General features: G+C 53.3%; 54 protein-coding genes, 2 tRNA genes and 1 riboswitch (1 of these 57 running past the window's edge). Of the genes, 32 read left to right on the top strand and 24 right to left on the bottom strand.

What is annotated here, in order from left to right:
* Positions 1–715 carry the 5' portion of an IS481 family transposase gene (locus GGR95_RS17265; protein WP_184568049.1) on the bottom strand. Its footprint begins 245 nt before the window's first position, so the window shows 715 of its 960 coding nt (coding positions 1–715); its start codon is at positions 713–715; its stop codon lies off the left edge, out of view.
* Between the two features lie 619 nt (positions 716–1,334).
* A riboswitch (cobalamin riboswitch) is annotated at positions 1,335–1,531 on the bottom strand.
* A 661-nt stretch (positions 1,532–2,192) separates the two neighbouring features.
* Between GGR95_RS17265 and GGR95_RS17260 the strand changes: the two genes are divergently transcribed.
* From GGR95_RS17260 to GGR95_RS17220, 9 genes are all read left to right on the top strand, one after another.
* Positions 2,193–3,164 (top strand): iron-siderophore ABC transporter substrate-binding protein, encoded by a 972-nt coding sequence (locus GGR95_RS17260; RefSeq protein ID WP_184568048.1) that lies wholly within the window; start codon positions 2,193–2,195, stop codon positions 3,162–3,164.
* Entirely contained in the window at positions 3,161–4,162 is a 1,002-nt protein-coding gene (locus tag GGR95_RS17255) for a FecCD family ABC transporter permease (protein ID WP_184568046.1), read from the top strand. The genes GGR95_RS17260 and GGR95_RS17255 overlap by 4 nt, the downstream gene beginning before the upstream one ends.
* Positions 4,163–4,164: 2 nt before the next feature.
* Entirely contained in the window at positions 4,165–5,205 is a 1,041-nt protein-coding gene (locus tag GGR95_RS17250) for a FecCD family ABC transporter permease (protein WP_184568073.1), read from the top strand.
* Complete coding sequence (locus GGR95_RS17245; RefSeq protein ID WP_281395974.1) at positions 5,202–6,023, top strand: ABC transporter ATP-binding protein; 822 nt, start codon at positions 5,202–5,204, stop codon at positions 6,021–6,023. The genes GGR95_RS17250 and GGR95_RS17245 overlap by 4 nt, the downstream gene beginning before the upstream one ends.
* A gap of 97 nt (positions 6,024–6,120) precedes the next feature.
* On the top strand, positions 6,121–8,205 hold the full coding sequence (locus tag GGR95_RS17240) for a TonB-dependent siderophore receptor (RefSeq protein ID WP_246423434.1): 2,085 nt from the start codon (positions 6,121–6,123) through the stop codon (positions 8,203–8,205).
* A 75-nt stretch (positions 8,206–8,280) separates the two neighbouring features.
* Complete coding sequence (locus GGR95_RS17235; protein WP_184568044.1) at positions 8,281–9,336, top strand: siderophore-interacting protein; 1,056 nt, start codon at positions 8,281–8,283, stop codon at positions 9,334–9,336.
* Between the two features lie 105 nt (positions 9,337–9,441).
* Positions 9,442–10,956 carry a sensor histidine kinase gene (locus GGR95_RS17230; protein ID WP_221384991.1) on the top strand — a complete coding sequence of 505 codons (1,515 nt, stop codon included), beginning with the start codon at positions 9,442–9,444 and terminating at the stop codon, positions 10,954–10,956.
* On the top strand, positions 10,953–11,558 hold the full coding sequence (locus tag GGR95_RS17225; protein WP_184568042.1) for a response regulator transcription factor: 606 nt from the start codon (positions 10,953–10,955) through the stop codon (positions 11,556–11,558). Before GGR95_RS17230 ends, GGR95_RS17225 begins: the two co-directional genes overlap by 4 nt.
* Before the next feature lie 106 nt (positions 11,559–11,664).
* Positions 11,665–12,147, top strand: a complete 483-nt coding sequence (locus GGR95_RS17220) for a GlcG/HbpS family heme-binding protein (protein ID WP_184568040.1) — start codon at positions 11,665–11,667, stop codon at positions 12,145–12,147.
* A gap of 70 nt (positions 12,148–12,217) precedes the next feature.
* Here GGR95_RS17220 and GGR95_RS17215 read toward each other — a convergent pair whose 3' ends face one another.
* Positions 12,218–12,607, bottom strand: a complete 390-nt coding sequence (locus GGR95_RS17215; RefSeq protein WP_221384989.1) for a winged helix-turn-helix transcriptional regulator — start codon at positions 12,605–12,607, stop codon at positions 12,218–12,220.
* A gap of 91 nt (positions 12,608–12,698) precedes the next feature.
* Between GGR95_RS17215 and GGR95_RS17210 the strand changes: the two genes are divergently transcribed.
* The 9 genes from GGR95_RS17210 (at position 12,699) to GGR95_RS17170 (ending at position 21,116) form a co-directional block, all read left to right on the top strand.
* Positions 12,699–13,805: an NADH:flavin oxidoreductase gene (locus GGR95_RS17210; RefSeq protein ID WP_184568036.1), complete on the top strand. Its 1,107-nt coding sequence runs from the start codon at positions 12,699–12,701 to the stop codon at positions 13,803–13,805.
* 131 nt (positions 13,806–13,936) lie between these two features.
* Complete coding sequence (locus tag GGR95_RS17205) at positions 13,937–14,833, top strand: LysR family transcriptional regulator (RefSeq protein ID WP_184568034.1); 897 nt, start codon at positions 13,937–13,939, stop codon at positions 14,831–14,833.
* 177 nt (positions 14,834–15,010) lie between these two features.
* Complete coding sequence (locus GGR95_RS17200; RefSeq protein WP_184568032.1) at positions 15,011–15,682, top strand: DUF4286 family protein; 672 nt, start codon at positions 15,011–15,013, stop codon at positions 15,680–15,682.
* 69 nt (positions 15,683–15,751) lie between these two features.
* Positions 15,752–16,720 carry a TRAP transporter substrate-binding protein gene (locus GGR95_RS17195; RefSeq protein WP_184568030.1) on the top strand — a complete coding sequence of 323 codons (969 nt, stop codon included), beginning with the start codon at positions 15,752–15,754 and terminating at the stop codon, positions 16,718–16,720.
* A 75-nt stretch (positions 16,721–16,795) separates the two neighbouring features.
* A complete protein-coding gene (locus GGR95_RS17190; RefSeq protein ID WP_184568028.1) occupies positions 16,796–17,305 on the top strand; it encodes a TRAP transporter small permease in 510 nt (169 codons plus the stop codon).
* Positions 17,306–18,604 (top strand): TRAP transporter large permease, encoded by a 1,299-nt coding sequence (locus GGR95_RS17185; protein ID WP_184568026.1) that lies wholly within the window; start codon positions 17,306–17,308, stop codon positions 18,602–18,604. It abuts the gene before it with no gap.
* Positions 18,605–18,615: 11 nt separating this feature from the next.
* Complete coding sequence (locus tag GGR95_RS17180; RefSeq protein ID WP_184568024.1) at positions 18,616–19,794, top strand: amidase family protein; 1,179 nt, start codon at positions 18,616–18,618, stop codon at positions 19,792–19,794.
* Between the two features lie 7 nt (positions 19,795–19,801).
* The gene (locus tag GGR95_RS17175) at positions 19,802–20,638 is read left to right on the top strand and encodes an NHL repeat-containing protein (protein WP_184568022.1); all 837 of its coding nucleotides are present in this window, start codon (positions 19,802–19,804) and stop codon (positions 20,636–20,638) included.
* 136 nt (positions 20,639–20,774) lie between these two features.
* Positions 20,775–21,116 (top strand): cupin domain-containing protein, encoded by a 342-nt coding sequence (locus GGR95_RS17170; protein ID WP_184568020.1) that lies wholly within the window; start codon positions 20,775–20,777, stop codon positions 21,114–21,116.
* A gap of 14 nt (positions 21,117–21,130) precedes the next feature.
* Here GGR95_RS17170 and trhA read toward each other — a convergent pair whose 3' ends face one another.
* From trhA to GGR95_RS17155, 3 genes are read right to left on the bottom strand one after another with little or no spacing between them, the layout of a single operon-like run.
* Entirely contained in the window at positions 21,131–21,769 is a 639-nt protein-coding gene (trhA, locus tag GGR95_RS17165; RefSeq protein WP_184568018.1) for a PAQR family membrane homeostasis protein TrhA, read from the bottom strand.
* Between the two features lie 15 nt (positions 21,770–21,784).
* Positions 21,785–22,573, bottom strand: a complete 789-nt coding sequence (locus GGR95_RS17160; RefSeq protein ID WP_184568016.1) for an RlmE family RNA methyltransferase — start codon at positions 22,571–22,573, stop codon at positions 21,785–21,787.
* Entirely contained in the window at positions 22,573–23,694 is a 1,122-nt protein-coding gene (locus GGR95_RS17155; protein WP_184568014.1) for a Ppx/GppA phosphatase family protein, read from the bottom strand. The genes GGR95_RS17160 and GGR95_RS17155 overlap by 1 nt, the downstream gene beginning before the upstream one ends.
* 263 nt (positions 23,695–23,957) lie before the next feature.
* Here GGR95_RS17155 and GGR95_RS17150 point away from each other — a divergent pair, with 263 nt between their 5' ends.
* From GGR95_RS17150 to GGR95_RS17140, 3 genes are read left to right on the top strand one after another with little or no spacing between them, the layout of a single operon-like run.
* Positions 23,958–24,254, top strand: a complete 297-nt coding sequence (locus tag GGR95_RS17150) for a virulence factor (RefSeq protein ID WP_184568012.1) — start codon at positions 23,958–23,960, stop codon at positions 24,252–24,254.
* 34 nt (positions 24,255–24,288) lie between these two features.
* Positions 24,289–25,215: a methylenetetrahydrofolate reductase gene (locus tag GGR95_RS17145; protein WP_184568010.1), complete on the top strand. Its 927-nt coding sequence runs from the start codon at positions 24,289–24,291 to the stop codon at positions 25,213–25,215.
* 13 nt (positions 25,216–25,228) lie between these two features.
* Complete coding sequence (locus GGR95_RS17140) at positions 25,229–26,308, top strand: dihydropteroate synthase (RefSeq protein ID WP_184568008.1); 1,080 nt, start codon at positions 25,229–25,231, stop codon at positions 26,306–26,308.
* Between the two features lie 171 nt (positions 26,309–26,479).
* On the opposite strand, the gene GGR95_RS17135 is transcribed toward GGR95_RS17140, so the two are convergent.
* From GGR95_RS17135 to iscR, 11 genes are all read right to left on the bottom strand, one after another.
* Positions 26,480–26,556: transfer RNA gene (locus GGR95_RS17135), tRNA-Arg, on the bottom strand.
* Between the two features lie 49 nt (positions 26,557–26,605).
* Entirely contained in the window at positions 26,606–27,826 is a 1,221-nt protein-coding gene (locus GGR95_RS17130) for a SufS family cysteine desulfurase (protein ID WP_184568006.1), read from the bottom strand.
* Positions 27,819–28,409: a Yip1 family protein gene (locus tag GGR95_RS17125; protein WP_184568004.1), complete on the bottom strand. Its 591-nt coding sequence runs from the start codon at positions 28,407–28,409 to the stop codon at positions 27,819–27,821. The genes GGR95_RS17130 and GGR95_RS17125 overlap by 8 nt, the downstream gene beginning before the upstream one ends.
* On the bottom strand, positions 28,406–28,849 hold the full coding sequence (locus GGR95_RS17120) for a YIP1 family protein (protein ID WP_184568002.1): 444 nt from the start codon (positions 28,847–28,849) through the stop codon (positions 28,406–28,408). Before GGR95_RS17120 ends, GGR95_RS17125 begins: the two co-directional genes overlap by 4 nt.
* A gap of 49 nt (positions 28,850–28,898) precedes the next feature.
* A complete protein-coding gene (locus tag GGR95_RS17115) occupies positions 28,899–30,179 on the bottom strand; it encodes a SufB/SufD family protein (protein ID WP_184568000.1) in 1,281 nt (426 codons plus the stop codon).
* On the bottom strand, positions 30,179–30,934 hold the full coding sequence (sufC, locus tag GGR95_RS17110; RefSeq protein WP_184567998.1) for a Fe-S cluster assembly ATPase SufC: 756 nt from the start codon (positions 30,932–30,934) through the stop codon (positions 30,179–30,181). The genes GGR95_RS17115 and sufC overlap by 1 nt, the downstream gene beginning before the upstream one ends.
* Positions 30,935–30,980: 46 nt before the next feature.
* Positions 30,981–31,787, bottom strand: coding sequence for a polysaccharide pyruvyl transferase family protein (locus GGR95_RS17105; protein WP_184567996.1), 807 nt, complete (start codon positions 31,785–31,787; stop codon positions 30,981–30,983).
* Between the two features lie 54 nt (positions 31,788–31,841).
* Entirely contained in the window at positions 31,842–32,027 is a 186-nt protein-coding gene (locus tag GGR95_RS17100; protein ID WP_184567994.1) for a hypothetical protein, read from the bottom strand.
* Complete coding sequence (sufB, locus tag GGR95_RS17095; protein WP_184567992.1) at positions 32,027–33,550, bottom strand: Fe-S cluster assembly protein SufB; 1,524 nt, start codon at positions 33,548–33,550, stop codon at positions 32,027–32,029. Before sufB ends, GGR95_RS17100 begins: the two co-directional genes overlap by 1 nt.
* A 26-nt stretch (positions 33,551–33,576) precedes the next feature.
* Positions 33,577–34,671, bottom strand: a complete 1,095-nt coding sequence (locus GGR95_RS17090; RefSeq protein ID WP_184568065.1) for a cysteine desulfurase family protein — start codon at positions 34,669–34,671, stop codon at positions 33,577–33,579.
* A 4-nt stretch (positions 34,672–34,675) separates the two neighbouring features.
* Positions 34,676–35,134, bottom strand: coding sequence for a Fe-S cluster assembly transcriptional regulator IscR (gene iscR / locus GGR95_RS17085; RefSeq protein WP_184567990.1), 459 nt, complete (start codon positions 35,132–35,134; stop codon positions 34,676–34,678).
* Between the two features lie 170 nt (positions 35,135–35,304).
* Here iscR and GGR95_RS17080 point away from each other — a divergent pair, with 170 nt between their 5' ends.
* The 6 genes from GGR95_RS17080 to typA all read left to right on the top strand — a co-directional run bounded on the left by GGR95_RS17080 (position 35,305) and on the right by typA (position 40,473).
* On the top strand, positions 35,305–35,958 hold the full coding sequence (locus tag GGR95_RS17080) for an alpha/beta hydrolase (RefSeq protein ID WP_184567988.1): 654 nt from the start codon (positions 35,305–35,307) through the stop codon (positions 35,956–35,958).
* Entirely contained in the window at positions 35,958–36,191 is a 234-nt protein-coding gene (locus tag GGR95_RS17075; protein WP_184567986.1) for a hypothetical protein, read from the top strand. The genes GGR95_RS17080 and GGR95_RS17075 overlap by 1 nt, the downstream gene beginning before the upstream one ends.
* Positions 36,188–36,775 (top strand): HD domain-containing protein, encoded by a 588-nt coding sequence (locus tag GGR95_RS17070; RefSeq protein WP_184567984.1) that lies wholly within the window; start codon positions 36,188–36,190, stop codon positions 36,773–36,775. Before GGR95_RS17075 ends, GGR95_RS17070 begins: the two co-directional genes overlap by 4 nt.
* Positions 36,776–36,864: 89 nt before the next feature.
* Positions 36,865–38,079 (top strand): NADP-dependent isocitrate dehydrogenase, encoded by a 1,215-nt coding sequence (locus GGR95_RS17065; protein ID WP_184567981.1) that lies wholly within the window; start codon positions 36,865–36,867, stop codon positions 38,077–38,079.
* 140 nt (positions 38,080–38,219) lie between these two features.
* Positions 38,220–38,552: an SMR family transporter gene (locus GGR95_RS17060; protein ID WP_184567979.1), complete on the top strand. Its 333-nt coding sequence runs from the start codon at positions 38,220–38,222 to the stop codon at positions 38,550–38,552.
* A 103-nt stretch (positions 38,553–38,655) separates the two neighbouring features.
* Positions 38,656–40,473: a translational GTPase TypA gene (gene typA / locus GGR95_RS17055; protein WP_184567977.1), complete on the top strand. Its 1,818-nt coding sequence runs from the start codon at positions 38,656–38,658 to the stop codon at positions 40,471–40,473.
* Positions 40,474–40,589: 116 nt separating this feature from the next.
* Here the strand turns inward: typA and GGR95_RS17050 are convergent, their stop codons facing one another.
* The 3 genes from GGR95_RS17050 to recA form a co-directional block, all read right to left on the bottom strand.
* Positions 40,590–40,877, bottom strand: coding sequence for a DUF1330 domain-containing protein (locus GGR95_RS17050; RefSeq protein WP_184567975.1), 288 nt, complete (start codon positions 40,875–40,877; stop codon positions 40,590–40,592).
* Positions 40,878–40,882: 5 nt separating this feature from the next.
* Complete coding sequence (alaS, locus tag GGR95_RS17045; RefSeq protein ID WP_184567973.1) at positions 40,883–43,537, bottom strand: alanine--tRNA ligase; 2,655 nt, start codon at positions 43,535–43,537, stop codon at positions 40,883–40,885.
* 140 nt (positions 43,538–43,677) lie between these two features.
* Positions 43,678–44,748: a recombinase RecA gene (gene recA, locus GGR95_RS17040; RefSeq protein ID WP_184567972.1), complete on the bottom strand. Its 1,071-nt coding sequence runs from the start codon at positions 44,746–44,748 to the stop codon at positions 43,678–43,680.
* Between the two features lie 202 nt (positions 44,749–44,950).
* Here recA and GGR95_RS17035 point away from each other — a divergent pair, with 202 nt between their 5' ends.
* Positions 44,951–45,550, top strand: a complete 600-nt coding sequence (locus GGR95_RS17035) for a gamma-glutamyl kinase (RefSeq protein WP_184567971.1) — start codon at positions 44,951–44,953, stop codon at positions 45,548–45,550.
* Here the strand turns inward: GGR95_RS17035 and GGR95_RS17030 are convergent.
* The 3 genes from GGR95_RS17030 to guaB all read right to left on the bottom strand — a co-directional run bounded on the left by GGR95_RS17030 (position 45,547) and on the right by guaB (position 50,721).
* Positions 45,547–47,859: a hybrid sensor histidine kinase/response regulator gene (locus GGR95_RS17030; RefSeq protein ID WP_184567970.1), complete on the bottom strand. Its 2,313-nt coding sequence runs from the start codon at positions 47,857–47,859 to the stop codon at positions 45,547–45,549. The two genes, GGR95_RS17035 and GGR95_RS17030, sit on opposite strands and share 4 nt — an antisense overlap.
* Before the next feature lie 124 nt (positions 47,860–47,983).
* On the bottom strand, positions 47,984–49,147 hold the full coding sequence (locus GGR95_RS17025) for an RsmB/NOP family class I SAM-dependent RNA methyltransferase (protein ID WP_184567969.1): 1,164 nt from the start codon (positions 49,145–49,147) through the stop codon (positions 47,984–47,986).
* Positions 49,148–49,272: 125 nt separating this feature from the next.
* Positions 49,273–50,721: an IMP dehydrogenase gene (gene guaB, locus GGR95_RS17020; RefSeq protein WP_184568063.1), complete on the bottom strand. Its 1,449-nt coding sequence runs from the start codon at positions 50,719–50,721 to the stop codon at positions 49,273–49,275.
* A 136-nt stretch (positions 50,722–50,857) separates the two neighbouring features.
* Between guaB and speB the strand changes: the two genes are divergently transcribed.
* From speB to GGR95_RS17005, 3 genes are all read left to right on the top strand, one after another.
* Complete coding sequence (speB, locus tag GGR95_RS17015; protein ID WP_184567968.1) at positions 50,858–51,817, top strand: agmatinase; 960 nt, start codon at positions 50,858–50,860, stop codon at positions 51,815–51,817.
* A gap of 109 nt (positions 51,818–51,926) precedes the next feature.
* Positions 51,927–53,969 (top strand): ASKHA domain-containing protein, encoded by a 2,043-nt coding sequence (locus GGR95_RS17010; protein WP_184567967.1) that lies wholly within the window; start codon positions 51,927–51,929, stop codon positions 53,967–53,969.
* Between the two features lie 89 nt (positions 53,970–54,058).
* Positions 54,059–54,132, top strand: a tRNA-Gly gene (locus GGR95_RS17005).
* A 258-nt stretch (positions 54,133–54,390) separates the two neighbouring features.
* Here the strand turns inward: GGR95_RS17005 and GGR95_RS17000 are convergent.
* Entirely contained in the window at positions 54,391–56,199 is a 1,809-nt protein-coding gene (locus GGR95_RS17000) for a Hint domain-containing protein (protein WP_184567966.1), read from the bottom strand.
* 256 nt (positions 56,200–56,455) lie between these two features.
* Between GGR95_RS17000 and GGR95_RS16995 the strand changes: the two genes are divergently transcribed.
* Positions 56,456–56,605, top strand: coding sequence for a hypothetical protein (locus tag GGR95_RS16995; RefSeq protein WP_184567965.1), 150 nt, complete (start codon positions 56,456–56,458; stop codon positions 56,603–56,605).
* Positions 56,606–56,657: 52 nt separating this feature from the next.
* On the opposite strand, the gene GGR95_RS16990 is transcribed toward GGR95_RS16995, so the two are convergent.
* On the bottom strand, positions 56,658–56,921 hold the full coding sequence (locus GGR95_RS16990; protein WP_184567964.1) for a hypothetical protein: 264 nt from the start codon (positions 56,919–56,921) through the stop codon (positions 56,658–56,660).
* Positions 56,922–57,671: the final 750 nt, after the last annotated feature.

Below are 57,671 nucleotides of genomic sequence, written 5' to 3'. Positions count from 1 at the left end.
TCCAAGGGTGGTTTGGCTTGGTCAGCCGATGCTCGATCCCGTTGGCTTCGCATATCATGTCGAAGCGCATCTGCCGGGAATAAGGGGTGTTGCGATTGCGAGGCTGCTCGGCGAACTGGATGCCATTGTCGGTGAGGATCGTATGAATGTGATAAGGAACGACCTTGAGCAGATGTTCGAGGAACTCCCAGGCCGTCTTGCGATCTGCCTTGTCCACGAGCTGGGTGACGGCAAACTTGCTGGTTCGGTCAATGCCCACAAAGAGATAGAGCTTGCCCTCCGCCGTCTGCACCTCAGCGATGTCGATATGGAAGAAGCCGATCGGGTACCGCTTGAACTTCTGCCGTTTGGGCTTGTCGCCCTCAACGTCTGGCAGGCGTGAGATGCCATGTCTTTGCAGGCACCGATGCAATGCCGAGCGGGTCAAATGCGGGATCGAGGGCTGAAGAGCATAGAGACAGTCATCTAGCGGCAGCAGTGTGTGCCGTCGAAAGGCGACGATCATCGCCTCCTCCTCTTCGGTCAGAACCGTTGAGCGCGGCTTCTTAGGGCCGGTCTTCAAATCCTCCACCGTCGCACGCTTGCGCCACTTCGCGACGGTCTTGGGATTGATGCCGAGTTCCTCGCTCAGCGCCGAGAGCGAAGCTTGCGATCGCTGTATTGCTGCTCTGACAGCGTGCGTTGTCGTGGCGCTCCCGTGACGAACTTGTCCCATGTTGCTTCCTTCCATTCCTGAGAAAGGATCGCACCATCAAACCGTGGGATCAAACACCTAAGCTTCATTGATCTGGGAGAATGAACGCTAGATTGACAAGGTGACGGAACCTTTCAGCGACGATGGCGCTTGGATGCGCTGCATGATGACAAAATGGTTTAACCGATCGCAGACATGCATCATGGCACTCTTGCTGCCTGGTTTAATTTCATGCTCTCACTCAATGAAACCTGGCCCTGAGGTAGCACCTTAACTGGCCGCATATAAACTGTTGATAAAGCCTCATCCTTAGAATGGGCCATGATTGGAGCTATACAAATGCGTTCAGGACTTTTCTCACTGCCTTTGCGACTATGCTGCGCGCATTCGACCTCATTAATCTACCTGAGGTTAAATGGCCTGTATGTTTAGCGAATGCAGCTTTTGCATCTGGGCAACTGGCAAAATTAACAGCTAGTTTCACAAGACTTATGGTATAAGAATGATGCTTATCAGAAACCATGATGTGGTTTAAATCGTGGTATGCGACCCATCCAGTCTAATATTATAAATAAAAATCAATATGATAAAAGTTTTATTTTACGGACTGTTTCTCCGCCACCTCTCCCAATGTGTTCGTGTGTGACACCAACTGATGGCAGGTCTCATGGCTCACGAAAAAACGCCTATTGCCGCCTTCCTTGGGTTGCAACCAGTGACATAGTGGCAAAAGATATTCGCCTACAGTTGCGGAGGCACCCGCAGCACACAATAGGTGACCGGCACTGCATTCCCTTTTGGTTCCGAAATCGGAAATCCACTAAAGCATACCTCTTCAATACGCTTCAAAGCGCCAACCCCGATCGGTTAAGATATCCCCGCAATTAGAGTAGGCCGTCACTCCATCACATTCTGCATCTAAGTAAAGATGTGAACATCGCGACGAGTGTGAAGAACAAAGGCTCACCGTTTCAGCACCCAGATTGGCCCCTGAAATTGGTTTCATCGTTCCCTCAAAAAAGGGGCCCGCCATCGTCAATGAGGAGCGGGCATTATAAGAAACCGCTTCGCGTGAGGCCCGAACATGGGCGACAGAAACCCTTTGCACCGTGAAAGGCCGCGACTTTACAGGATCGTCCCCTGTGCCGACACGGAACAGATAAATAATATAACTGAGTGTTTAACTCGGGATTGTACCCTCTACCCGCTTTTGGTACCACGCAGTGAATCAAGCACGCTGAGGTAGATTTTCACCTTACCATGCCTGAACCAGCCAAAGGTGCGATGCACTTTAGCCAAAAAAATCAAAACTTTCGCGGCAAGGAATCTCATGTTCCGTTCAAATCAATGGGCGCAAGAGCTCACATTATCTGGGCATGCATGCTCCTGAGCCGATGCTTTGCACATCAGCCCATCCAACACGCAGGAATTGGTCTTTCGCCACTGGAGACCACTCAAAACGTACGAGACTGCACAACAAACTAGAATAGGACCCCTCATGCTACGTGTCTTAATGAATATCGGCTTCGTTTTCTGGGCAACCGCAAGCGCCGCGCAGGAATTTCCTGTCACAGTGGAGCACGCTTTTGGCCAGACTACTGTAGAAACCCGCCCAATACGTGTGGCCTCTGTAGGATGGGCCAACCACGAAGTTCCACTCGCCTTGGGCATTGTGCCTGTCGGCTTTGCACGGGCGTCATGGGGCGATGACGATGGTGACGGGATGCTGCCTTGGGTGACCGAAAAACTAGATGCCCTTGGTGCCGATGCTCCGGTGTTGTTTGATGAAGGCGATGGCATAGATTTTGAAGCCGTCGCATCGACTAATCCTGACGTAATACTCGCGGCTTATTCAGGTATCTCCAAATCCGATTATGAAACGCTCAGCCGGATCGCGCCCGTAATCGCCTATCCAGAAGCCGCTTGGACAACGACATGGCGTGAAATGATCCTCCAGAACGCTGCGGGCCTTGGCATGGCGGCTGAAGGCAAGGCGATGGTCGGTGACATCGAAAAGCGCATTGCAACAGCGGTAGCAAAGCATCCTGACATCAAAGGCAAAACAGGCATGTTTGTCACACACCTTGATCCACGCGACCTGAGCACAATCGGCTTTTACGCCGCAGCCGATCAACGCGTCAAATTTCTGGGTGATCTGGGCATGACCACACCGCAAGCGGTCAACGAGGCCAGCGAAGCAGGCAAGTATTCGGGCCGCGTCAGTGCAGAGCGGATTGATCTGTTCAACGACGTTGATGTTGTTGTGACCTATGGGGATCAAGCGCGGTTGGACGAATTGACCAAAAACCCGTTGATTGCTCGCTTCCCTGCAATCGCGCGCGGATCGGTCATTTTGCTGGCGAATGATCCAATGGGAACGGCCGCCAACCCAACCCCTCTTTCGATTGACTACGTGTTGGACGATTACTTGAACCGGCTGTCAGCAGCGGTGGCACGCAGCAAAGAATGAAAAAGGTCTTCCAACATAAGACATTTCGCATTTTCGGCTTTGTTGCACTGACGCTTTTCACGGTCGGCCTCTCGCTGGCTGTTGGGACGCGCAGTGTACCGTGGCACGAGATTTGGGCGGGCCTCAACGGGCGCATTGACAGCATCGGGGCCGCCGCGGTGGCGGTCCGTATGCCCAGAACGCTGCTGGCTGTTCTGGCAGGAGGGGCGTTGGGTATCGCGGGTGCGGTCATGCAGGGCATCACGCGTAATCCGCTTGCCGATCCCGGAATTCTGGGCGTCAACGCGGGTGCCGCCCTTTTTGTAGTAATTGGTATTGCATGGTTTGATATCAGCGGTGCCACAACATTCTTGTGGTTGGGCGTCGCGGGAGCAGGCTCTGCCGCTGTTTTCGTATATGCAATCGGGTCTACAGGGCAAGGCGGTGCTACCCCCCTCAAACTCACGTTAGCGGGAACCGCAACTTCCATTGCTGCATCTGCGTTCATCATCGCAGTTGTGCTACCACGCAATGACATCGCGGGCAGCATCCAGTCATGGCAAGTCGGTGGCATTGGCGGTGCGCGGTTTGACACGATCCTGCCCGCCTTCCCCTTTTTCATCGTAGGTCTGTTGCTCAGCCTCGCCTCTGCACGGGTTCTCAACGCACTTGCATTGGGCGAAGAATTGGCTGCGGGTTTAGGGCAAAATGTAGCAACAGGCCGCGCTATGGCAGCGGCGGGTGCCATTATCCTCTGTGGGACTGCTACCGCCTTATGCGGGCCTATTGGATTTGTCGGGCTGGTTGTGCCGCATATGTGCCGCATGATCGCGGGTATTGATTACAGAATACTCTTGCCACTCTCGGCCTTCGGCGGTGCGACCCTTCTGGGGCTGGCGGATGTGTTGGGCCGGATCATTGCGCGGCCAAATGAACTGGATGTGGGCATCGTCACGGCATTTGTCGGTGCACCCTTTTTCATCTGGACCGTACGCCGACAAAGGATGCGTGGGTTATGAGCATGCAAGCAACGGATCAAACTACACAGCTGCGCGGCGATATCCGGCAACACGCCAACCGGAGGAGCTTTATCGTCGTTGCCCTATTATCTGCGATGGTGCTGGCGCTTTTCGTCCTCAGCCTGTCTTGCGGGCGGGGGTGCATCGCACCGCCAGACGTGATCGCTGCCTTGTTTGGAAGTGAAGCATCCGGCGCCTCTTTTGTGGTGAATGACCTACGACTGCCGCGGGCGCTTTTGTCGATCCTCGCAGGGCTCAGTTTCGGCCTCGGCGGTGTCGCGTTCCAAGTGATGCTCCGTAATCCTCTGGCCAGCCCAGACATCATCGGCATCAGTTCAAGCGCAGGCGCTGCCGCAGTATTTGCGATTGTAATCCTATCCTTCGACGGCTGGCTTGTTTCCGTTGTTGCTGTCGTGTCTGGGCTATTGGTTGCCACCGTCATCTGGGGGCTATCCTCCAGCCGTGGGGCCGCTGGCGCACGGCTTATCTTGATCGGGATCGGTGTATCCGCCATGCTGGATAGCGTGACTGCCTACGTCCTATTGGAAGCACCTGCGTGGGATCGCGCCGAAGCATTACGCTGGCTGACAGGAAGCGTAAACGGCGCGCAACTGCCGAATGTTATTCCTGTACTGGCCGCACTGGTGGTGTTTGGCGGGCTGCTGCTGACAAGTGCGCGGGATCTGGACATCTTGCGATTGGGCGATGACGCCGCACGTGCGCTTGGCGTTCGCGCAGATGCCACGCGGTTGCGTGTCACATTGGCAGCCGTCGGGCTGGTTGCATTTGCCACATCTGCCGCTGGACCTATCGCTTTTGTCGCGTTCCTATCTGGTCCTATTGCTGCGCGTTTGCTGGGCGGCTCACGCGGAATTTTGGCTGCCGCTGCACTGGTAGGCGCAGTACTTGTACTGGCGGGGGACTTCACAGGCCAGTTTTTGTTGCCCACGCGATTGCCCGTAGGCGTTGTCACAGGGGCGGTCGGCGCGCCGTTCTTGCTGTATCTTATTGTGCGCACCAATAGAAATGGGGGCACGTTATGACCATGAACAGGACGCTTGAAGCCAAAACGCTTTCTGCGGGATACGACAAAAAGGTAATCCTGCAGGATGTGACGCTGGGCCTGCCTGCTGGCAAGATAACAGCAATTGTAGGCGGCAATGCCTCAGGTAAATCAACCTTGCTGCGCACATTGGCGCGTATTCTGCCCGTGAAATCTGGTTCCGTCCTGTTGGATGGAAAAGCTGTGCATCAGATGCCCTCTCGCGAGGTTGCCCAAATCATGGGACTGCTGCCGCAATCGCCAATTGCGCCTGAGGGTATTACTGTGGCCGATCTGGTTGGCCGTGGACGCCACCCGCACCACGGTCTTTTCTCCCGCTGGAGTAACGATGATGAACGCGCTGTTGCCATTGCCCTAAAGGCCACTGGAATTACCGAACTGGCCGAGCGTGAGCTGGACAGCCTGTCTGGCGGACAAAGGCAACGCGCGTGGATTGCTATGGCCTTGGCGCAAGAAACCGAGCTGTTGCTATTGGACGAGCCGACAACGTTTCTGGATGTTGCGCATCAGATAGAGGTGCTGGATTTATTGGTGGACATGAACACCAGCCGTAGCACAACCATCGTTATGGTTTTGCACGATCTAAACTTGGCTGCGCGCTATGCCGATCACCTGATCGCTGTCGCCAACAAGGGAATATACGCCAAGGGCCCCCCCGCCGAAATCCTCAACGAAACCTTGGTACGGGACGTATTCGGATTGGATTGCCGCATCGTCAATGATCCTGTTTCCCACACCCCTGCCATGGTGCCAATCGGCCGTCACAGAGTGGTTCGTGCTGAAAATACAGCGGCATAGCAAATAACTTACAATTTAAGTCGGATTCTACTGGCGCTTTCAAATCTGTCAGAATATTCGAATCCTTACTGATTCACTCAACTACTAGGAGAACATCTTGTCCCTTCCTGCTTTCACACCCCGGCGCATCGGGCGCGGCCCCCTCAAGTCACTTTTGCTTTGCTGCACTGCCATGATGCCTGCGGCTGCGATTGCGCAAGATGCTGCATACAGGCTCGATGATATCACCCTCCAAGCCGATGGTGGCGCATCTGATGCCCAAACGATTGTGGCAACGGGGATCAGCGCAGGCGGCAAGTTAACAGGTGATCTGCTGGACATTCCGGCAAGCGTTTCGGTTGTGACCAGCCAAGAAATCAAACAACGCAATGCAGATACGGTTGAAGAGGTGCTTAACTATACCGCAGGTGCCTCCACCGATAGCTACGGCGCCGATGACCGCTTTGACTATTTCACCCTTCGTGGATTTGAAGCTTACACGTATCGCGACGGCCTGACATTGGGTGCCAACTTTGGCGGTGTACGTGAAGAGCCGTTTGCGTTTGAGCGGGTCGAAGTGTTTAAAGGCGCGAACTCTGCCACCTTCGGTATTTCCGACCCGGGTGGATCGGTGAACTATGTCACGAAAACACCCCGTGATGAAAAGTTTGGCGAAGCCTATACACAGATTGGCACAAACAATACCAAAGAAGTTGGTGTCGACTTCGGTGACAAGCTTAACAAAGACGGCACTTTGACCTACCGCTTTACGGGCTTGGTGCGCGACGGAGAGCTGGAATATCCTTACTCTAAAAACGACGAAGTCTTTGCCATGGGCGGGCTTACATGGCGCCCTTCCGATGCTACAGAACTGACACTGGTCATTGACCATCTGAACCGTGACTACGTACCCGGCAGTGGTGGCTTCCCCGTAGGCGGCGATTATGATCGTTCCGATGTGTTCTACGGCGAACCCGACTATAACTTCCGCAGCACCGACCGGACCAACATCTCGCTCATGGCCAAGCATGACTATGGGAACGGCCTGAAATTCTCGGGCAACTTGCGCTACAGTGACGATGAGAATAAATTCGGCTATGCCTATGTAGCTGGCACCGATGGCGATACGGTCAACCGTGCGTTCTTTGCCAGTGAAGGTACAACTGAAAGCTTCATCGCCGATGTGCACCTCAGCTATGATGCTGTCATTGGGAATGTCGGCAGCACAACATTGGTCGGCCTTGAGTTCTCACACTCGAATGACGCGGATAAACGCTACTTTGGCGGCGCTCCCTCGGTCGATATTAGCAACCCAGTATATACCGGTGCGCCTGATTCCGTGCCGATGTACGCCAATCTGGAAACAGAAACAGATGGCAAAGCAATCTATCTGCAACAAGAGCTGAACTGGAGCGACAAAGTCATCGCATCCTTTGGCTTGCGCCATGACTGGATTGACGTGACTGAAACAAACAATCTCTCCGCCTCCGTTTCAGAGAGCGATATCAGCGCAACAACGGGTCGTTTCGGCCTGACCTATAAAATCAATCCTGATGTTTCGATATATGGTAGTTTTGCACAGTCAGTTGTACCTGCGGGGACTGGTGTGGAGCCCGAAGAAGGCGAGCAGTTTGAGATCGGCGCAAAATGGCGTCCTGCTGGCAGAAACGCGATGTTTGCGGCATCTGTCTATGACCTGTCCAAAACCAACATCACCCGTACCAACCCAGTTACCAACCTGAGCGAAGCCATTGGCGAAGTACGGGTGCGCGGTATCGATCTGGAAGCAAAGGCCGAGATCGGTGCCTATGACCTGACCGCTTCCTACAGCTATCTGGATGCCGAAATCGTAGAGAACGGGACATCAGGCAACGTGGGTAACACCCCTGCCCTCGTATCCTCTCAGCTTGCTTCGATTTGGGCCAGCCGCACCTGGGAGAACCTTGGGCGTGGTGATCTGACGGCAGGCGTTGGTGTTCGGTACAACGGTGGCTATTTCTTTGACGACTCCAACACTGCAGGCGAAACGGGTAGTTTCGTTGTGGTTGATGCCGCTGTTTCCTATGACTTGTCCGAGCAAACCACTTTGGCGGTTAGCGTAACCAACCTGTTTGATGAAAAGCATACATCCTATGGCGGTTTCTATGCTGATTTCTACAGCCCGGGCCGTGAAATTCAGGCCAAACTATCCCACAGTTGGTAACCTTAAAGGGCGGCGCATATCCCTGCGCTGCCCTTATTCCTCTCCCTGCCCAAACAGCTGAGCCATAGGTCCATTATGCAAAAAGCCACTGCTGAAACGACAATTTCCCTCACATCACCCCAAGCCTTGCTGGGCGCGTTTATTGACCATATGCGCGATGATCATGGCATGGTGTTTCATGTTGCCGAAGATGGTGCGCATAGCTTTGAAAACGATGGCTACAGGATCGAAATCCAACCCAAAGACCTCGCACTGCGCATTCTGCTGGAAGCCCCCAGCGAAAGCGACATGCGTTTTTCAAAAGAAGGCATTGTGCACCATGTCGGGGAATTTGACGCCATAGCAGCGCAAAGCATCCGTTGGAAAAACGAGCGCGCAGAGGTTGGCACAACACCCGAAAACTTCCGCCTTCTCACCGTGGTAAAAAGCGAATTATTGTTTGAGGGAATGCAGCGGGTAACGTTGCATTATCCAGACATCGCAGAGCTGCAAGAGCGAGGGATTCATCTTCGCCTGATCCTGCCCAATGATACGTCGCGTGCGCCCCTCTGGCCCTTAATGGGCGAAAACGGTGCGCCTGTCTGGCCCACTGGAGATGACACACTGCACGCACGCTATGTCACCTTGAAAAACATCCGGCCCGATTTGGAGGAAGTTGATATCGACATTGTCCACCATGACAATGGGCTGATTTCTCACTGGGCGCAGAACGCCTGCACGGGACAACTTGTTGGCGCGATGGGCCCTACAGGCAAGGACCACTTGCCCGTGGCCAAATCCTATTTCATCGCTGCGGACGGAACAGGTTTACCAGCCGTGGCACAACTGCTCTCGCAACTCCCAAAAGACGCGACGGGCCATGTTATCGTGGCGCTGCCTGACGCCGTGAAGTGCGCAGATTATTTACCGCAAAGTGGCCTGACCTACCACGCCCTCCGACCACATGAGTTTGAGGGCGAAATCCTTGAGTTAGCCAGACAGCTCACGCTGAAGGGTGAAACAGGATATGCCTTCTTTGCCGGCGAATTTACAAATGCCCAATCATTACGCGGGCATTTCAAAAAAGAACTGGGGCTTGATAAAACCACTCAGATCAGTGCCGCATATTGGCGCCGGGAAACGTGCAAATGACGTCATTTTTGAGCACTAAATTCCCCTTGCGTTGAAGTTGTGAGATAGCCTTGTAACCGTAGAAATACGGATTGGTATTTGCACCTACATCTGCAATGTAAACAAATGGCTGCCTTATTCTCAAACAAACTCTGGCGATATGCATTTTTATGGACGCTTACCGTCATACTCGCGCTGAGCGGGGTGGCTTTTTTTGAGCAGCAAAATCTGGTTCGCGAACTGACAGCTAAAAGTGCAACGTTGCATCGATTGGCGTCACAGCGTGCGGATCAGCATGATGCGCATTTAACGTCCTTGTCTGCCATTTTTGTGGCAGGTGGAATTGAGCGTCAGGATTTGTTGCTAGAAGTCGCCGCAACGATCACCCGTTTTTACCCCCGTATTACGTCGGTGAATCTGGTTCCATATGATCAATCCCAACCGATGATAGAAACGCAGCCCGGCCTGTCGCTTGCGGCAAGGGAACGCGTCGTTGATTTGGCGCGCAATTCAACTGGCGCTTTGCAAATACAACAGATGCCAGATCTGCTGGATCATTACCTGCTTGTGAAACGCAGTCCCAATTCTGATGCTGCGCAACATGGCTTAGCACTTGTCATCGACGCCCGCGCATTGATCGCGACGGATGATGTCTTCTGGCAACAGCCGTCCGTTGCGTTGCGCCTTTTGACGCCAGATGCTCAAACGGTGTTGGTAGGACAATTTTCACCGGGTGAAACAGGTTTTTCCAAACCTCTTGGCAGTGTGTCGCAACCTTTGATCTTTGAAACATCTCTGCGCATCGGGCTTGCCGATGTTTTACCAATGGGACGCGTTCTGGCTGTTTTTGCGCTGATCACGACACTCATTTTACTATTGGCCTTGGCCTCCAAACAACGGGCACGCACCAAAGATGCCGAAAGCCGCGCCAAGCTGAGCGCGCAAGAAACGCGGCTGGCCCATGCATCCCGCGTAAATGCAATGGGCGAGATGGCCAGCGGGATGGCGCATGAACTGGCGCAACCGCTGACCGCCATCCTGAGTCAAGCACAGGCGGGCCGTCATTTGGCGCGGCGCGGCGATGTTGAACGTCTCGGCAAGGTTTTTGAGGATACAGTATCACAGGCACAGCGGGCAGCGAATATTCTGGATCGGCTCAGACGATGGAGCAAACCGAACCGAGCGCCATCAGCGCGATGTGCCGTACATGACGCAGCCCACAACGTTCAAAACCTACTGGCACAGGAAGCGGCATCCAAAGGCGCAACTATCATCCTGTCTCTGCACGATGATCCTCTTTTTATTGACGCTGATCCCGTAGAATTGGAGCAGGTTGTGTTTAATCTGGTACGCAACGCGCTTGACGCCTCGGATGCGGCACAAGTAACGATTCACACGCATTTAGAGGAACAATCTGTCATTCTGGATGTGCGCGACAATGGGACTGGTGTACCCGAACACATCAAACCCCGCATCTTTGACCCCTTTGTGACAGGTAAGCCGGATGGCACAGGGTTGGGTCTCGCACTTTGTCAAAGACTGGTTGAGGAAATGGATGGAAACATCCTACTGCTGGATGACACCGACCAGACGACCTTCCGTTTGTCGCTGCCACTCTCTAACAAAACGGTGGCACCATGAATAATCACGTTTATCTCGTTGACGATGATGAAGCTGTCCGCAACGCCCTCAGCCTGCTGTTGGAGACAGTCGGGTTGAATGTCCGTAGCTTTGCATCCCCCGAGACATTCCTGATGCACGCCGCTGACCTCCTTCCCGGATGCCTGATCCTTGATATCAGGATGCCCGCGATTTCAGGTTTGAAATTACAAGAAAAACTGAATGATCAAGGTGTGACATGGCCCACGGTCATCATCAGCGGACATGGCGATATCGAGGCGTGTAGGCGAGCGTTTCGCAATGGTGCAATAGACTTCCTCAGCAAGCCCATTGATGAACAAGACCTGATTGACGCCATCCAAAAGGGCCATGCGGAGCTTGAAACCCGCCAACAAGTAACGGCAGAACGTGCCGAGGCTGTAGCTTTGCTCAGGCATCTATCCGCACGAGAGCAAGAAGTGCTTGAGATGATAGCCAAGGGGCTGACAACTAAACAAATCGCCGAAGCGCTGACCTTGTCACCCCGCACGGTTGAGAGCCACCGTGCGGCGATTGCTGCCAAAGCAGGTACATCTTCGGCGGCTGAACTGACGCGGTACTGGCTGGATGCACAAGCAGACTAACACGTGGATCAGTAAAACTACGGACACCTTTGTGGATGCTACGAATATCACGTTCAAACATGTTGGATTAAAACCGGAGCATCAGTTCAACAAAAGGAAATACACCATGATCCGTTCCATTGCTCTTGCGACCGCCCTTCTGGCCCCCATTGCGGCTGTCGCCCAAGACCTGCCAACAGCGCCATACCTGCCACTGGGTATGGCAACCACAGCGGGACAAGCTGCTGTCGCGGCATGTGCCGATGAAGGCTACAATGTCAGCGTCGCAATCGTTGCGCGCAGCGGCGAAACCAAAGTACTGCTGCGCGCTGACAATGCAGGTCCGCACACAGTCGGCTCCAGCACAGGGAAAGCGTTCACATCCGCCAGCTTGGGCCGTGACACGGCAGGTTTTGCCAACTTTATCGGCGGCAGCCCTGAAAACGGTGGTCTGCGCGATATGGACAGCCGCATGGTCATCCAAGCTGGTGGTCTACCGATCAAAATTGGTGAGGCATTGGTCGGCGGCATCGGTGTCGGTGGCGCACCATCTGGCGCGATTGACGAGACATGTGCACGCGCAGGCCTTGCCGCAATCGGTGCTGAATAAACTAATCTTGGCTCGTCCTTTTTTGGGCGGGCCACTCTCCGAATGCAAAACAAGGAATGTTCATGCAACCTCAGCTATGGTCACTGTCATAGGCAACGCGCGCCGCTTCCACTGCGTCCATATTGTTGTGAGCCCAACGATAAATCGCTTGAAACGGCGGTAACAGAGTCAGCCCCAACGGCGTCATCTCATACAGAACTGCAGGAGGCGTGGTTGCAACGACGGTTCGGGAAATAATGCCATTGCGCTCTAAACGTTTGAGAGTCACTGAGAGCGACTTTTGCGATACCCCCTCCAACCGCCGTTTCAAATCATTGAAACGCGTGCCGCCGCCGTTTAGAACGGTCATGATCATCATGGACCACTTGTCAGCGACCTGATCGAAAAGCAAACGTGACGGGCAATCGACTAAAAAACGCGACCCGTTGCATTGAGTGTCGTGCGGCATGGTTTCCTCCATGTTACTTAGTGCATCCAAAGTGCGCTCTAGACACTTGGTATCAAATGTATACCTAACTGTTCGACACTAAAAAAGCGAATTAGGATACGACATGAAAACCGACACACTCTTCCGCCCCTTCTCCCTCAAAGGAATGGAGTTGAGCAACCGTATTGTCATGGCCCCCATGACCCGCAGCATGGCACAAGACGGCATCCCCGGACAGCCACAAGTGGACTATTATGAACGCCGCGCAGCCGCCGACGTGGGTCTTATCCTGACCGAAGGCACCGTAGTAGACCGCCCCGCCTCGCGCAACTTGCCGGGTATTCCATTTTTCCATGGTGAAAAAGCAATGGCTGGCTGGGCGGATGTCGCTGACGCGGTGCACACAGCGGGCGGGAAAATCGCGCCGCAGATCTGGCACACGGGTTCGATTCGCGGCGGCAAGTGGCAGCCTGAGGCAGAAGCAGAAAGCCCCTCCGGCCTTGTCGGTCCAAACGACCCCAATGGCCAAGCGATGACCGAAGCTGACATTGCAGACACAATCGCAGCTTTTGCATCCGCGGCCAAGCAAGCCCGCGATGCAGGCTTTGATGCGGTTGAGGTGCACGGTGCACATGGCTATCTGATCGATCAATTCTTCTGGTCTGGCGCAAACCAGCGCGACGACACGTGGAACGGCCCGTCCATCAAGGAACGTTCGCGCTTTGCTGCAGAAATCATCAAGGCCATCCGCGACGCCGTTGGTCCTGATTTTCCATTGATCCTGCGCGTAAGCCAATGGAAACAGCAAGACTACAAAGCACGGCTGACGGGCAGTCCAGATGAAATGACAGACTGGCTTTTACCGCTGGTCGAAGCGGGCGTTGATATGCTGCATTGTTCTCAGCGTCGTTTCTGGGAGCCTGAATTCCCGGAACTGGACGGCGAGGAAGGTTTGAACTTTGCGGGTTGGGCGAAAAAACTAACCGGTGCTGCGACCATCAGCGTGGGATCCGTTGGCCTCAATTCCGATTTCGGTGGTGCTTTTGTCGGTCAAGGATCGCAGACTTCGCCGATCGACCAGTTGATCACACGCATGGAGCGTGATGAATTCGACCTGATCGCAGTTGGCCGCGCTCTGATTTCAGACGCCCAATGGGTGCAAAAGGTTAAAAACGGTCAGATGGACGAACTACGTGGCTTCGACATCGAAGACCTGAAGACACTCGCATAAATCCTAGGGAGGGTCAGCATCGTTGACCCGCCCCCTTAAACCGCTCTGTCACGGGTTGGCCGTGGTACATGTTTTGTGAAGCTGCTACATTCTCTCGTTAACTCGAATGCACAAAACTGGGATACCCAACCTTGAACACACGCTTTCTCGAAACGTTTATCCGCGTGGCATCATTGGGCAGCTTTCGCGCTGCAGCGTCCCAGTTGAACGTGTCTCAGGCGACAGTCTCCAGTCGCATATCCGCCTTGGAGACCGAGTTTGACACCCAATTGTTCGACCGTGAACATCATGAGATAAGATTGACCGCTGCCGGTTCGTTGATGCTGGAAAAAGCAGAACGGGTGCTTATTGCCGAAAAATCGCTGCGCGAAACCATGAATATCGTCACGGTTGGCGCGGGGCGGATACGTTTGGGTTTGGTCAGTTCGGTTGTTCATACGTGGCTGGGCGAATTGATTGCCGAAATCGCATCTGCCTTTCCCAAGCTAGAGCTGGAGTTGACGGTTGAACCCACAAGCAACCTTGCAAGCCAGTTTGAGCGCGGTGGCTTGGACATTTTGATCACCACCGATGAAATCAACGCCGAGCGCGTGTGCAGTATGCCTTTGGCCCCCCTAGAACTGGGGTGGTTCACCAGTGAAACCCTCGCCCGTAGCCTGCCCAAGCGGCCCTTGGAGATACATGATATTGCCCACTTGCCGTTGATCACCTTTACTAGGCGATCACGGCCCTACCTCTCTACGTTAGAGCTGTTCAACTCCCGCGATTTGCAACCACCTGTCTTGCACAGCGTTACCTCTTTGGCTGCCATTGTCCGCCTTACAGAACGAGGACTAGGCGTGGCGACATTACCCTGCGGGTTTGATATGGGTAAAGGCACTCTTGTACGGCTTGATCTGGATGCCAGATTGCCGGACCTGCCGCTCTATTGCCTCTGGCACAAGACATCAGATGCAGATTTATACGGTGCCATTTCTGCCCTTGCAGCCAGTTGCGCCGAAGCGCACCTCGTATTGCCCCCAGCCTGACATAACTATGGGAGTGATCAAGAAACCTGATCAGCCCCGTTTAATTTATTCCGTTTGCGGTTTGCGCGACCACATACAATGATCTGCTCAACACTCACAACCTCTGCCTGACGCTGGGTTGGGTCAGGCCGCAGGGCTGGCCAGTTCAGGGACGGTACGCAAAAGGAAAGAAATCAGATGACCGTGGAAAAACAACCCCTTGCAGCACAGCTTTATGTTTGGAGCGATATTGACCCCGACCATGAAGCCGACTTCAATCTTTGGTATGACCGCGAGCACATGGAAGAGCGCGTGCGCATTCCGGGGTTTAGCGGTGCACGCCGTTACCGTGCGGTGTCTGGCTCTGCGCGCCGCTATTTGGCCTTGTACCGTGCCGATAGTCTGGCGTGTTTCACAACCGATGAATACCGCAAGGCGTTCACCCAGCAGACAAATTGGTCAAACCTGAATTTCTCACGCATGTCCAACACCCGCCGCCGGGTCATGTCGGTAGAACAAGAAACCGGTTTTGGTGCAGGTGGCTATGTAGCCATGATTGTTCTGAACAAACCTGTCGGTGAAACGACGGTTGATGCGGATCAAATCGCACAGTTGTTAAGTGACATCGCGCAGATTGATGGTGTAATGCACAGTCAGTACCTCGTTCCTGATGAAACCCTCTCGACTCCGCTGCCCTCCGAGAACACGCAAGGACGCGTCCTTGCGCCCGCCATCGTCATTGATACAACAACCGAACCCGCCGCAGAAGCTGCCTTGCACCAGATGCGCGATACTCTTGGTGACGCTGTGGAAGATGCACAAACATTTTCGCTGCTCTGGTCACTGGACCAACGCGAATTGTCGGCCTGATAACAACCCGTGGCCAGCCGCATCAGACGGCTGCCATTTCCAACTCTCCAACCTAAAAGGGAAACCCAAATGAAACATGTCCTACTCTCCGCCCAAGCACTTGCGCTGATGTCCCTGCCGCTGGCTGCCTCTGCCGAAACATGGCAGATGTCGGCGCACGCGCCCGATGGCAATTATCTGACCCAAACCGCACGCAGCTTTGCCGAAGACGTCGCACGCCTGACCGATGGTGCCTTGACGATTGATGTCGTCTCTAACTCGGTTTTGCTGAAACGTGCCGACCTCAAGCGCGGCGTTCAACGCGGTATCGTTCCAATTGGTGAAGTTCTGGTCTCGGCGCTGGGCAACGAAGACGCGATCTTCTCAGCGGATGCTGTGCCATTGCTTGCGACAACCTTTGAAGACGCGAAAACCCTGTGGGAAGCAACCAAACCGATCTACGAAGAGAAATTCGCCGAAGACGGTCTGGTTATGCTGTACTCAGCACCTTGGCCACCACAGGGCATCTACATGCAAACCGAAGTCACGGATGCCTCCTCGTTTGAAGGTGTCAAGTTCCGCGCTTATAACCCCGCAACCGCACGTCTGGCCGAATTGTTGGGCGCGGTTCCAGCAACCATCGCAACTTCGGAAATCTCCCAAGCATTCTCAACAGGTGTTATTTCAGGGATGATCACATCACCGACAACGGGTGTGGACAGCCAGTCATGGGACTACGTGCCTTACTACTACGATGTAAAAGCATTCATCCCGAAAAACGTTATTCTGGTGAACAAAGACGCCTATGACGCCCTGTCGCCTGAAATTTCCACGGCACTGCAAGAAGCCTCTGATCTGGCCGAAGCACGTGGTTGGGAAGCTGCCGCAGCAGCGACGACATCAGCGACCGAAACACTGGCCGAAAACGGCATGCAGGTCATCTCAACACCTGAAGGTCTGAAAGCCGACTTTGCAGTCATCGCGAAAACGATGAGCGCGGAATGGGCCGAGCAAACAGGTGAGCAAGGCCAAGCGGTCATCGACGCGCTCGCCAAGTAACCTCTCGCACACCAAATCAAAGGTGCCGCCGATATTGCGGCACCTTTTTTGCACTCAGTTTCAGGAGTTTGTTCGATGGCTTTTTCAAGCTTGATCTACAAAACCTGTGGAGCCTTGGCCGCCGCCATGCTCTGCGGTATCGCCGCCCTCATTTTAACGCAGATTTTTTTGCGTGCCATCGGGCATCAAATTCCTTCCGCAGATGATTTCGCGGCTTGGGCACTTTGCGCCTCCATCTTTCTGGCGCTTCCTTCAACCTTGATGAGCGGCGGCCACATCCGTGTCACTTCCCTGCGCAACCTGATCAAAGGCCCGTTTGGCCGCGTCATGGACATCACGGCCAGTCTGATCGCCTTGGCGATGTTGGCTTGGGGCAGTGTCGCTTTGGCAAGCTTTGTCTGGGACAGCTACCGCTACAATGACGTAAGCCACGGCCTTGTAGCTGTGCCTTTGTGGATTCCACAAATTACGATGGTCATCGGCTCGGCGCTGTTCAGCCTTGCATTTGCCGAACGTGTCATCCGTCTGGTTTTGCACCTCCCTACAGAAACCTCAAACATTGCGCCTGAAAGCACGGAGGTCTAAATGGACAGTCTTCTTCAAGTTGTCGTTCTACTCTCGGTTCTATTTTTCCTTTTAGGCCTTGGCGTTTGGGTTGGCGTATCACTGCTGATTGCGGGCCTTGCCGTGTTTCTTCTATTCACCCCGACACCTGCTGACGCGATCTATGCCACCACGATGTGGGCCGCGTCCGCCAATTGGACCCTGACGGCCCTGCCCTTGTTTATCTGGATGGGTGAAATCCTCTACCGCACCCGTCTGGCCGAAGACCTGTTTTCTGGCCTTGCGCCGTGGTTGGGCCGTCTCCCTGGTGGGCTTGCGCATGTAAACGTTGTCGGTTGCGGCATCTTTGCGGCTGTGTCCGGTTCCTCTGCTGCGACCACGGCAACGATCGGTAAAATCTCGCTGCCTGAGCTGTCCAGCCGCGGGTATGATGACCGCCTGACAATCGGCTCACTTGCGGGTTCAGGCACTTTGGGCTTGTTGATCCCGCCTTCCGTTGTGATGATTGTTTACGGTGTTGCTGCACAGGTTTCGATCAACCGTCTGTTCATTGCCGGCATTGTCCCGGGCCTTATGCTGATGGCGATGTTTTCTACCTACATCATCGTATGGTCGCTGATGAACCCTGATAAAATGCCTGCCGCCGAGGCACGTGTGCCGATGATGGAACGCCTGAGCCGGATGAAGTTACTGATCCCTGTGGTCGGGCTGATTTTCTGCGTCATCGGTTCCATCTATGCAGGTATTGCCACCGCCACCGAAGCCGCCGCACTGGGTGTACTGGGGTCACTGGTGATCGCCGCCTTCGGTCGGTCCTTGACCAAAGCTGCCTTTATTGACGCCTTGATGGGCGCCACGCGCACATCTGCGATGATCGGCTTTATCCTTCTGGGTGCCGCCTTTCTCACCTCCGCAATGAGTTTCTCTGGCCTGCCCTCTGATCTGGCCGAAATCATCTCTGCCAGCGGTCTCAGCACTTATGGTTTGATCGCAGTCCTGACATTGTTCTTCATTCTGTTGGGTTGTTTTCTGGATGGTATTTCTATCGTGGTTTTGACCACCTCTGTGGTACTGCCCTCTGTGATCGCAGCGGGCATTGATCCGATTTGGTTTGGCATCTACCTGATTGTGGTCGTAGAGATGGCACAAATCACACCGCCACTTGGTTTTAACCTCTTCGTCATTCAAGGCCTTACAAACCGTAGCATTTTTGAAATCACACGAATGGTTGTGCCTTACTTCCTTTTGCTTGTGCTGGCGGTTGTGCTGCTCACCCTCTTTCCGGTTATCGCAACCGGATTAGTAGACCTAAGCTATTGATGGATCGCACTATGACCAAAGTAACCCTGCCCGACTTCACCCAATCCTTTGCACCAGCGCCTATCCCCCAAGGGCCCTTAAACGGGCTGCGCGCGGGGATCAAAGACCTTTTTGACGTAGCCGGTTATGTCACCAAGGCCGGCTCCAAAAGCCGCGCCACGCTGCCCGCTGCTACGCAAGACGCCCCAACCGTCGCCTTGCTGCGCGCGGCGGGTGCGGAATTGGTCGGGCATAATAACATGACCGAGTTCGCCTATTCCGGTTTGGGCCTGAACCCCCATTTCGGCACCCCCATGACGCCTTTGATTGAGGGCGCGATTGCAGGCGGCTCCACATCTGGCGGCGCTGCGGCCGTTGCCAAAGGGGACGTTGACTTTGCATTGGGTACCGACACAGGCGGATCGCTCCGCATTCCCGCCGCGTTTTGCGGGGTTGCGGGATTGAAACCAACGGCAGCCTCGGTTTCCTCTGAGGGGGCTGTGCCGTTATCAACAACGCTGGACAGTGTAGGTGCCATTGCCAAAGATGTAGAAACCCTGCGACGGGTCTATGCGGTACTTGCCGCCCAAGGCCCCCAAGACACTGCCGCTGTCAAACATCTAGTGGTCCCTGAAAATTTTGGTATGGACCAACTAGAAGAACCTGTTTTGGCCGCTTTTGAGAGTGCCCTTAGCGTGCTTGAGTCCTGTGGTTTCACAATTGAACGTCGTGCGTTTGATTTCCTTGAAACCTATAAAAAACTACCGATCTGGCACTTCTCTGCTGTTGAAAGCCGTGTTCACCATTCAGAGCAATATGCACAAGAGCCCAACCAAATCGATCCAAAGGTAAAGCTGCGCATGTTGCGGGCAGATACCGCCTCGGCTGTTGACTATGCCAAGAGTTTGGCCTTGCGTGCCGCCATTGTGAAGGATGCACAGCAAGAAATAGGTCAGGCTGCCATCGTGCTGCCAACTGTCGCGATACTGCCACCCCAACTGAGCACGCTGGACGATGATGAGAGTTTTGACCGCATCAACCTGCTGGCTCTGCGCAACACCACATTGGCAAACGTCATTGACGGCTGCTCGATATCGCTGCCCATCCCACAAACACCCGGTGCGGGCTTGATGATCACAGCCCCCGCATGGCGCGATCTGGCATTGCTGGACGCGGCGACATTGATTGAACCCGAATTGACGACAAGGTAGCACAGTTATGACCGATCAGATCGTATGTTTGGGACAGACATTTTACCATGTTTTACGATCTGGTCGTGGCTGGGCCGTCGGCAGTGACTTTGCCGGAATTTCTGATGTCACAGTCTTCAATCAGACTCTGGTTGTTCTATGTCGTAAGCAGCCCGAGCTTTTGGTTCTATCCCTATCTGGCCAACACTTACGCACTGTGAGCCTGACAAATGTTATCCTTGGGCATGGCATTCGCACGTTGGGTCCTGACATGCTGGCGGTGACAGATGTAGACGGGCATCAGGTCTTGCTGCTGGATAAAGACTTCAACGAAATACATCGTCTGCATTGCAACAACCGCCCTGCCCTTGGACGCCCGTTTAACCATCCTGCAGATTGCGCCAAAGACAGCGAAGGACGGTTCTGGATCACCGATGGGTATGGGAATTCACAAGTCCATGTTTTTTCAGCGAACTACGAGTTTTCCCATTCCATCGGCGGTGCGGGCGTTGAAAACGGGGAATTCACCACACCACATGCTGTTGCCCTATTGGCAAATGGAAACATCGCCATCGCAGACCGCGAGAATAACCGCATGCAGGTTTTGGACGCAGATGGCACCCAACAATTTAACATCCTCGGACTGCACAAGCCGATGGGCCTCGAAGTCGATGGAACAACCCTATACGTCACAGATCAAACACCGCGGCTTTCAGCCTATGATCTGCAAGGCAAGCTGATTGGCCGTTGTCGCACCTTTGCAACCTATGGCCATGGCGTGACATGTGATCATCTGGGCAACATCTACATCGCCGATATGTTGCCTGATGGCCTGACAAAGCTGCAACCTGTTGAGGATACCTGAATTTAGGCTGTTTATCTTCACGATCAGCCTCTGATCAGATTATGAACCGTGACACTTTCATTGATCCCGCGTTAGTGTATCAAACATTGAGCCTATACGTGATATGAATACCCGCCCCTTCAGAATGGAAGCCAAGATGACCAAGTCCTTTCAACGCATCACCGCAACAGAAAACGCCGAAGTTGAACGGCCTTCTGCAGACAAGCTTATCTCTGGTGATCCGGAGTTCACAACTTGGAACATCGAAGATGTCGATGGCCTTTATTGCGGGACATGGCGCTCCACGCCGGGCAAATGGAAAATCCAATACGACGAATGGGAATACTGCCATATCCTCGAGGGGCATTCGATCATTTCCGAAGATGGCGGCGATACCTCAGAAGTACGCGCGGGCGACAGCTTTGTCATTCGCCCCGGATTTAGCGGCACATGGGAAGTCGTGGAAACAACCACCAAGGAATACGTTATTCGGCTTTGATCCACAGACTTGGATCAAGACAAAGCAATCCATATTCCTACGAACATCGCGATTCCGCCAAAGTTCACCCACAGGTGCCAGATCGAATAGCGAAATGGCATGGTTCTGCGGGCGTAAAAAACTGTGCCAATGACATAACACACAGCGCCTGCGATGATGCACCACAGCGTTGTGACAGGAACTTCGGTCATGTCCGGCAGCGCACACAGCCCGATTGCCCCCAAACCAAGGTAGGATGCAGTAGACCAACGCGACTGGACAGTCGGGTTGGTGATCTTGTTCCAGACGGCCACAGCAGTCAGCGCCCAGCACACCCAAAGCAGGAACAGTGTCCAGCCGGTGTCGGCCAACACAAAGAATGGCGTGAAAGTACCTGTAATACTGGGATAAATGGCAGCATGATCAATGCGGCGCAACAGCACTCTCTGGCTGTGCCAAGGCCCGAAGTGATAGGCGATAGAAGCAAAGCTGGAGGCCAAAGCAGCCAGCACATAGATCACCACCGCAAGCAGTAGCTTGGGTTCAGCAGTAGCAGAAATCTTCAACAACAATGCCGAGCCGCCTAAAACGATCAACAACAGGCCGAAAATGTGAACCCCGAAATCGGCACGCCGATGGCTGTGCTTTACACTTGGAAAGGTTGTATCCGTCATCGCCATGAACCGCAGTTATTCTTGTTTGAACTCACGAGGGTCTTCGCTGTAGGTCCGACCAGCCTCTTCGTCAGCATCATCATCCAAACCAGCTTTAAACCCAGTCGCCACAACGAACTTTTCAGAGCTGTCCTGACGGCTTGAAGGCGGCTTGAAATTCGCCACTTTGCGAAAGCGCTTCTTGAGCAGTTGCTGCAATTGCCCCTCTGCGCCCCCCGCCAGAACTTTGGCAACAAATGTGCCGCCTTCTTCCAGCACATCAAAGGCGAAATAGGCAGCGGCCTCACACAAGGCGATAATGCGGTTGTGGTCGGTTTGTTTGTGCCCCGAAGATGCCGCAGCCATATCGGACATCACCACATCTGCATTGCCACCCAACCATCCCTTGACGATCAGATCAGCGTCATCTTCCATGAAATCAAGCTGGTGAATTTCACAGCCGGCAATCGGCTCCATTTCTTGCAAATCGATCGCAAGAATGGTCCCGACAGCCTTGCCGCTTTTTTCACCCAAAATGTTCGAGCGTTTTACCGCAACCTGACACCACCCGCCAGGAGCGGCCCCCAGATCGACGATCCGCGCACCGGGGACAAGGAAGCGGTATTTATCATCAAGCTCCATGATCTTGAACGCCGCACGCCCGCGATAGCCTTCGGCCTTGGCGCGTTTTACGTAAGGGTCGTTCAGCTGCCGCTGCAACCAACGGGTTGAGCTGGTTGTACGCCCTCGTGCTGATTTTACTTTTACCTTCAGATCGCGCTGACCGCGCCCTGATGTGTTCTTACCTGTTGGCGTCTTGCCCATCAGAATGTTCCTTCTTCGAGCACGCCGTCCGCGCTCATTTGTGCGTATAATAGACCTTCGCGTAAACCGCGATCAGCAACACTGAGGCGGTCCGTGGGCCAGCAGCGCATCAGCGCCTGTAAAATAGCCGCCCCCGACATGATCAACGCCGAACGGTCCTGCCCGATGCAAGGATCCGTGCGTCTGCCCTCTGGCCCCATTGACAGGTATTTGTGGATTACCTTGTCAATTTGAAGAGTTGTCATGCTCATTCCGTCCACTTTGGTGCGGTCATAGCGCCGCAACCCCAAATGGCTGGCAGCGACTGTGGTCACCGTACCCGAGGTGCCGACAATCTGAAACCGCTCTTGTGGTTGGGTTGATTGGTAAGGCGTGAAATCTGTCAGGTTTTCCTCAAAAAACCAGCTCATCAGGGCAAACCGCGCCGCGTCGTCTTCGACATCCGAAAATTGATCTCGCAAAGTCGCCACCCCAAGAGGTACGGAAATCCAATCCACCACCCGTGCCGCAGGAATATCCGTCACGGCCTGCACAAACCCATTATGCAGGCGCATGATGGACTGTGCACGATCACGCGGCGGCACACCAGATATGTCGATCCATACCAACTCGGTAGAGCCGCCACCGATGTCCACAACCAACAGGTTTTCCGTTTTCGGGCTGACCAGCGGCGCACAAGATATCACAGCAAGCTGCGCCTCGTGTTCTGGCGTAATGATTTCCAGCCGTAATCCTGTTTCGCGTGTCACACGGCGCATAAACTCTGCCCCGTTGGTTGCACGGCGGCAGGCTTCTGTTGCGACAAGGCGCATGCGTTTGACTTTGTTCCGGCGGAGTTTTTGCTGACAGATACGCAATGCCTGTATGGTGCGCGACATTGATCCGCGCGATAAACGCCCGGTTTTCTCAAGCCCTGCGCCCAGTTGGACGGACTTTGAGAAACTATCCACCACATGAAAACCACCGCCCTTGGGCTGGGCGATTAACATGCGACAGCTATTTGTGCCCAGATCAAGGGCCGCATATAGGTCGTTCGATCTGGACGAAACTGGCGCGGGGCTCAGAACCGTCGATTTACGTTGTTCGAGCGCACCCGCACCTTTGGAGCGCTTTGGCGCCATGGGATGCGCCTTTCATTACGAGTTACCCCACTGATACGTCTTGCGCGGCTCTGGCGCAAGGACCAGCAGACATCAATCACAGACCATTCCTATCAAACTCACCATCATCATGCAGCGAATGATGGTCCCGCGCCCTCGCTGTTCGTGCTGCAATCCGTTACCAAAGGTCGCGGATGGTGGCGTAATTGTCGAAAACAGCAGTCGGGCACTGCGGCGCATCCGCTAGGAAAGGTAAACGCACATGTGCGACGGAGGATACGTGAATGGCTGAGGTGGTTATTGTCTATTGGCGGGATATTCCTGCGCAAGTGATCGTCGGCAAAGGCCGCCGCGCAGAAAAACGCATTCTTCCAGAACGGTTTGAACAGGCCATTGACCGTGCAGCGATGAAAGTCGGTGCTGGCGATACTGATGCTTATCTGGCCGAATGGCGCAAGGCCGCACCTGTAACCGTTGAGGGTACAGATGCCGCCGCCGCCGATGCCGAAGCCGCCCGCATTGATGCAGAATATGACCGTGACCGCATTAAAGCGCTCATTGCTAATGACGGTTGGGCCTAACGCCCCCCTTTTTGCCCCCATAAGGAACATAACTATGGCGCTGCTGAACTTCCGGAAAAAGACAGATGTCCCTCCCGTTGAGGTGAACCCTGTTATTGAGAGTTTCTTACAAGATTTTTCCGTCGAAGTGATGCCGCGCACAGCCGAAAAAGTTGACGATTTCCGTGAGTTGCTGCCCAAAGGCACCCGCGTCTATGTCGCCCATATTGATGGCACGCCGATAGAAGACATGGTCGCAACAGCCGCGCGGCTGGCAGCAGACGGGTTTTGCGTTATGCCACATTTCCCCGCCCGCATCATTAAAGACCGCGCCACATTGGCCGATTGGATTGCCCGTTATCAAGGCGAAGCTGACGTGAAACACGCGTTGCTGCTGGCGGGCGGTGTTAAAGCACCTGTCGGCGATTTCAGCGATAGCATGCAACTGATGGAAACAGGCCTGTTTGACCAAGCAGGTTTCACGCGCCTCCATGTGGCTGGCCATCCCGAAGGCAACCGTGACATCGACGCGCAAGGCACTGAAAACGTGGATGCGGCCTTGCGTTGGAAAAACGACTTCCAAACCCGCACCGATGCCAAAATGGCCATAGCGACCCAATTCGCTTTTGATGCCAAACCGATCATCACATGGGCCGACAGCCTGCGTGATGCGGGCATCACGATCCCTGTGCACATCGGCATCGCCGGCCCTGCCAAGCTGCAAACTCTGATCAAATTCGCCATCGCTTGCGGTGTTGGCCCTTCGTTGAAAGTGCTGCAAAAAAGGGCTATGGATGTGACCAAGCTGCTGCTTCCGTATGAACCTACAGAGGTTGTGTCCGAACTGGCCGCGCACAAGGCCGCAAACCCCGATTTCAACATTACAAATGTTCATTTTTTCCCGCTTGGAGGGATCAAAACCAACGCGATATGGGCACAAACCAATGGCGGCGCATCCGCCGTGCCTGCAAAATCATCCTGAAGGATCACAAAACATGACCAGAACCATCGTCGAATCCAAAACCAAAACCGCGATCATCGGCTTTGACCAGCCGTTCTGCGTCATCGGTGAACGGATCAACCCCACTGGCCGCAAGATCCTTGCCGCCGAGCTGGAGCGCGGTGATTTTAGCCGTGTCGAAGCCGACGCCATCGCACAGGCCGCTGCGGGCGCCAATATCCTTGACGTGAACTCGGGTGCTGTTTTCTCAAATAAAATGGCCGAAGACCCGCGTTATGCCGACAATAACTTTGTCGAGCCGATGCTGATGCCCGAAATGATCAAACGTGTCCAAGCCGTCACCGATTGCCCCATTTGCATTGACAGCTCGGTTCCGGGTGCCTTGGAAAATGGTCTGGAAGCAGCCGAGGGCCGCCCGCTGTTGAACTCGGTCACAGGTGAGGAAGAACGGCTGGAACTGGTGCTGCCGCTGGTTAAGAAATACAATGTCCCGGTGGTTGCGATCTCTAACGACGATACAGGTATTTCCGAAGACCCCGACGTCCGCTTTGCTGTCGCCAAGAAAATTGTCGAGCGTGCAGCCGATTTTGGCATTCCTGCTTATGACATCGTGGTTGACCCACTGGTGATGCCAATTGGTGCGATGGCCACAGCAGGCCATCAGGTGTTTACACTGGTCCGCCGTCTGCGCGAAGAATTGGGTGTGAACACCACCTGCGGTGCCTCAAACATCAGCTTTGGTCTGCCCAACCGTCACGGCATCAACAATGCCTTCCTGCCCATGGCTATGGGTGCGGGTATGACATCGGCCATCATGAACCCGATCGCCCTGCCCGTCAGCGCCGCCAAAGTGGCTGAAAAACGGGCCGAACTGGCCGCGCTTGGGTTGGTATTACCCGAAGACATGGATGATGAAGCGCTGGTGAAATTGTTTGGCATGGGATCAACCTTGCCGCGTCCAGGTAAGGAAATGGAAGCAATCCGCGCTGCCAACTTCCTGTTTGACCGCGATCCGCATGGGGGTGACTGGATTAAATTTAACAAAGTTGCACCCAAAGCAGGGCAAGAAGGCCGTGGCCGCGCAGGACGCACCGGTGGCCGCCGCCGCGGCTAAGATTTCGCTTTCGCAAAAATGACAAAGGGCAGCGTATTACGTTGCCCTTTTTGCTGTGCAGCACATTTGACTTGAGAGGAGGGAATCCCCCATCGATTCAATTTAGTACACGCGGATGCGCATACCTAAGCCATGAGGTTCACTGTGCATCACATTGATTTAAATGGAAAATGGTGAACCCAGCTGGATTCGAACCAGCGACCTCTGCCTTCGGAGGGCAGCGCTCTATCCAGCTGAGCTATGGGTCCGTAAGGGCGGTATAGTATGCACAACCCGCCCCTGCAATTCAAAAAGCCGTCACGCGAAAAGATCATGCGCAAGTTCTAGCGCCTCGATCAACTTATCGACCTCATCTGTGGTGTTATACATCGCAAATGAAGCACGGCAGGTGGCGTTTAGGCCCAGATGGGCCATTAAAGGACCTGTACAATGTTGCCCCGCGCGCACGGCGACACCCTTTTTATCCAGAATCGTTGAAATATCATGGGGATGTGCCGCGCCGTCCATGGTGAAACTAAAAATCGCACCTTTGTTCGGCGTGGTGCCTTGCACCTGAATCCAGTTCAATCCCGCCAATCTTTCGGCAGCATAATCGCGCAAAGTAGCCTCATGCGCGGCGATATTTTCGATGCCAACCGAAGTCATGTAATCCAGCGCCACACCCAGACCGATGGTTTGCACGATACCGGGTGTGCCTGCTTCAAACTTCATCGGAGCGTCGTTATAGATCACACCCTCTTTGGTGACCTCACGGATCATATCCCCACCACCGATAAAGGGGCGCATTTCGGCCATCCGGTCTGCTTTGACGTAAATAGCGCCAGAGCCTGATGGCCCGTACAGCTTGTGGCCCGTCACACAGTAGAAATCACAGCCGATGTCTTGCACATCCACAGGCATATGTACCGCAGCCTGTGATCCATCAACCAACACGGGCACACCCTTCGCGTGGGCCGCAGACGTGATTGATTTCACATCAATAACAGACCCTAACACATTGGACATATGGGTAATTGCAATCAGTTTAGTACGCGGCGTGATCGCATCAATAACTGCCTGTGGGTCCAGTGCGCCAGTCTGATCTACATCAACCCATTTGATCACCACCCCCATACGTTCACGCAAGAAATGCCATGGCACGATGTTCGCGTGATGCTCCATCACACTCAGAATGATCTCGTCGCCTGCTTGCATACGCGGCATCGCCCAACTGTAGGCGACCATATTGATGGCTTCGGTGGTGCCGGAATTAAAGATAATTTCATCTTCTGATCCCGCATTCAAAAAGCGCGCGACCTTGCCGCGCACCGCCTCATATTTGTCAGTCGCAAGATTAGAAAGATAGTGTAACCCACGGTGAACATTTGCATATTCATGACCGTAGGCATTAGTTATCGCATCAATCACAACCTGTGGTTTTTGCGCCGACGCACCGTTATCGAGGTAAACCAGCGGCTTACCGTTTACTTCACGCGACAGGATTGGAAAATCGCTACGGATTGATTTAATATCATACACTTGCAGGTACTCCCAAAGCCGCAATGCCGATCAGGCCAATCAAAACAGCCAGACCAAAAACCATGCCGACAGCCGCTAGTACCAGCACACCAAACGCATGTAATAATCGTGGAAAACGAAGTGCTTCTGCAACAAAGTTCACCGTAATCCAAAGTCCTAAAACGCCAACCATCATCGAGAACAACTGTCCCAGCAGTGGCGAGATCAAAAGGAAAACAAACATGACCGCCTGCGCAACCGCACGCAACGCTTGTAGCCAAACCAACAGAGCTAGCAGATCACCAAAGCTGCCCTGACCACCCAATGCACGCCCAGTCCAGTAAAAGGCATGCACCGTCAAAACCAACAGACCTGTGATTAAAGCAAAGAACATCAAAGGGTTGCGGAACAAAGCTGGCAACATCGTTGTGTCGGTGGTGAGCAAAGACAGGCTAAAGATAATGCTATTAGCGACGCCCGAAAGGATCAGCCCGCTCCACAGCACATCACGGCTTAGGTTAAAAGACATGATCTTGCGTGCAGCACTGCGCGGATCTTGGACTGTCTCTAGCGCAAGATCTTTAAGAGCTTCCGTGTTGATCATGACTGTGTACCGTCCGCACGCAAAAGCCCCGACACCCAGAACCAGCCAAACACCGCCAACCAGATAAAACCGATTATTTGCAACTGGATACCAGCACCAACAAATGCTGCTGTGAGCCCCATCAACAATGTTACAGGCGTAGCGGCGAGCAGCGCCCATACAAGTGTAAAGCGAATTTCATATCCCGTTATCTGCCTGCGGGCGACACGTGCCAAACCCGTGACAAGTGCCGCAAATACATAAACCAGCAACGGCATCATAAAGATGAAGAAAAAAGCGCTCCAATACATGCGGGCCTGCAAAGGCACCGCATCAGGGTTTATCTGTGCCTCACGGGCCTGAAACGGCGCCCACGCGACGAACATCAACAGCCCTGCAATGAGGACAAACAGCAAGGTGCGTACTTCGTTGCGACCCTGCCCCAAAAAGCGCGCAAACACGCGCCCCGGCCCCTTGTAGGTGGCTAAAATATCCTGCGTGAGCGACATCTTAGCCTCGACGCCGCGTCAGCCAAGCGCCCAGCCTTGCTGTCATGTCTTCGCGCAGGTCTTCATGCGCAATTTCATCTACAGCTTCGGCCAAGAACGCCAGTGTCAGAAGGTTTGTCGCCTCAACTTCGGACACACCGCGCGAGCGCAGATAAAACAACGCGTCCTCATCAATCGCGCCAGATGTCGACCCGTGGCTACAGGCCACATCATCCGCATAGATTTCAAGCTCGGGCTTGGCAAGGAACTGGCTGTCACCGTCCAGCAGCAAAGACTGGCTGATTTGGTAACCATCCGTCTTTTGCGCGCCCGCTTTTACAAGGATTTTGCCTTGGAATACGCCAACAGCTCCGTTACGCAGCACCTTTTTGAACACCTGACGGCTGTTACAGTTCACAGCATCATGAGTGATGAAAATCGTGTCGTCGTGGTGAAAGTCACCATCACCGACACAGGCACCTGCCACATGGGCAATCGCGTCATCGCCTGTCAGTTCGATCACGCAATCATTGCGCGTCAATTGTCCGTTCATTGTCATCGTAAAGGAACGGAACGCAGATTCAGCCCCCAAACGGGTAAAAATATGCGTTGCCGCACGGCGTTCATGGTCGCGCCCTTGCGAACGGATGTGATGGAACGAGGCGCCATCAGCGATCTCAACTTCAAGCACATGATTGAACCGCGCCGCCGCAGCACCGTTCTCCAAAAGCGTCATCTCGGCGCCGGCATCCATCTTGATGCAGCTATGCAAGATCACATCGGAAGTATCTGATTTATGGATATAAATCACATTTACTGGCTTGCTTGGCTTGCCTGTAACATGGATCAAAACACCATCCGTAGCAAAGGCCGTGTTTAAGGCTGCCAAAGGTCGTGCCACTGGGGTTTGACCATTGGCTTCCAATACGCCGTAGACGCCTTTGGCCCAGTGAAGGTCACTATCCGCCGCGGCAAGACGTTCAATTGTAATGCCCTCCAGTCTCAGGTCATCGGACGCCTCTGCATCAAACACACCATCCACAAAGACAATGCGCAGACGGTCTACCCCGTCAAACATCGGTGCATCATCATCCGCCAGAGCAGTCGCTTTGGGAGCGGCGACTTGCGTCAGCGTATCCGGACGGGTGAATTTCCAGTATTCATCACGGCGCTCGGGCAAGCCCATGCTCCGCAAACGTGTCAAAGCATCTTCACGTGCGGGTTGCGCCCATGTCGCCGTAGGCATCGACAGAGATGCAATCATCGCCTCTGTCGTGTCGGTTTTTAATGCTGCATCCGCCATTATGCCACCTCGGCAAGGATGTCTGCGTAGCCGTTGTTTTCAACTTCCAGCGCCAGCTCTGGGCCGCCTGTTTTCACGATACGGCCATTCGCCATGATGTGCACGACATCGGGTTTAATGTGGTCCAACAGGCGTTGGTAGTGGGTGATCACAAGAAAGCCGCGGCCCTCTGTGCGCAGAGCGTTCACGCCTTCTGCAACCAGTTTCATCGCATCGACGTCCAAACCTGAATCCGTCTCGTCGAGGATACACATTTTTGGCTCAAGCATCGCCATTTGAAGGATCTCGTTACGCTTTTTCTCCCCACCGGAGAAGCCCATGTTGACGGGGCGCTTCAGCATTTCCGCATCAATCTTGAGGTCTTTTGCCTTGGCACGCACCACTTTGAGGAACTCTGCCGCAGACATCTCTTCTTCGCCGCGTGCTTTGCGCTGTGCGTTCACAGCCGTCCGCAGGAAGGTCATGTTGCCCACACCCGGGATTTCAACGGGGTATTGAAACGCAAGGAAAAGGCCCGCCGCAGCACGCTCTTCTGGCTCCATGTCCAGCAGATCAATATCACCCAAAGTAGCCGAACCGCCCGTTACTTCATAGCCGCCTTTACCGGACAGCACGTAGGACAGCGTGGACTTGCCAGAGCCGTTTGGCCCCATGATCGCATGCACTTTGCCTGCTTCTACTTCAAGGTCTACACCTTTGAGGATTTGCTTGTCTTCGTCTTCCAATTTCACTTGGAGGTTTTTGATGCTCAGCATTGTGTCTTCCTTTGTTCAATCTTTTGGTTTGCGCAGAGCGCAAAATTTATAAACGCGTTGCGCTTGTTTTCAGGTGTTCAGGGAAGGTGGCATGTAACGCTTCACGTGCAGCTGCGATCCCGTCTTGATAAGTGATGTCTTTGAATGCGGCCTTGGATGCCTCGTCGATTGTCAGAGGGAACGACATATCAACACGTCCAATAGAGGCCGCATAATCATGGTACTTGAGCCAGCCTTGTTTACCGGGATCAATCCAGCGGTTTGGCACACCGTAAGCATCTGCCATGATCAACCCATGGAGCGAAGACGACAGAATGCGCGCGCAAGACGCAATCTGATGGCAGACGGATTCTGGCGTATCACGTGGATCAATCAACATGAACGCGGGGTCCGACGTGGCAAAAGCCAGCATCGCGGGGTCATCCATCTGACTGTGGTGCGGCACAATTCCGATACGGTCACTCTGCGCGCCGTCAAACGGCAGAACGCTGTCAATCAACAGCCCCGGATCACCAAAGCGCCGCATCTTGATCTTTAACAGAGCGGCAGTAATCGGGCCGCGCAGCAAATGGATATCGACCTTTTGCAGAAAGTCGAGACCCGTTACAGGATGTAAAGTCCCCGTGCCCCAAACGCCAATCTGTGGTTGCCCCTCAGCCATGCCTTTGCGTGACCGCTTGACCACTTGCAGCATAGACCCGATGGCGAATAAATTCGCGGCTTGCGGCCCCGCAAATTCAACTTTCGTGCCGGAAACATGCCCAACAATCAAAGGGTTGATAGCGTCCCCAAAGTTAGGAACGCCACGCCACCAATGGAGTTTGATGGGCTCATTTGTAGCTGAACCTGTCATCTCATTCGTTCCCAATTTAACGCAGACCTTCGGCCAAATGCAGTGCAGTCACAATCATGACTTTCGCTTCTTGAACCAACGTAAAGCCAATCCCAAAATGAAATAGAGCACCGCAAACATGGCAGCCGCCATCGCGGCCTCCGGCCAGCTGTCACCTTCTTCGATCCCAAGACCGAAGGCCCAACTGAGCGCGAAATAGAGAACCGCCGCGATGCCTGTTTCTTTTAGAAGCTTTAACATCAGCCTACAGAACCCTCTAAGGAAATGGCCACAAGTGCCTGTGCTTCCATAGCAAATTCCATTGGCAGTGCCTGCAGGACGTCTTTACAGAACCCGTTCACCACCAATGCGACGGCCTCTTCTTCATCCATCCCACGTGAGCGGCAGTAAAACAGTTGCTCATCGTCGACCTTGGATGTGGTCGCTTCATGCTCTACCCGAGACGAGTTATTTTTCACCTCGATATATGGTACCGTGTGCGCGCCGCATTTATCACCGATCAGCAAGCTGTCGCATTGCGTGTAGTTACGGCTTTCTTTCGCTTTGGGGTGCATAGAGACCAAACCACGATAGGTGTTTTGCGCCTTGCCCGCGCTGATGCCTTTGGAAACGATGCGCGATTTTGTGCGTTTGCCCAAATGCACCATCTTGGTGCCTGTATCGGCCTGCTGCATGTTGTTGGCGATGGCGATGGAATAGAATTCGCCTTGGCTGTCATCACCACGCAAGATGCAGGACGGGTATTTCCACGTGACAGCAGACCCCGTTTCAACCTGTGTCCACATCACTTTGGCACGGTCACCACGACAATCGGCGCGTTTGGTTACAAAGTTATAGATCCCGCCTTTGCCGTTTTCATCACCCGGATACCAGTTTTGAACGGTGGAATACTTCACCTCGGCATCTTCTTCGATGATGATCTCAACAACAGCTGCGTGCAGCTGGCTTTCATCACGTTGCGGCGCGGTACAGCCTTCCAGATAGGAAACATAGCTGCCTTTGTCGGCAATGATCAGCGTGCGTTCAAACTGGCCCGTATTTTCGGCGTTGATACGGAAATAAGTGGACAGCTCCATCGGGCAGCGCACGCCTGGTGGCACATAGACAAATGACCCGTCAGAAAAGACAGCCGAGTTCAATGTCGCGTAGAAGTTATCTTGCACAGGCACAACGGAACCGAGGTACTTCTTGACCAGCTCAGGGTGTTCGCGGATCGCCTCAGAAATCGAGCAAAAGATCACGCCAGCCTTTTTCAGTTCGTCTTGGAAGGTTGTACCAACAGAAACGGAATCAAACACAGCATCCACAGCCACTTTGCGCGGCGCGTCAGACATTTCTTCGGCGCCTTCAACACCAGCCAGAATGGCTTGCTCTTTCAACGGGATACCCAGCTTTTTGTAGGTTTCCAGCAACTTGGGGTCCACATCGTCCAGAGACTTTGGCTTGACCGCCATGCTTTTAGGGCGCGCATAGTAATATTGGTTTTGAAAGTTGATTTCAGGGTAATCAACCATCGCCCAATCCGGCTCGCGCATTTTCTGCCAGCGGGCATAGGCGCCCAAGCGCCATTCGGTCATCCATTCTGGCTCTTCGTTCTTGGAAGAGATCAGTTTGACGATGTCCTCGTTCAGACCCAAAGGCGCATAATCCATCTCAATATCTGTGGACCAGCCGTGTTTATATGCACCACCAACTTCGCGTACCGCATCAACGGTTTCCTGATCCACACCGTCTTTGACGCCGCTATCTACCACTGTGTCCATCTCATCTTCCTCTCAGCTCGCAGGCGTTAGGCCGCCCGCTTCTGGTGTTTCTCGAATTTCGCTGTCCACGCTTCAACAAAGCGCAGCACATCATCATTTGTTGTCTCAAGGCCCAGCGATACACGTATCGCATTTGCGGCCTCAGTCTCGTCATATCCCATGGCGAGCAATACCTTGCTGGCCTTTACCTTGCCGCTAGAACAGGCCGACCCTGCCGAAATGGCAAAGCCCGCCAAATCCATTTGCATCACTTGCGTCTCGCCCTTCCAACCCGGGGTGAGGATGCAAGACGTGTTCGGCAAACGCGGCATTTCATTTCCGACAAAAATAGTCTGTTCTGACGCATCCGCAATAGCTGTTTCTAGAATATTTCTAAAGTAGGCCACTTCTTCCCACTTGCCTGCCGCAACGTCATCGCCAGCAGCCTGCGCAGCCGCGCCGAATCCAGCGATGCCAACGGTGTTTTCCGTACCGGATCGGCGGTTCATTTCTTGCCCACCGCCACGCAGCATCGGCGCTGGATCATCCGCGGTAAAGTTAATTAAGGCAGCTATGCCTTTGGGACCGCCCAATTTATGCGCAGACAGGATCGCGTAAGAAGGGGTAATATCCTCATAGATAATCGGCACTTTGCCCGCGACTTGGGTGATATCACAAATTGTGGAGTAACCCGCGCCACTGCCCGCTACTTTGGCGTTCGGGCGCATGATGCCAGTTTCGCTATTGGCGGCAGAGATGGCCACCAATCCCGACAATGCCGCAGAAGGCACAACAGCAGCACCATCGCGGTCTTGCTGGCCTGCAATCTCATGCTCGCTCCAGACGCCCAAACAATCGTGTTCTGTTGGAAGGGCAGCAAATGTACCGCCATGCCGCGCCTTTTGCGCGACGGCCAACGCTGCGGCCTCGGTCGCACTGGAGGTGAAGACCACTTGCTGGGGTTTACAGCCTACTAGCTCTGCAACTTGCGTACGGGCACGTTCAATCATCATCTTGGCGGCACGCCCTTCGGCATGCACAGACGACGGGTTCCCCATCACATCCATAGCAGCGATCATCGCTACGCGCGCCTGCGCCCTAAGGGGCGTTGTCGCGTTATGATCCAGATAGGTACGCGCCATTGGTTCACTCATCCACAATGGCAAAAAGGTTTGGCACAGCAGGACAAGGGGTCATCTGGTTTTCAACCACGTCAGACAGGCGTGTCTGGTGCAAGAACACATAAACATGCGCAGACAATCCCTGCCACAGACGATTGGTCAGCGATTGCGCGCGGCTGCCTGATGCCCCACCAGAGGCACCTGCCCCTTTGTGCATCGCATCCACAGATTCATCGACGGCAGACAGAATATCAACCACACGAATATCAGAGGCAGGCCGCGCCAAGCGATATCCACCACCCGGTCCGCGAACCGATGCCACCAATTCGGCGCGGCGCAGCTTGACGAACAATTGCTCCAAATAAGGCAAGGACACCTGCTGTCGTTCAGCGATATCGCCAAGCGATACAAGTTTGCCTTCGGGCTGTAGCGCAATATCGGCCAAAGCGACCATTGCGTAACGCCCTTTTGTGGATAGTTTCATAATACCCCCCTCACGAAGTCAGGCTTTTGTTTGACGTGGGCGGCTGAAATGCCTACATCCGTTGAACGCGGTCCGCATCTGTGGATTCAAATGTTAGAATTGTTCTAAAGTGCCCCAGCTATTTCGTCAAGAATACATCGGCACTTTTGAAACTGGAAGAGAGTACAGCCATGCCCGAGGTCATTTTTCCCGGACCCGAAGGTCGCCTAGAGGGCCGCTATCACCCGCAAAAAGAGCGCGACGCGCCAATTGCGATCGTGTTGCACCCGCACCCACAGTTTGGCGGCACAATGAATCACAAGGTTGTCTACAACCTGCATTACGCTTTCTACAAAATGGGCTTTACCGTTTTGCGGTTCAACTTCCGCGGCGTCGGTCGTTCGCAAGGCGAATATGATCAAGGCATCGGCGAATTGTCAGATGCGGCATCCGCCCTCGATTACCTGCAGTCGATGAACAACAACTCCAAGCATTGCTGGGTTGCAGGTTTCTCATTCGGCGCATGGATCGGCATGCAATTGTTGATGCGTCGTCCTGAAATCACTGGCTTCATCTCGGTCGCGCCTCCTGCAAATATGTATGATTTCAGCTTCTTAGCGCCCTGCCCTGCATCTGGTTTGGTGATCAACGGCACCGGTGACCGCGTGGCACCGCCTGCCGATACGGTAAATCTGGTCAACAAGCTGCATGAGCAAAAAGGCATCACGATCACTCATCAGGAAATTGATGGCGCTGGCCACTTCTTTGAAGAACCGCATATGGACACAATGATCAATTCCACCACTGATTATGTCCGCCGCCGCCTGACCGAGAACACACGCTAATGGCAGACGATGCAGTCATCCGCATGGCCAACGACTTGGCAGAAGAATGCCTTGCTGTTCAGGCCGAAACTGGCGAGGATCGGCTTTTTATGGAAGTTGGCGATGTTTTGGGAGCGTCCTCACAGACGCTTGAAGAAGCATTCCTGACAGCCATCAGAACCCGAATGTCTGAATTAAAAGGTCGCGCCTTCCTTGCGGCCAAACTTAAAAAGTTCAGAGAAGACAACACATGACAGACCGACTTGAGCAACAAATCGCCTTTTTAAACGAGGCGGATAAGCTCAAGTCAGTTGTCCGTGCGACGACACTTTGTGACAATTCACGTTATGAAAACTCTGCTGAGCATAGCTGGCATCTGACGCTTTATGCGCTGGTTCTTGCGGATCAGGCAGGCCCAGACGTAGACATCATGCGCGTTGTGAAGATGCTGATCCTACATGATCTTGTTGAGATAGACGCTGGCGATAATCCCATCTTTGGCAGCCATGATACGCAAGCCATGCAAACAGATGAGGCAGCGGCAGCGGATAGGATTTTTGGACTTCTACCCAATGACTTAAGGGACGACCTTCGCGAGGTATGGGAAGAGTTTGAGAGTGCTAAAACGCCAACAGCGCAATTCGCGAAATCGCTGGATCGCTTTCAGCCCCCCATGCAAAATCTGCAATCGGGCGGCGGTAGCTGGATTGATTATAACGTCACTCAGGAAATGATTGCCGAGCGCGTTGGTAGCAAAATCGCCATCGGCGCACCTACCCTATGGGAGTTTGCACGCAGTAAAATCTCGGCCTTCTTTACGGCGCGTGATAAATCCTAACCCTCAACGGTATGCAATCGTATACCGACTTCCTTTGTTAACGGATTCGCGCTATGATCCGCGCGAAACCCCTCCTCAAAGGAATCCCCATGTCCAAGATCAAGGTAGAAAACCCTGTTGTCGAACTCGACGGGGACGAAATGACCCGCATCATCTGGGACTTTATCAAGAAAAAGCTGATCCTGCCTTACCTTGATATCGATCTGAAGTATTATGATTTGGGCATTGAGGCCCGCGATGACACAAATGACCAAATTACAATCGATGCCGCAGAAGCGATCAAGAAATACGGCGTCGGCGTCAAATGTGCGACCATCACGCCCGATGAAGCGCGTGTCGAAGAGTTTGGCCTGAAAGAAATGTGGCGTTCGCCCAACGGGACAATCCGCAACATTTTGGGCGGTGTGATTTTTCGCCAGCCGATCATCTGCAAAAACGTTCCGCGCCTTGTGCCGGGGTGGACCAAGCCGATTGTAGTGGGCCGCCATGCCTATGGAGACCAATACCGCGCAACCGATTTCAAATTCCCAAGTGCGGGTAAGCTATCCCTCAAATTCGTCGGCGAAGACGGTACAGTGATTGAGCGTGAGGTGTTTGATGCACCTGATTCCGGCGTGGTTATGGCCATGTACAACCTTGACAAATCCATCATAGACTTCGCCCGCGCTTCGCTTAACTATGGCTTGAACATGGGATGGCCTGTATATCTTTCAACAAAAAACACCATCCTAAAACAATATGACGGTAGGTTCCTTGAACTTTTTCAACAAACGTTCGACGCCGAGTTTGCAGATAAGTTCAAAGAAGCGGGCATCACATATGAGCATCGCTTGATCGACGATATGGTTGCCTGCGCGATGAAATGGAACGGCGGCTATGTATGGGCCTGCAAAAACTATGACGGTGATGTACAGTCCGACACAGTGGCGCAGGGCTTTGGCTCACTTGGGTTGATGACTTCGGTTTTGATGACCCCCGATGGCCAGACGGTAGAGGCAGAAGCCGCGCACGGCACCGTAACGCGCCACTACCGCCAGCACCAAAAGAGCGAAGAGACGTCGACCAACTCCATCGCGTCCATCTACGCATGGACAGGCGGGCTCAAGCATCGCGGCAAACTAGATGGCAACGCCGCCCTCACCAGCTTTGCCGAGACGTTGGAGAAGGTTCTCGTGGATACGGTCGAAGCCGGGCACATGACCAAAGACCTCGCGTTGCTGGTTGGCCCTGACCAAGGTTGGTTGACCACAATGGGTTTCCTAGAAAAGGTTGACCAGAACTTGAGCAAAGCCTTGGAGGGTTAGCACTCAGTTCGCATGACCAAACAAGGGCTGCAAAATTTGCGGCCCTTGTCTATTTCCGCACCTACGATCAGAAGTAACGATCAACTGTTACGTTCTGCCGCTATGGTGCGCCCCATTGCCCCACTGAAAGCCCCTGCTCTATGCCTGTCTATCTGATCCTTGCGTTGGCCGTCTTGGCCGAAACCATCGGTACAACCGCATTGCAAGCCAGCCAACAATTCTCTCGGATTGGCCCGTCCATTGTGGTGGTGGTTGCCTATGCTGTGTCCTTCTATCTGCTGTCCATGACCTTGCGCACCTTACCTGTAGGTGTGGTTTACGCGTTATGGAGCGGGCTGGGCATCGTCCTGATTGCGACCATTGGCTGGGTTGTCTTTGGTCAAAAACTGGATTTTGCCGCCATTATTGGGCTGCTCCTGATTATCGGAGGGATCGCAGTCATTCACCTATTTTCGACATCCTCACCACACTAAAGCGGCGGAAACGCCCCAAACAGACATTATAGTGGTTTTTTTCTGGCCTTTGCTGCGGATGCACGGTAGAGGCGGCTCAATCCCCTGAGACAAGGTATTCCAAATGGATCTGCGCAACATCGCGATTATCGCACACGTTGACCACGGCAAGACGACGCTGGTGGACGAACTTCTGAAACAATCCGGCACCTACCGTGAGAACCAAGCGACAACCGAGCGCGCTATGGACAGCAACGATCTGGAGCGCGAGCGCGGCATCACGATTTTTGCCAAGCCAACATCGGTCGAGTGGAAAGGCACACGTATCAACATCGTTGACACGCCTGGTCACGCTGACTTTGGTGGCGAAGTTGAACGTATCCTGTCCATGGTTGACGGTGTTGTTCTGCTGGTAGATGCGGCCGAAGGTCCAATGCCACAGACCAAATTCGTAACGTCAAAAGCCCTTAAGCTGGGCCTGCGTCCTATCGTGGTTATCAACAAAGTTGATAAATCCGACGGCGAACCTGATCGTGCGCTGGATGAGTGCTTTGACCTATTCGCAAGCCTCGACGCCACCGACGAGCAACTTGATTTCCCGCACATGTACGCATCGGGCCGCTCTGGCTGGGCCGACATGGAACTGGACGGCCCACGCAAAGACCTGAGCGCTTTGTTTGAACTGGTTCTCAAGCACGTCCCTGCTCCAAAGCAAATCGCAGACAACGACAAGCCATTCACCATGCTGGCAACAACCTTGGGCGGCGATCCGTTCTTGGGCCGTCTGCTGACAGGCCGTGTCGAATCGGGCACATTGAAAGCAGGTCAGGCGATCAAAGCCATGTCACGTGACGGCACATTGATCGAAAACTTCCGCGCCACCAAAATTCTGGCATTCCGCGGCTTGGATCAAACAGCCATTGAACTAGCCGAAGCAGGCGACATCGTGTCAATTGCCGGTATGTCCAAAGCAACCGTTGCTGACACACTGTCAGATACATCAGTGGTCGACGCAATTCCGGCACAGCCAATCGATCCGCCAACGATCACCGTGACTTTCGGCATCAACGACAGCCCGCTTGCTGGCCGTGATGGTAAAAAAGTACAGTCGCGCGTTATTCGTGACCGTCTGATGAAAGAAGCAGAATCCAACGTTGCGATCAAAGTGACTGATAGCCCAACAGGCGATTCATTCGAAGTTGCTGGCCGTGGCGAATTGCAGATGGGTGTTCTGATTGAGAACATGCGCCGCGAAGGTTTTGAGCTTTCTATCTCGCGCCCACAGGTTCTGTTTCAGGACATCGACGGTGTGCGTCATGAACCCATCGAAGAAGCCACAATCGACGTGGATGACGAATACTCCGGCGCAGTGATCGAAAAGATCACAGGCGTGCGTAAAGGCGAACTTGTCGAAATGCGCCCTGCCGGTGCTGGCAAGACCCGCATCATCGCACATGTTCCTTCACGTGGCCTTATCGGTTATCACGGTGAATTCCTGACCGACACACGCGGCACAGGCGTTATCAACCGCGTATTCCACAGCTGGGCACCGCACAAAGGTAAGATCCCAGGCCGTCGCGCTGGCGTTCTGATCTCCATGGAAAACGGTGTTACTGTTTCCTTCGCTCTTTGGAAGCTGGAAGACCGTGGTAAGTTCTTCCTTGGCGCACAGACAGATGTGTATCAAGGTATGATCATTGGTGAACACAGCCGTGAGAACGATCTGGAAGTGAACCCGTTGAAAGGTAAACAGCTGACCAACGTACGTGCCTCTGGTACGGATGAAGCGGTTCGTTTGACCACGCCAATCACGCTGAGCCTTGAAGAAGCGATTGCTTACATCGACGACGATGAGCTGGTGGAAGTGACGCCAAACGCGATCCGTCTGCGCAAGCGTTACCTTGACCCGCATGAGCGTAAGCGGATGTCAAAATCTGCCTAACGGGCACATAGTTGAATTAAAAAGGGCGCTCCGAAACGGAGCGCCCTTTTTTGTCTGGAATATACGGGCTGCTAGAGCACCGCGTGAAAGCTATGGAGAGTAAGCGCTAGATGCGCTTACTCCGTGGTCTCAATGATCATCAACTCACGTTCAGATGCATCTTTTGCAAAGGCGAGCGCCGCTTGGTAAGCATCTGAGTAATAGCATTTTTCTGCTGTTTCCACGTCGGGGAAACGGGCAACCACATTGCGTGGCCGTTCCTTCCCCTCCAGCTGAACAAAACGGCCCCCACGGGCGATAAATTCGCCCCCGTTTTCCGCAATTGCGACAGTCGCACCTGCCGCATATTTTTTATAAGCTTCTTCGTCCGTTACGGTAACGTGGGCAATCCAAAGTGCAGGCATAAATTTTATCCTTTAATCACGGTTTCTGCGGCGGCAATGGCCGCTTGTGCGTTCTCGGCCGAGGCCCCACCACCCTGAGCCATATCAGGACGACCACCGCCGCCCTTACCCCCCAATTCGGCCACAGCGGCACGTAGGATATCAACAGCAGAGAGCGTGCCTTTGAGATCATCGGTGACACCTGCGGCAACAGCGGCCTTGTCACCCGTATCGGCAATAAGAAGCACAGCACCCGAGCCAATGCGGGCTTTGTGTTCATCCATCAAGGCAGGCAAGTCTTTACCTGTGATACCAGTCAGGACCTGAGAAACGAAGGATACCCCGTTGATTTCACGCACATCTTGATCGCTACTACCACCAGACATTGCCAATTCACGGCGCAATTGTGCAACCTCATTCGCAAGGCTGCGGCGTTCATCCATCAAGGCGCGGACCCGTTCTGGCACAGAAGATGATGGGCTTTTGAGTTCCAAGGCGGTTTGAGCCAACAGGCTGTCCTGATCGCGCAAATGCTTTAGAGCAGCTTCGCCTGTCAGCGCCTCTATCCGGCGAACGCCTGCACTGCTGGCACTGTCGCCCAACATCACAAAGGCACCAATATCGCCCGTACGGCGCACATGTGTGCCCCCGCAAAGCTCCAGCGAATAGGTGTTACCATCCGCCCCTTTCTTTGACCCATCTTGCAGGCCCATCGACACAACGCGCACTTCGTCGCCGTATTTTTCACCAAACAGCGCCTGCGCGCCAAGGGCACGTGCGTCATCCGGTGTCATGATACGGGTCTCAACGGGGGTGTTTTGGCGAATATACGCATTCACCTCTGTCTCTACCCGCGCAAGATCGTCAGAGCTGATCGCTTCGTTGTGACTGAAATCAAAACGCAGACGGTCTTGTGCATTCAACGATCCGCGCTGCGCGACATGATCACCCAAGGCGTGACGCAAGGCTTCGTGCAGCAAGTGGGTTGCGGAATGGTTTGCGCGGATCGCAGTGCGGCGCGTGTGATCCACATCAAGAACGGCTGATTGATCCTTGGAAATGCTACCCTTTTCAACTTTTGCAAAGTGAATAATTACACCCGCAGCCTTACGCGTGTCTGTAATACGCGCAGTGCCGGTTTGGGTTGTGATCAGCCCTGTATCGCCCAATTGGCCGCCGCTTTCGGCATAAAATGGCGTTTGGTTCAGCGCGATCTGCACCTCGTCGCCTGCATTCGCCTGTACGACGGCCTTGCCATCTTGGACCAATGCGGCAATTTTGCCTTCAGCGGTTTCAGTGTCATATCCCAAAAATTCGGTCAGGCCGGATTTGTCAGCAACGTCAAACCAGATCGCAGCATCTGCGGCCTCACCTGAACCAGACCAAGCGGCACGCGCTTTTGCCTTTTGCTCGGCCATTGCAGTATCAAACCCGTCCGTGTCGACCGCACGGCCTTTTTCGCGCAAGGCGTCTTGGGTCAGATCAAGCGGGAAACCGAATGTATCATAAAGCTTAAAAGCCGACGCGCCGGGCAGATTTGCGCCTTCTGGCAGCAAGACTAGCTCCTCATCCAGCAACTTGAGACCCCGATCAAGCGTTTGACGGAAACGCGTTTCCTCTTGGAGCAAAGTTTGCTCAATCATGCTTTGAGCTTGGCCCAGCTCTGGATAGGCTTGGCCCATCTGAGCGACCAAGGCGGGCACAAGACGGTGCATCAACGGGTCTTGGACACCCAGCAAATGCGCGTGACGCATGGCACGGCGCATAATACGCCGCAGAACATATCCCCGGCCATCGTTACTCGGCATGACGCCATCGGCCATCAAAAACGAAGTAGAACGCAGGTGATCCGCAATCACGCGGTGGTGGGTTTTGCCGGGGCCATCTGGATCGCTGCTGGTCGCATTTGCAGAGGCCTCGATCAGGCTACGCATCAAATCCGTTGCGTAGTTATCATTGGTCCCTTGAAGCAAGGCCGCAACCCGCTCGATCCCCATGCCCGTATCAATCGATTTGTTAGGCAGATCACGGCGTGTGCCATCCTCGAACTGTTCATATTGCATGAACACGAGGTTCCAAATTTCCACAAAACGGTCGCCATCTTCCTCAGGCGATCCCGGAGGTCCGCCCCAGATGTGATCGCCGTGATCATAGAAAATCTCGGTGCAAGGGCCACAGGGGCCTGTCGGACCAGCGGACCAGAAGTTATCATCTGTGGCGATACGAATGATGCGATCATCACTCAGACCTGCATGTTTCTTCCAAATTTCAACCGCTTCGTCATCCGTGTGGTAAACGGTCACCAACAGGCGCGAGGCATCAATGCCGAAAACCTTGGTTAACAGGTCCCAAGCCATTGGAATAGCGTCTTCTTTAAAGTAGTCGCCAAAGCTGAAGTTGCCCAGCATCTCAAAAAACGTGTGGTGGCGTGCCGTGTAACCCACATTGTCGAGATCATTATGCTTGCCGCCAGCGCGCACACATTTTTGTGCGCTTGTGGCACGGGAATAATCACGTGTTTCAACACCAGTGAACAGGTTTTTGAACTGTACCATTCCAGCGGCTGTGAACATGAGCGTAGGGTCGTTACGTGGCACCAAAGGGCTGGACGGCACGATTGCGTGGCCGTTATCCCCGAAATAGTTCAGAAAACTTGACCGGATTTCGTTAAGCGTTTGCATGATGTCCGTCCTTTTGGGCACGCGAAAATATGCATTCCAGATACCCTTGGCGCATGGCTCTGTCCACAGGTGCGCATTAAAAAAGGGCGTGGACCCCACGGCCCACACCCTTTTTCTGTTTTATGTCCTGCGTTACCGGATCAATCGTCCAAAATATCAGGATCATCCAAGTTTTCAGAACCGTTGAAGTCAAGACCATGCGAAGCGCGGATTTTGTCTTCGATATCCATTGCCATCTCTGGATGTTCACGCAGGTAGGTTTTGGCATTCTCACGCCCCTGCCCGATCCGCTCGTCCCCACAAGAGAACCAACTACCTGATTTGTCCACGATTCCGGCCTTCACGCCCATGTCCAGCAATTCGCCCATTTTGGAGATGCCTTCACCGTACATGATATCAAATTCGACCTGCTTAAACGGCGCTGCCACTTTGTTTTTCACAACCTTCACGCGGGTCTGGTTGCCCACCACTTCGTCGCGGTCCTTGAGAGAACCGATGCGGCGGATATCCAGACGTACAGAGGAATAGAATTTAAGCGCGTTGCCACCTGTTGTCGTTTCAGGAGAGCCAAACATAACACCAATTTTCATCCGGATTTGGTTGATAAAGATCACCATGCAGTTCGAACGTGAAATAGAGCTGGTCAGCTTGCGCATTGCTTTACTCATCAAACGCGCCTGAACACCAACAGAACTATCGCCCATTTCGCCTTCAAGTTCGGACTTTGGCGTCAGTGCCGCAACCGAATCGACCACAACCATGTTCACGGCGCCAGAACGTACCAGCGTGTCCACAATCTCGAGAGCCTGCTCGCCCGTGTCGGGCTGTGAGATCAGCAATTCGTCAATGTCGACGCCCAGCTTTTTAGCGTATTGCGGATCAAGCGCATGTTCTGCATCCACAAACGCGCAAACGCCGCCCATCTTTTGCTGTTCCGCAACGCAATGCAGCGTCAGCGTTGTTTTACCAGAAGATTCAGGCCCGTAAATTTCAATGATACGGCCCATTGGCAGGCCGCCGATGCCTAATGCGATATCAAGCCCCAAGGAACCGGTAGAGCACGCCGTGATATCTTGTATCGCGCCCGCTGTTCCCAGCTTCATGATTGAGCCTTTACCGAACTGCCGTTCGATTTGCGCCAGCGCGCTATCGAGCGCCTTTTGCTTGTCTGCCGATTTCTTATCCATATTCAAAAGATCTGCCGTTGCCATTTGGGTTCGTCCCTTACTGTCACAGGGGAACGGCGGCGGCAATCGCCACAGTTGCCCAGCGGTTATGTTCTGCTAATGTTCTTATGGATACAAAAGAAGAACATTTCAATCGATTTTTTCCTACTGCATCATGATCGGTTATTGGTTAAAAAGTTGTTTATGGCTCTGTCACCATGTATGTTAGAGCAAATGGAGGCCGTAGATGCTTGTTTTCTTTAAGGAACGCTTGGCGTTTCTATCCGTACCTAAAACGGGGACAACCGCCTATCAGACAGCGTTGGCGCCACGTGCTGATTTAGTGATCGCGAATCCGCCTCTCCTAAAACATGCTCCAGTTTATCGGTACAATCGTTTCATTCGCCCCATGTTCCAGAACGTTTGTAACGCTGAAATGGAACTTATGGCCGTAATGCGTGATCCCATAAGCTGGCTCAGCAGCTGGTATCGTTATCGCCAACGGCCATTTATGGTGGATAAACCAAACAATACCTTTGGAATCACCTTTGATGAATTTGTGCTTGCTTACATGCAAGGCAAACGTCCCGGATTTGCCGAAGTCGGCAGCCAGCTCAAGTTTCTGGAACGCCAGCCTAACGGCACTGGCGTGACACATCTTTTCAGCTATGAAGACCAACCGCGCCTCAAGGCCTTCCTAGAAGAAAGGCTGGAGGTTAAATTATCTCTGGAGCGCGAAAACGTGTCACCCGAATTGGAAATCACTCTTTCAGCAGATGTAGAGATGCGGTTTCGCCGTAAATTTGCCGAAGAGTTCGCCCTCTATGACAGCATCTCTCAAAGTTAGCCGAGTAGTTTATTCACCGCTTCCGTGAGATCACTTAACGAAAAAGGCTTGGGCAGGAAGGCCGAGTTCGGGATCTGTTTTTGGGCCTCACCAAGACTGTCTTCTGCGTAGCCGGATACAAAAATGACGCTCACTTCTGGTCGTGTTTTAAGCGCCTCACGCACCCAGCTAGGGCCATCCATACCAGGCATCACGACATCTGTGACAAACATATCCACCTTCAGGTCTCTATCTTCCAGTGTTGCCAAAGCGACTTCAGCGTTCTCAGCTTCCAGAACTGTATAGCCCTTCAAGCGCAATGCGCGGCTTGCAAAGGCCCTCACTGGCGCTTCATCTTCGACCAGAAGGATCACCCCCCCGTTTGGCGTGTTACCAGCTTTTGTGTCTGCCTCGGGCTGCCCTGACTTCTCAACTTCTTTTGATTGAACATATGCAGGTAAGTATAAGGTAAAGCAGGAGCCTTTTCCTTCTTTGCTATCCACAAAAATATAGCCGCCCGTTTGTTTGATGATCCCATATGCCGTGGATAATCCCAGCCCTGTGCCTTCCCCGATGCGTTTGGTTGTGAAAAATGGCTCAAAAATTTTGGGCAGCTTATCTGGCGCAATCCCTAGCCCGCTATCCTTTACTCTAATCGTGATATATTCGCCTGTTGGGACAATGACCTGATCACGCGACAAAGGCTCCAGCAACCTCTCGGTTTCCGTAATAATGCGAATTTCGCCGCCCGTCGGCATCGCATCACGTGCATTAACGACAAGGTTCATAAGCACCTGCTCCAATTGCCGTTTATCCGCACGGATGGGGTGCAGCGCAGGATCGCTTCTCAATGTTAAGGTCACTTTTTCGCCGACCAGACGGTTCAGCAGATGTGTAAGGTCGGCCAATGTGTCCCGCATATCCAGTATTTCTGGGCGTAACGTCTGCTTGCGCGAAAATGCCAAGAGCTGGCCTACCAAAGCAGCCGCCCGATTGGCGTTTTGGTTGATCTGAACCAGATCACTGTATTCGATATCGCCGGGATCATGCCGCAACAAAAGAAGATCGCAGTGACCAGAAATAGCAGTGAGCAAATTGTTGAAATCATGTGCTACCCCACCGGCCAACTGACCAATTGCCTGCATCTTTTGACTTTGAACAAACTGGGCTTCGAGTGATTTCAACTCCGTTGCATCGTGTAACACCGCGATCAGCGCAGGCACACCATCCTGAACGAACCGGCTGAGTGTCACCTGAACAAAAATTTCTCTATCGCCACGCGTTAAGCGCAGAAATTCGGATTTTTGCCCCAATCGGCCATCAACAGTATCTGCGAGCCAGTCAGAAATAGACCTTCCCAGCCCCTCCATCATGGTTGGAAGATATGCCCCTTCTTCAAGCACAACGCCAATAAGAGCCTGTGCACGTCTATTAAAGGACTGCACACACCCGTCTGGCGCAATCTTGATCATCGGAATCGGCAAATCCTGAAAGACCTTCCAGTTGGAATATCTTAGCCCTCCGTCATCCGCTGGCGAGGGCAAAAGGTAGAGCGCAATGCGTCCGGCCCCTGCATCCATTTGCGCGGCCAACGCGGGCTTTATGCCCTTGGATGTCCCAACTTGCACCACCGATCCAGTTGCCACCTCCTGATCGCCCAGAATGCTATGCAATGTCTCGCTGCTTCTCCCGATAAATGCCTTGGCAGTATGGTTCATCGACAATATCGCGCCGCCTTGCCCTACCATAATCATTGGCAATATGGGCGCATTTGCAAAACTGTCATCGTCTGCATGAAGCTCGGGCGGCTCAACCCGCCAGACAAACCCATCAACTTCGATCGTATGAACAGAAACCAAAATCTGCCCTCTTTGCGTGGTGATCATCTCGCGTGCGGCACCGTGCAGGACAGCCCGCGACTGCATCCGCGCAAACACTGATTGCCCATTTCCAATATGACCTTCGAGAACAGTCGAGATTCCCGTGCCGTTTCTCTCTCCGAAATGCTGTTGCGCCGACAAGTTCGTAAACTTGATTTCCCCAGACGATGTGGTGACAAAACTAGGCGCCCAGTCATTTTGAATACAAAGCCCAACAGCGTCATGGCTTTGCTCACGACGAAAGGAAAACCAGAGTTTCAGTAAAATGACAGCGAAAAACACACATAGAAAACTAATTCCGGCAGCCATTACAATGTGCCGAATATGCCCTGCAGGCAACAACCCAGCAACGACACCGTTCACCACAGCCAATGCCGCAAGGAGCAAAAGCCGTTTGACTGTAATCGTTGCGAGCCGTGGAGAGGACCCGCTGTCTATTATGTGCCGCATGACGTCCTCTCTGCCGTGCTCCCGAATATCCTATCCGAATCCTGCCCTCACTCTTTGCCTTTTCGGTTAATCGCAAGTTAACCCAAGGCCGCACTCACGCCGATTTCCCAGAATTTTGGTGCTATTATTTCGTTTCCATAAGATGGGCAGTATAAAATCCATCACCTGCTTCGGTTACGGCAAAGGTTTTCTCCCATGTGCATTCCCACCCCTCGTGGCGTTCCAAAAACGCTTGAACCCGTTCCTCGTTTTCTTCGCGCAGAATGGAACAGGTCGCATAGGCCAGTACCCCTCCTTGCGAAACGATCTGGATTGCAGCGTCAAGGATATCGTCTTGCAGTTGTTTGGTTTTTTCCAAATTCTCTGCCGTCAGATTCCATTTCGCCTCGGGCGCACGCCGCCATGAACCGCTGCCCGAACAAGGCGCATCAACAAGGACCAAATCATAGGGGCCCGAAGCGGCCAGATCGCCTGTTGCAAGTTCGGTAATCTCTGCCTCTGCGCGTGCAGAACGTAGGGGCAGATCACGCATACGGGCCGGATCTACGTCATGGGCAAATACAGCGTCCGCGCCCCGTGCGGCAATGGCCAGCGCCTTGCCACCACCACCCGCGCAATAATCCAACACACGGGAGGCTTGCGGCAAAGCATCTACAACGGCCTGACTGCTGGCATCCTGTAATTCTACAAACCCATCCATATAGGCAGGCGCATTCCGGATACGCCTATTTCCCTCAACCACAGTCAGAGCAGTCGGGCTAAGGGGGTTGGCTTCGACAGTAACACCCGCTTCAGTCAACATCTGCGTCACATCAGAAGCATTTGTTTTTGATGTATTTATACGAAGTGTAACCGGAGCACGCTCCTGTAGCATAAACGCGGTTGCCTCGGCTTGTTCACCCACCCCCTCAACCATGCGTTCCTTCAACCAGTCAGGCATGTTCCAAGCTTCAGAAGCAGGAATCTCGCCCTCAGGCGGTGTGAGTTCATAGTCTTGCAGTACCTGTGGTGCGTGACCCTCGCCCGTGAACATGGTCGCCGGATCAATGCCCTGCGCCCGCAGCAAGCCAATCATCAAGCCGCGCCCCGTTGCCGCGTTGCCCAACCATGCGGTGCTGCGTTTTGTGCGCAAAACATCAAACACATAATCACGGATCGCGGCACGGTCTTTGGACCCGGCAAAGCGGTTTCCACGCCCCCAGCGCGTCAGCACCTGTTCTGCGGGCAAGCCATCGCCAATCATATCAAGAATTTCGATGGCGGCGGCCACCCGTGCTGCTGGTGTCATGGGGCTTCCAATCCGTTAATTGCTTTATTTAATTCAATATCAGACAGATGAAGCCGACACCTCACCTACAACATTACCCTAAACGGGCTTTCGGCGCTCTCGAAAAACGGGAGCGCCGAAGAGTTTTAACCGATCCGATAGTTCGGAGACTCGCGCGTGATCTGAACGTCATGCACATGGCTCTCTTTCAGGCCAGCACCCGTAATTTTCACGAAGCTACAGTTCTTGCGCATTTCTTCAACCGTTGCACATCCAGTATAGCCCATCGCGGCGCGCAAGCCGCCGACCATTTGGTGCACAACCGTGGCAGCGCTGCCTTTGTAAGCAACCTGCCCCTCGATACCTTCTGGCACCAATTTATCACTGGCTGCATCCTTCTGGAAATACCGATCAGCCGAGCCGCTGGCCATCGCGCCCAGACTTCCCATGCCACGATAGCTTTTAAAGCTACGGCCTTGATAAAGAATAACCTCACCGGGGCTTTCGTCTGTGCCCGCAATCATGGAACCAACCATCGCACAGGACGCACCAGCGGCGATTGCCTTGGCAAAGTCGCCTGAGAACTTAATACCGCCATCCGCGATGACAGGGGTATCACCCGCCGCTTTGGCGCAATCCATGATCGCGGTCAGCTGTGGCACCCCCACACCTGCGACCATACGTGTGGTGCAGATAGATCCCGGACCGATGCCAACCTTAACCGCATCCGCACCCGCCCCAATCAAGGCGCGTGTTGCTTCGCCTGTGGCGACGTTACCGGCCACAACTTGCACGTCATTGCTCAGTTTTTTGGCACGTTCAACAGCTATCGCCACCCCTTCGGAGTGCCCATGTGCTGTGTCGATGACGATCATATCAACACCAGCATCGACCAAGGCTTGGCTACGCTCAAACCCTGCATCCCCTGTGGTGGTCGCGGCTGCAACCCGCAGGCGGCCCAATTCGTCTTTACACGCGGTCGGGTTCAGCACGGCTTGCTCTGTGTCTCTCAACGTCAAAAGCCCCGTCAGCTTGCCTTTGCCATCGGTCACCAACAGCTTTTCAATGCGGCGGGCTTTCATCAAGCTGATCGCCTCACCACGGTCAGCAGGTTCTTGCAAGATGGCAAGGTTGTCCGTGCTCATCATCAGATGCACAGGCGTATCGTCCTGATGGGCAAAGCGCATGTCGCGGTTTGTCACAATCCCCACAACGCGGCCAGCCTCGTCCACAACAGGAAAGCCAGTGACATTATAACGCGCTTGCAGAGCCTTGGCATCTGCCAGTGTCTGATTGGCTTTCAAGGTGATCGGGTTGTAAACAATCCCGCTCTCGAAACGTTTGACGCGGCGAACCTCGAGGGCCTGTTCCTCGGTTGTCAGGTTGCGGTGGATCACGCCCATCCCGCCCGCCTGTGCCATGGCAATCGCCATGCGTCCCTCAGTGACCGTATCCATAGCCGAGCTGAGCAGCGGAATGTTCAGCGCGATGGATTTTGTCACGTGGGTACGTGTGTCTGCAGTGGAAGGCAAAACCGAGGACGCGGCTGGAACCAGCAACACATCATCGAACGTTAGGGCCTCACGAATCTCCATATCAACCTCCAGAGGTAATGGCATCATTTGGCGGTTTGCTATTTCACGGATCGCCCAGATTGAAAAGACCTGCAAGTCGCAGATACTTGCATTTCTTCACAGCTTGCCCAAAGCTGCGCCAAAAGCGGAGTAAGACATGACAAAGCACGGATATGACGGCGGCCGATTGGACCTGCCATTTGTGGGGATCACAACATTTGGCAAACGTCCCTATGAACCCGATTGGGACAAGCTGGATGCAGATGTGGCGATCCTTGGCGCGCCTTATGATGCTGGCACGCAATACCGCGCGGGTGCCCGTTTTGGCCCACGTGCGGTGCGCGAGGCCTCCACCCTGTTCAGCTTTGGCCATTCTGGTGCTTATGATCATGAGGATGATGCAACCTATCTGCCTGGTGATGTAAATATCGTCGATATGGGCGATGCGGACATCATCCACACCGATACCGAAGCCAGCCATGACAACATAGAAGCAGGCGTGCGTGCCGCATTGGAGGCCGCCGCATTGCCTGTGGTGATCGGAGGCGACCATTCGGTTAATATCCCCTGTATCCGCGCCTTTGACGGCCAAGGCGACATCCATATCTTACAAATCGACGCGCATCTGGATTTTGTCGATGAACGCCACGGCGTCCGCAACGGCCACGGCAACCCGATGCGCCGCGCAGCCGAGCAGCCTTATGTCACGGGCCTGACCCAAGTGGGCATCCGCAATGTCAGCTCAACAGCCCGTGAGGGATATGAAGATGCACGTGCCATGGGATCAGACATCATCAGCGTGCGCCAAGCCCGAGACATTGGCACAAACGGCGTGTTGGCGCATATCCCAATGGGCGCACGCGTGTATGTAACGTTAGATATTGATGCCTTCTGTCCCTCTATCGCCCCCGGCACTGGCACCCCGTCCCATGGCGGGTTCCTCTATTATGAGGTGCTGGAGTTGTTGCAGGGCCTTGCTCAACGCCATGAAGTTGTCGGCATTGATCTGGTTGAAGTTGCGCCCGACTATGACACGTCAGGCTCGACCCAGATCCTTGCTGCACAGCTTTTGCTGAATTTCCTTGGCTTTATCTTTCACGCAAGACGAAGTACCTGAACCTAAATCGCTAAATGACGCCCTTGTGGTGATTTATGACGCTGGCGGGCTTTCCCTACCTGCGCACATCTCTATGTTGCCCCCAAACACTTTACAGGATGCCATCCCCATGAGCGACGATCCACTGGTCATCTTCACCCCTTCCGGCAAACGCGGACGTTTTCCCGTTGGAACCCCTGTTCTAACGGCTGCACGCAAGCTTGGCGTCGATCTGGATTCCGTCTGCGGGGGGCGCGGCATTTGCTCGAAATGCCAGATCACGCCCAGCTACGGCGAATTCTCGAAACATGGCGTTACCGTTGAGGCCGATGCATTGTCAGAGTGGAACAAGGTCGAAGCGCGCTATGATGACAAACGCGGGCTGAAACAGGGCCGCCGCTTGGGCTGTCAGGCCACTGTCCTGAAAGACGTGATTATCGACGTGCCCGCGGAATCGCAGGTCCATAAACAGGTTGTACGCAAACGCGCCGAGGTGCGTGACATCACGCTCAATCCCTCAACCCGCCTGTATTATGTCGATGTGCAAGAGCCCGATATGCATGATCCATCCGGCGATCTGGAGCGGTTGCACACCGCCTTATCGCAGCAATGGAAATTGGACGATGTGCAAGCCGATCTGCACATCTTGCAAATCATGCAGCCCATCCTGCGCAAAGGGAATTGGAAGGTCACAGTCGCCATCCACCTTGGCGATTCTGAAAACAAACCACGCATTATGCACATCTGGCCCGGTTTTTATGATGGCACAATCTACGGCGTGGCGGTTGACCTTGGCTCCACCACCATTGCCGCGCATCTATGTGACCTGCAAACAGGTGATGTTATTGCGTCTTCTGGCGTGATGAACCCGCAAATCCGCTTTGGCGAAGACCTGATGAGCCGCGTCAGCTATTCCATGATGAACGATCAAGGCGCCGAGGAAATGACGCTGGCGGTGCGCGAAGGCATGTGCGGATTATTCACGCAACTGGCCGCTGAGGCAGGCATCGACAAGCAATTGATCGTGGATGCGGTTTTTGTCTGTAACCCAGTGATGCACCACCTGTTTTTAGGGATTGATCCGTTTGAATTAGGCCAAGCGCCTTTTGCACTGGCCACCTCAAATGCCATGCGCCTGCGTGCCGATGATCTGGACCTCAATATCCACCAATCCGCCCGTGTTTATATCCTGCCCTGCATTGCAGGGCATGTGGGCGCTGATGCGGCCGCTGTGGCCCTCTCAGAGAGCCCGCAAACCTCAGATGATCTTGTCCTGATTGTCGATGTCGGCACCAACGCCGAGATCCTGCTGGGCAACCGCGAAAAAGTGCTTGCCTGTTCCTCCCCCACGGGTCCCGCCTTTGAGGGCGCACAGATCAGTTCGGGCCAGCGTGCTGCCCCCGGCGCGATTGAACGGGTTGAGATTGATCCCGTGACCAAACTGCCGCGCTTCAAAGTCATCGGGTCCGATCTTTGGTCTACCGAGGAAGGCTTTGACGCCGCCATCGCCCAAACAGGTGTCACGGGCATTTGTGGCTCAGGCATCATCGAGATGGTCGCTGAAATGCGCATGCACGGCATCGTTGACGCCCCGGGCCTGATTGGCACCGCCGAACAGACGGGCAGCACTGCTGTCTTCGCTGACGGGCGCACCAACAGCTATATGGTCTATGACGGCACGGAAAACGGCGGCCCGCTGATTACTGTGACAAACCGCGATATTCGCGAAATCCAAATGGCCAAAGCCGCGCTCTATTCGGGTGCTCGTCTGCTGATGGATAAATTCGGCGTTGATAAAGTGGACCGCGTTGTGCTTGCAGGTGCCTTTGGCGCGCATATCTCAACCAAACACGCGATGGTGTTGGGCATGATCCCCGACGCCCCATTGGACAAGGTCACTTCTGCTGGCAACGCTGCGGGCACGGGCGCACGGATTGCCCTTCTCAACAGTGATGCACGGGCCGAGATCGAAGAAATTGTGCGCAACATTCACAAGATTGAAACCGCTATTGAGCCGCGTTTCCAAGAGCATTTTGTGAACGCTTCGGCCATCCCCAACGCGGTTGAACCTTTCCCAATCCTGAATTCCATCGTGACCCTGCCCACACAGACGTTCAACACAGGCGGTGGCGGTGAAGGCGGCGGTGGCGGGCGACGCAGAAGGCGGGGCTAATCAGCGCCCTGCCCGTTTCGATCACGCTGTGCCCGTTTAAATCTACTTGACGGGTCAGCCTGCGAAGATTACCTAACCCGCATTGGCGCGCGGGTATGGTGAAAAGGTATCACGGCAGCTTCCCAAGCTTTAGTTACGAGTTCGATTCTCGTTACCCGCTCCAATGAAACCCCAAGATAAGTCTCTGTTTTAAAATAAAAAAATCCAAAGATCAGCACATATTTGTGTTCTTTAAAAAGGGTATTTCTGAGAAAAACAGGGAACGTCTGGGGCTTATTTGGAGCACGACCCCCAGACTTTCACCCAGACTATTTCCTCATCACTCTCTTCGTATCAACATACAAAACGTTTGTTGCCGCCCCTGACTGCTTGCATCCATGTGGATCATTGAACTTATTCTCTCAATCAGTTTGAGCAGAGGTTAATGCGCCGATGTTAAGTCTCGGAGCGTGTCTGGTAAGTTCTTTCTTTTTGCGAAAGGCCTCACATAGCCCCCGCGTTCTTGCCAGCCTTCGAACTTCTCAAGCTCGGGGAATAGCTTAAAAACCTCAGAACGATCCTCAGTATCTAAGGTCAGCATCGCCTGTCGCCCAGGGTAAAAGCTCTCGGCAGCCGCGTCATTCGCGAACACAATTTGGTGCCCATCCAAGAGAATGTGGTAATAGGAAACATCACGTTGGTTGATCACCACTCTCGCCTGACCACCATCCATCAATGCCAGATGTTTAGCCCTGACTAAGATTTCCTCGCCATCTTGCTTCACCAAAATGCCGTGCTGCGGAGATACGAGCAATGCTCCCTCTGTCCCCAGAAGACGTGGAGCAAGCCGAATTGACTTAAGCTCAGGCCTTTGTGCAAGTTCGTGCTGATCAACATGACGGCAACCAATCCACAAAATCGGTTTTAGGCCATTATCTTTTGTTTGGACGAAATCGCCAACCCTCAGCTCTTCGATTGGAAGGACACCAGAAATGGTCGTAATTCTTGTCCCCTGAGCGAAACAGACAACACCAGTGTTATCTGGAGCGAAGCTGGTGCGGTCAACATTTTCGAAGGTTAGGCTATCTGAAGCTCCAAATTGATCGTTGTCCGAAAAGTCTACAGTTCCGCCGTTGGCTGTTCCCGTCGACTGGTTGAGCACTCCATCATCGTCATAATCGGCACGAAGTTCACTCAGGTTGTCATAAAACCCAGATAGATCAATGAAGTCATTATTGGTAGTGTTTTCATCCCCAAGGTTGCCTGAGTTTCCTACATTAAAGTCGGCAATCGTATCATTACCATCACCGGCGCTGTAGACAAATACATCGTCGCCATCGCCGCCGAGCAAACGATCATCACCTGCTCCCCCCGAAAGGACATCATCGCCTGCCTGCCCGAGCAATGTATCATTGCCTTCATCTCCCCGAACGGTGTCATTTCCCTCGCCCGCCAGAACGTAGTCATTTCCGGCACCAGCAGCGATTTCATCATCGTTGGTTTCATCAAGATTGTCGTTATTATCAACCCGATCCCCGTCTTCATCGACAAAGGATGCATCAATTGTTTCGCCTGCGTCCGTACCTTCCACAACATAATCTCGGAAATCTGGCTCACCATCACGCACTCCGAAGCTCCAGATGCCGTTATCTTGGCCGACATCGAAATCATTTCCCTCGTAGTCAGTGAGTATGGCCCCGTTGCCGGACCCCTCCAGCTCAAAATCATTAGAACCACCGTCAGTCACCCCTACAGTGGCATCTCCAGTGTACCCGTTGGTCCACTGAATATCTTCGTAAATAAACTCGACATCGAAGTCGCCGTCGCCATTACTAGTCAACACCACCTGGAACGAGTTGGTACCTGCCGTGTTTGAGTTTTGGTAAGGCGCAACGTTCAACCATGTGAAAGTGATTTGGCCTGACGATGGGTCAACATCCCAATAAATTTCCCCACCTTTGTTGACGTCTACATCTGTCCAAAACGGAGCAATTGCTGGGTCGGAAATTCCAGAAATACCAGATGGTGTATATGATGTCTGCGGGCCATCGAACGTAATCAAGCCGTTCGAATTCAAGTAAACAGATGTGTAGTTTGTGCCGAAGAAATTTATCCCCTCCGAACCAAATACAGAGGTTACATCAATCCTAATACTACCGTCATCCACGTTCCCAGCCGTCTTGGGCGAACTGGAGTACACATTTTCACCATATCCAGCAGGCCCACCAAGCCCAGAGTTCATAGTTGGCATATTTAATGTCCCTTACAACGCAGTACTAGGTGTACCAATTTAACCACCTAGGACTGATAACATAAAGGAGCCAGCCCTAGGCCTAGACTACGACCTAGGGAAACAATTTGGCATAAATATGACGGATTGTAGCACTAAATCTTCGCATGGCATGATTACTGTGAATCAGGTGTACAAAGCCTAATTTTCAAAAAATTAACGTTACTTTAACTAAATTCATCTATCTAGGATATCGTTACTAAACGCAGGCTATATCATGAAGCACAAATCCAAAGGCGATAAAGTATCAACCCTTATAGAAGACGCCCTCATTGAATATATCGAAAAATACGGCCTTTCTGAAAAAGCAAAAATTGCTCTATCATTTCCAGACCAACGTCAACATGATCAGAGCAAATCAACCTAAACGGTTAGCAGCCTTCAAACGCAAGCAATTTATATGATAGGTATAGAGGTTTTTACCGCTGTGGTAGTGTACGCGCCAATCTCAATACTTGCCCTAGAAAATCTATGGATGCTATCATTTTATCAACGTCACTATTTTGTTTCTGCCCATCGATTTCAATCATTAAGTGTTCTTTAAGTTTGCAGTAGATGTCTGGATGATATTCCATAATCGTTTCCAACAACAGTTCGAACTTCGCATCCATCACATTCAACCTTGAATTGGGTTGATTATCTTGCTTTGCTAGAAGCTGATCATTTGAATTTTTACGTGACATTTTCTCATTGGTCCTTCTTATTTTACTAGGACAGTTCCGGACAAAATAACTTCACATCGATTTTAGAAAAACTGATAAATGCTAGGTTAGCCTCTAAACGGTAAACAAATGGTTAATAGCACTTAACAGCACATAACCGTAGTCACCTTTGATCAAAAGGAAGGGGCGAATTGCAAACTAATGTGGCTCAGTAGCGGCGCCGAAAGAGAAGGATACATTTTATCCCGTAGATCAGCCTGCTGATTTTTGTGTCTTGTGAATGCGAAGCGGCCAAGTCGATTTCAGTTTGAGATAAAAGTATAGGGAATATGTCACGCTTCGGATTGCGATCTATTTCTGCGATATTCGCTTTGATTTCCTTCTCGGCGCGATCTAACACAGAAACACCCTACTATTTTTTGATTATTTGGGCACAACTGCTGAATGAATGTGTTCGGAGTAAGGCAATTGTGGCAAGGTCATCGAGTAATCTGGAAACAGTCCTTTTCCAAACTATGACATTGCAGGGAGACCCATCTGATCTTGTGAGCCGCTCCATGCTGTATCGATCTGCAAATAGATCTAACACGCCCCACCCCGAAACCGGCTTCCGGACAAAGACAGTTGCTTCCCAAGGCCGGACAGCTCTTATCGTTTAAAAACAAGTACGTGACTGACTGGACCTGTCGCGGTTTGATGCCGCTCCTTTGATAGCATTTACTGTAACAAAGGAGATAAACTATGGGACTGAAACGGACGGACGAATTTCGC

Origin of the sequence: Sulfitobacter undariae, from assembly GCF_014196805.1 — a bacterium.
In the GTDB taxonomy this organism is placed as follows: domain Bacteria; phylum Pseudomonadota; class Alphaproteobacteria; order Rhodobacterales; family Rhodobacteraceae; genus Sulfitobacter; species Sulfitobacter undariae.
The sequence above is the reverse complement of the archived record's forward strand: the minus strand, read 5'-3'. Positions and strand labels throughout refer to the sequence as shown.

Bases quoted from the DNA above. Each gene is read 5' to 3' on its own strand.
- GGR95_RS17260 (WP_184568048.1), top strand. From the start codon at position 2,193: ATGCTACGTGTCTTAATGAATATCGGCTTCGTTTTCTGGGCAACCGCA.
- GGR95_RS17255 (WP_184568046.1), top strand. From the start codon at position 3,161: ATGAAAAAGGTCTTCCAACATAAGACATTTCGCATTTTCGGCTTTGTT.
- GGR95_RS17250 (WP_184568073.1), top strand. From the start codon at position 4,165: ATGCAAGCAACGGATCAAACTACACAGCTGCGCGGCGATATCCGGCAA.
- GGR95_RS17245 (WP_281395974.1), top strand. From the start codon at position 5,202: ATGACCATGAACAGGACGCTTGAAGCCAAAACGCTTTCTGCGGGATAC.
- GGR95_RS17235 (WP_184568044.1), top strand. From the start codon at position 8,281: ATGCAAAAAGCCACTGCTGAAACGACAATTTCCCTCACATCACCCCAA.
- GGR95_RS17230 (WP_221384991.1), top strand. From the start codon at position 9,442: ATGGCTGCCTTATTCTCAAACAAACTCTGGCGATATGCATTTTTATGG.
- GGR95_RS17225 (WP_184568042.1), top strand. From the start codon at position 10,953: ATGAATAATCACGTTTATCTCGTTGACGATGATGAAGCTGTCCGCAAC.
- GGR95_RS17220 (WP_184568040.1), top strand. From the start codon at position 11,665: ATGATCCGTTCCATTGCTCTTGCGACCGCCCTTCTGGCCCCCATTGCG.
- GGR95_RS17215 (WP_221384989.1), bottom strand. From the start codon at position 12,607: ATGGAGGAAACCATGCCGCACGACACTCAATGCAACGGGTCGCGTTTT.
- GGR95_RS17210 (WP_184568036.1), top strand. From the start codon at position 12,699: ATGAAAACCGACACACTCTTCCGCCCCTTCTCCCTCAAAGGAATGGAG.
- GGR95_RS17200 (WP_184568032.1), top strand. From the start codon at position 15,011: ATGACCGTGGAAAAACAACCCCTTGCAGCACAGCTTTATGTTTGGAGC.
- GGR95_RS17195 (WP_184568030.1), top strand. From the start codon at position 15,752: ATGAAACATGTCCTACTCTCCGCCCAAGCACTTGCGCTGATGTCCCTG.
- GGR95_RS17190 (WP_184568028.1), top strand. From the start codon at position 16,796: ATGGCTTTTTCAAGCTTGATCTACAAAACCTGTGGAGCCTTGGCCGCC.
- GGR95_RS17185 (WP_184568026.1), top strand. From the start codon at position 17,306: ATGGACAGTCTTCTTCAAGTTGTCGTTCTACTCTCGGTTCTATTTTTC.
- GGR95_RS17180 (WP_184568024.1), top strand. From the start codon at position 18,616: ATGACCAAAGTAACCCTGCCCGACTTCACCCAATCCTTTGCACCAGCG.
- GGR95_RS17175 (WP_184568022.1), top strand. From the start codon at position 19,802: ATGACCGATCAGATCGTATGTTTGGGACAGACATTTTACCATGTTTTA.
- GGR95_RS17170 (WP_184568020.1), top strand. From the start codon at position 20,775: ATGACCAAGTCCTTTCAACGCATCACCGCAACAGAAAACGCCGAAGTT.
- trhA (WP_184568018.1), bottom strand. From the start codon at position 21,769: ATGACGGATACAACCTTTCCAAGTGTAAAGCACAGCCATCGGCGTGCC.
- GGR95_RS17160 (WP_184568016.1), bottom strand. From the start codon at position 22,573: ATGGGCAAGACGCCAACAGGTAAGAACACATCAGGGCGCGGTCAGCGC.
- GGR95_RS17155 (WP_184568014.1), bottom strand. From the start codon at position 23,694: ATGGCGCCAAAGCGCTCCAAAGGTGCGGGTGCGCTCGAACAACGTAAA.
- GGR95_RS17150 (WP_184568012.1), top strand. From the start codon at position 23,958: ATGGCTGAGGTGGTTATTGTCTATTGGCGGGATATTCCTGCGCAAGTG.
- GGR95_RS17145 (WP_184568010.1), top strand. From the start codon at position 24,289: ATGGCGCTGCTGAACTTCCGGAAAAAGACAGATGTCCCTCCCGTTGAG.
- GGR95_RS17140 (WP_184568008.1), top strand. From the start codon at position 25,229: ATGACCAGAACCATCGTCGAATCCAAAACCAAAACCGCGATCATCGGC.
- GGR95_RS17125 (WP_184568004.1), bottom strand. From the start codon at position 28,409: ATGATCAACACGGAAGCTCTTAAAGATCTTGCGCTAGAGACAGTCCAA.
- GGR95_RS17115 (WP_184568000.1), bottom strand. From the start codon at position 30,179: ATGGCGGATGCAGCATTAAAAACCGACACGACAGAGGCGATGATTGCA.
- sufC (WP_184567998.1), bottom strand. From the start codon at position 30,934: ATGCTGAGCATCAAAAACCTCCAAGTGAAATTGGAAGACGAAGACAAG.
- GGR95_RS17105 (WP_184567996.1), bottom strand. From the start codon at position 31,787: ATGACAGGTTCAGCTACAAATGAGCCCATCAAACTCCATTGGTGGCGT.
- GGR95_RS17100 (WP_184567994.1), bottom strand. From the start codon at position 32,027: ATGTTAAAGCTTCTAAAAGAAACAGGCATCGCGGCGGTTCTCTATTTC.
- sufB (WP_184567992.1), bottom strand. From the start codon at position 33,550: ATGGACACAGTGGTAGATAGCGGCGTCAAAGACGGTGTGGATCAGGAA.
- GGR95_RS17090 (WP_184568065.1), bottom strand. From the start codon at position 34,671: ATGGCGCGTACCTATCTGGATCATAACGCGACAACGCCCCTTAGGGCG.
- iscR (WP_184567990.1), bottom strand. From the start codon at position 35,134: ATGAAACTATCCACAAAAGGGCGTTACGCAATGGTCGCTTTGGCCGAT.
- GGR95_RS17080 (WP_184567988.1), top strand. From the start codon at position 35,305: ATGCCCGAGGTCATTTTTCCCGGACCCGAAGGTCGCCTAGAGGGCCGC.
- GGR95_RS17075 (WP_184567986.1), top strand. From the start codon at position 35,958: ATGGCAGACGATGCAGTCATCCGCATGGCCAACGACTTGGCAGAAGAA.
- GGR95_RS17070 (WP_184567984.1), top strand. From the start codon at position 36,188: ATGACAGACCGACTTGAGCAACAAATCGCCTTTTTAAACGAGGCGGAT.
- GGR95_RS17065 (WP_184567981.1), top strand. From the start codon at position 36,865: ATGTCCAAGATCAAGGTAGAAAACCCTGTTGTCGAACTCGACGGGGAC.
- GGR95_RS17060 (WP_184567979.1), top strand. From the start codon at position 38,220: ATGCCTGTCTATCTGATCCTTGCGTTGGCCGTCTTGGCCGAAACCATC.
- typA (WP_184567977.1), top strand. From the start codon at position 38,656: ATGGATCTGCGCAACATCGCGATTATCGCACACGTTGACCACGGCAAG.
- GGR95_RS17050 (WP_184567975.1), bottom strand. From the start codon at position 40,877: ATGCCTGCACTTTGGATTGCCCACGTTACCGTAACGGACGAAGAAGCT.
- alaS (WP_184567973.1), bottom strand. From the start codon at position 43,537: ATGCAAACGCTTAACGAAATCCGGTCAAGTTTTCTGAACTATTTCGGG.
- recA (WP_184567972.1), bottom strand. From the start codon at position 44,748: ATGGCAACGGCAGATCTTTTGAATATGGATAAGAAATCGGCAGACAAG.
- GGR95_RS17035 (WP_184567971.1), top strand. From the start codon at position 44,951: ATGCTTGTTTTCTTTAAGGAACGCTTGGCGTTTCTATCCGTACCTAAA.
- GGR95_RS17030 (WP_184567970.1), bottom strand. From the start codon at position 47,859: ATGCGGCACATAATAGACAGCGGGTCCTCTCCACGGCTCGCAACGATT.
- GGR95_RS17025 (WP_184567969.1), bottom strand. From the start codon at position 49,147: ATGACACCAGCAGCACGGGTGGCCGCCGCCATCGAAATTCTTGATATG.
- guaB (WP_184568063.1), bottom strand. From the start codon at position 50,721: ATGGAGATTCGTGAGGCCCTAACGTTCGATGATGTGTTGCTGGTTCCA.
- speB (WP_184567968.1), top strand. From the start codon at position 50,858: ATGACAAAGCACGGATATGACGGCGGCCGATTGGACCTGCCATTTGTG.
- GGR95_RS17010 (WP_184567967.1), top strand. From the start codon at position 51,927: ATGAGCGACGATCCACTGGTCATCTTCACCCCTTCCGGCAAACGCGGA.
- GGR95_RS17000 (WP_184567966.1), bottom strand. From the start codon at position 56,199: ATGCCAACTATGAACTCTGGGCTTGGTGGGCCTGCTGGATATGGTGAA.
- GGR95_RS16995 (WP_184567965.1), top strand. From the start codon at position 56,456: ATGAAGCACAAATCCAAAGGCGATAAAGTATCAACCCTTATAGAAGAC.
- GGR95_RS16990 (WP_184567964.1), bottom strand. From the start codon at position 56,921: ATGTCACGTAAAAATTCAAATGATCAGCTTCTAGCAAAGCAAGATAAT.